We start from the raw sequence: 45,137 nt of genomic DNA on the forward strand, positions 1-45,137 counted from the left end.
CATTGCCAAAGAAGCCCCAGTATCATCCGTAATCTGAGGTACACCTTGACTAGGCGGTATCCGTAAGGTGCCATCTCGTCTGGCTTCGTAGCTAAATAAAGCCAAGTATGTTAAATAGGGACCCGCTTCTCTGGCTTGATCCAAAAGCACCTCACTAACAGAAGTACCCCTTGGTTCTAAGTATGCTAACGTTTCTGCTCTGGTTTTTGGTGGTTGCGGAATATATAATCTCATCCCAACAGCTAATGGTTGGTTCGGATTAATACCATTTACTTGTGCAAGTGTTACATAGTTAATACCCAATCGTTGCCCGATTGACCATAGACTATCTCCTGGCTGTACATAATAAAAACTGCCGACAATTGGAATAACGAGTGCTTGCCCCACGACTAAACGATTTGGCTCTGGAATTTTATTGGCGTCTACAATACTTTGAACTGTAGTCCCATATGCCTCCGCAATACCCCATAAAGACTCGCCAGCCCGTACAACATGTATTTGAATGACTTTGCCTCCTTCTAGCTTGATAAATCATACCTATAAAGTTTATGAAATAAGGAATGAAATGATGTCTTACTAGAAATCTCATAAAAAATCCATTCACTAGAAGCAGTAATGGATTTTTTAATAGCTTTACAGCTTGGGCAAATAATTGTTCAAGTAAGAAAAGCACCTTCGTTTTTTAGTATATATTTCCATACGTATTTATTCCTGAAAAATACTTGCGTAACATCCTCTGTCTTTTCTCTACTATTTGTGTTAGAGCGCAAAATGATACATACCCCAACGAAAACAATCGTACAAACGTTCTATTTTTGAAGTATCCTTTAGCAGAACTTCCCTCTCTTTTTACCTTACAAATCATCCGTAATACACTATTTTTTGTTACACATTTCCCAAAAATATTTATGCAACTAGCTTCGTATGCCTTATTCTTTTCACAGCTACCCCTCTTGTATAATGAAATTATTGTAAGGAGGTGTTAGATTGCGTTTATTTTACCAACAAAAAGTAATCGGTAAGAAATCACGTAAGCTTCAAAAGATTCCATTTTTTATCGAAGAGCCTGTCATAAATTTACAGGATTTACTTATAAAGATTGTCACACAACAGGTACAACAATATAACGAAAAAATGGTAGATACGCCTCTCCATCTATATTTAACCGATCAGCAATTAGATCATGCTGCTCAGTACGGCAAAGTCCATTTTGGAGAGAAAAAAAACGGTTCATTCCAACCAGTAGACCAAGCCGTCTCTACAATGCTCCAAGCTTTTCAAGATGAACTTTTTTTAGTCCTTCATAATGAGGAGACCATAGATTCGCTTAACTCACCACTAGCTGTACAGGAGGACGATGTTTTTACATTTATTAAATTAACAATGCTTGCAGGACGAATTTGGTAAGGAGGAATGTTTCATGACACTTTCACATGAACAAAAAACACATTTTCAAAGTATAGTTGACACAGCACCGTCAACTATACAGCCATTAGCGGCTGCATTACTAAAATATATGGACAATCGGAATTATGATATTGAACAGCTTATTACAGAACAGCACGTTCAATCACTAGAGGAACTATTTAGCGGACCATTATTAGAAGTGCTTACACTTTTTTCTTCACAGGAACGGGCATCCCATATCAAGAAATTAGCTTTACGTTTTGATGCTACGATATTCCAAACTGATAGTTTACGTCGCTCATTTCGGTCAGCCTCGTCCGTACAAGATCATCTTTTTCAATGTCTACAATTAATAGAGGAGATGCTGACATTTGAGGAAATTGGTTTACAAGATTTACTAGCTCACCACAGCCAATATGAGCATGGTACATACCCTAACTATAGCTCCTATGTATTGAAAAACGAAAATGAAAAAGTAATGAGCTTTCATGTATTTGAGCAATTGCTTGCTGAAGAGTTATCCTTAGAAAATCCTATCATTGAAGAAAAGATAGAAAGTATTTTATTTGATGAGCACCGCAGTACCTTTTTCGGTCATCCCCTCATTCGTGGCATTTTTAAATCAAGCAATGGTCGGATGCATGAAGCACTTGGTAAATTATTAGTAGCGGCTGCACGTCAAGAAGGGCTTCGACAAGCAATTGTAGAAAATATTGACCATGGGAATCTAGATGCACAACTAAAAATGATGAAACTTATCCAGGAACATCAACTAACAAGGTTCTCCTCTGTTATTCGAGCGGTCGATACATGGATGGGACTTGGCTATAGTAGCTTTGAAAATCAAAAAATTACGGAAGAAGTTTTGTCTTTAGCCATCCAAGCGATGGAAGATGATCATTTCACCGAACAGCTGCTAAAAAGTGAACGTACCATTGATATTTACGTCGCATTATGGGCGACTTCTACAAAAGACTATACGAAGCTAGAATTGCTATTAGCTGATCTCTTAAAGCGAGACAAGCATATTCAGCTTACAACATTAGCCTTTTTAAAGAATCTATCAAAAATCTCCTTTACAGCGCCTTTTGTGAAGGAATTAATTTTAACAACGAAGGATATCGAGTTATTTGCATTTGCATGGAATAATTTCATTCATGCCAACCACTATATAAATAGTGAATATGCGAGAGATAACGAATGGGAAAAAACACTTCAAGGCTTTATGAAAGAAAATTCACAGCTACAAGGCATAGAATATCCTTTATTTGAACAGCTTGAATGGGCAAAAAATGAAATGACAAAAGACGGATTATCCATTACAGGCAAGCCTTTATCTTTTGTCTTTGTACACTTGTCATTCGAAGACTTAATTTCAACACAAATCATTCTTGCGCATTATCTTCAGGATGAAGAGTTATTCCAACGAATCATCGCACGTTCAGATGCTTATCCACCATCAAGTAGGATTGGTCTATTGAATATTTATTGTCTTGATCCAATCACACAAGGACAGCGTGAATTTCTATTCAATTCTTTACGAGATCGAAGCTCTATCAATCGTTCCCTTGCATTAAAAAAAATACATGCCCTGACACCAACCCAAGAAGAAATAGCAAAAATTGAGGATCTTTTAGCTAATAAATCTGGGGCTCTGCGAAAAGAAGCTATTTCACTCTTGAAAGTACAACCACAAGATCATGTATTGCAAAGCGCTGAACGATTAATAAAAGATAATAAACAGCTAAAGAGGCTTGGCGGTCTTGAATTATTATTAGAGGCCTCTAAGGACTACAATTTAGCTAACGAGCAAATTACGGCATTATGCTCACTATTACCAAAGATAACAAAAAATGAACAAGTATTTTTAGAACAATTAGTAGCAAGGGATGTACCAGAATATAACGAAAGCAATGGCTTTGGCTTGTATACACCACATGCCCCTATTTCATACGATAGCATTACCAATAGCTCCATCAAAATGAACAGTGAAGAACCTTGGCAACAGCTTATACCTTTATATGTACAAACACCTACACCCATTGAAAAATTTTTCCAATATGATTTAGATAAGCTTCTCTTCAAGTTAGAGCAACTTATTCATATTCTTGATGAATATGCTGATTTTGAATATGAAACTTTTCAATGGAATGACACTAAAATGACCACTACTTTAGGACAAAAATACAGTATATTGGCCACTAAAACAGACAGTCAGCGACATGCTAGTTTGGATGTTTATCCTATCCCAGAGGCTATTGTTCAATGGATTCAATCATCATCCTTTAGCAGTGAAGACTTAGCGTATTTTAATTTTTATAGTCATCTATCTGAATACCCTGCTGCGCATGACCTTTCTGAAGCAGCCCATGTTCTTATACAACCATTCTTTCAGTATGAAGAAATAAAAAAATATGTTGCTCAATTTAATTCCTTGAAATATCACTATACACTTCAACAAATTTTTTCTGTTTTGTCACAAGATATCAAAAATATTTCAGGAGAGACAACACTGCATACAGAAGCAGTTTCATTACTAGAAAGACATACACCGGTATTTAATAGCTTCAATCAGGCAGCTGGTATTGTGCTTCAGCTATTACATCAAATCCCTGCTGATCAATGGCTAGTGAATGTAAGAGATAAAGGTTATTACTACTATCAATCTACCTCTACAATTATCGACTTAGATATTATTGAGGCATTTGTCGATCGACTATCGAATTATGCAACTTATGAAGACTATGCTAAAATGCTTGCCATCAATGAAGAGCTAACAAAACGTATGCAAAAAGAAAATTATAGCCCAATTCTATACGATTTATCATTATTCCAATATTTAGATGCCTTTAAAGCTGGTCTATTAAAGCAAGACCATTTATATGAAGCCATTTTTACGAATACTCTTGCCTCAGAAATATTTACTGAACCAAGTAAACTACTAGATCGCTATCAATCGTTTGATGACTTAACGGATTTCCTTGCTATTCGTAATGAAGCTATAGATCGCATCTTAGCTATAGAACTGAAGCGTGGTGATACTCCAACAGCTGTTACCAAGCTGGCTAGTAGCATTTCTTACTTTGAAGGGATTGATTATTTCCTGCAAATTTTACAGGCACTTGATGGTGAAAAGCTTTCGCGAGGCTATATATGGCAGGCTGAAACGAAGAAAGATGTATTCTCCCGCCTTTTAACTAGCTGCTATCCTAAAAAAGAAGAAACGGCACAGCAATTAAAAGAAGCATGGCAAAAAACAGAGATTTCTAAAGAGCGTTTAATTGAAGCTATGATGTATAACCAGCATTGGATTGACCTTGTCAGTGAAGTGATTGACTGGGAAGGACTAAAGGAATCAGCTTGGTATTTTATCGCTCATACTACAGATTCTTTATCAGATTTTGCCAAAGATCAGATAGCTCTCTTCTCCAGCATAACGGCAGAAGATTTTGGTGATGGCGCCTTTGATTTAGCATGGTTCCAAAGTGCTTACCAAACATTGGGTTCGAAGAAATTTAAAGTTGTATATGATGCAGCAAAATATGCTTCTGAAGGAGCCAACCATCGTCGAGCTCAGTTATATGCAGATACAGCCATTGGCAAACTTAGTCCGAAACCATTAATGAAAGAAATTCAAGAAAAGCGCAATAAAGATAAACTACGTGCACTTGGACTTATTCCTTTAAAATCAGCAGATGACAAAGATGCTCTAGATCGTTACCAATTTATTCAACAATTTTTAAAGGAGAGTAAACAATTTGGCGCTCAACGTAGGGCAAGTGAGGCACGAGCAGCTAGTATTGCACTAGAAAATTTAGCCCGTAATGCTGGAGATGGGGAAGCCACTCGCTTCATATGGCGAATGGAATTATCAGCCTTTAACGATATTCAGCATTTATTTAAAGCACAGCCTATCGAACAAATAACAGCGCATTTACAAATCGAAGAAGATGCAACTATTACGATATTTGTTGAAAAAGATGGTAAACGACTAAAAAACATACCTACTGCTTTAAAAAAGCATGCTGACGTTGTCACTCTTCAAGAAGCTCGCAAAGATTTGCAAGAGCAATATAAACGTGCACGTCCAGCACTTGAGCAGGCAATGGCATTAGAAACCATATTTTCAGCGGAAGAGCTAATCAACCTGTTAGCTCACCCAATTCTAGCTCCTCTTTTACAAAAGCTTGTCTTTATTAGCGGCGAGCATGTTGGGATGATAACACCAGAGGGCTTACAAGTACTATCAGGTAACGTTGTGAATTTGGCTCCAACAACAACCTTAATGATTGCTCATCCTTATCATCTTCTTGAAAGTGGTCAATGGAGACAATGGCAAGCCTATATGTTCGAGCACAAAATACAACAGCCATTTAAACAAGTGTTCCGTGAACTATACCTTATAAATGCAGACGAAAAAGGACGAAAACAATCATTGCGTTATGCGGGACATCAAGTCAATCCATCTCAAACAGTAGCCTTGTTAAAAACACGAGGCTGGCAAATTAGTTATGAAACTGGACCTCGTAAGGTGTATTACAAAGAAAATATAGTGGCTTCCTTGTATGCGCAGGCAGACTGGTTTACTCCAGCAGAAATCGAAGCACCTACAATCGAAGGTGTTTATTTCTACAACCGTTTAACAGGAAAAGATATCGTCTTAGATGATATTCCAGCCGCAATCTTCTCCGAGGTTATGCGGGATATGGACCTCGTTGTCAGCGTTGCCCATGTTGGTGGTGTCGACCCTGAGGCCAGTCATTCTACTGTTGACATGCGGAGTATTATCGTTGAAGAATTAGCTAAATTATTAAAACTATCCAACGTAGAAACTAAAAAACAACATGTCCTTATTGAAGGTAAATTAGCAAGCTATTCCTTGCATTTAGGCAGCGGTATCGTTCATCAAGTCGGTGGTTCGATGATACCGATTGTCGCAGTCCCATCTCAGCATCGTGGACGTATATTTTTACCTATGGTGGACGATGATCCACGGACAGCTGAAATTATGGCAAAGCTTTTATTGCTAAGTGAAGATACTAAAATTAAGGACCCAGCCATTTTAGCTCATATTCGAAGTTATGAACAAACGCATTAAGAGATATAAAACAAAAACAGGTGACGAAACATATGTCACCTGTTTTATTGTACGTCTGTTTTTATCATTTCAAATAAAAGGGGTACATTCGTTCCTCGCTGTAATGAATGGCTTCCTTCCATTAAATATGACCAGCTTTTTTTCATTTTTTCCCTATATGGTAATTCAGTATCGACTGGCAAATAAGCCTTTAAATAATCTTCGATTGTACCAGACAAGTTTTCTATAAACTCATCCGCCTTGTGGATTTTCTCTGTTGGGATTTCATTGCGTTCATCCCATAGTACATGTTCTAAGTTTGTAGAGAAATAAAATAATTGATAAGGCACTTTTAAGCGATTAATACTAAAATGGTCATTGGCAATTAAAATTCTGACATTTCTCGCCTTCATTTCATTGCGCTGTTCAATTTGCTCCTTACGCTTATTAGACTTCACTAAAATGGCTTCCTCAGTATAAAACAATTTTTGCTCAATTTTCTCATCGACTTGGACGCATTCTGGTGCAATAAAACAACCATCTGCATCTGTTATATGAACAACAGCAGTTAAATCCTTCGCCAAAAATTTATATTTTTCTAAATAACTCTGGATTACCCGTATAACACTGTTTTTAATATTCGGGATGCGTTTATGGGCATCCCATTTTGTTAATACATCCTCACGCTGGACATCAAATCGTATAGTTGCATTCGCGAAGTAAGCATCCAAGTAATCCTCTAAAATAATTTGCTCCGTCTGCCCCTCAACAATGATTAAAAGTACTTTTTTAGTCATGGTGCACACCTGCCTTACGAAAAGCACGCTTAATTTTAAATGTTTTAGTCTCCTTATAAACCTCTTCATCCTGGCCGCCAAGCTGAATAGCACGCAAGTAGACATCTCTGGCATTATTTACTTCTTTAATGCCCTTTAACTGCATATAACGGTGATTTTCATTCGTTGTCGTAAACCATAAATTTTTAATAGCTAGCACCTCTAACACTCGTAGATTATGGGATGTGAAAAAAAGCTGTCCTTTTCCATCCTCATCTATCACTGTTAACAACTCACCTAGCAAATATTCAAAAACACCTGAATCTAATTCATCAATCACGACACAAGCATTTGGATTGTTATATACGGCAATCAATACACTAAGAACTGAAATAATCTTCAATATCCCTTCAGACTCTGTTCGTAAGGGTAATTCCTGCTCTCCACGCTGCGATAAAAATTCAAAACGGATGCCTTGTCCACCATCATCCATTGTTTGCTTTGTAATGATATTGATTTTAATAGTTAGACCTGGAATAATAGCAGCTAGCACTCGGTTACTCTGTTCAATCACTTCACATAAGGCATAGAATTCATCCTCTGGCAATAATGCAGGACCCTTTAAATCATACGGAATTTGCCCTCTTGTTTTCTCTAAATGAATACTAAATGGCATGATACGTTCTTCAAATAGAGGAGCAATATTTTGATTATTCACTACATGTAAATCTCGATTAAAATCAACGGCCATATTTTGGAGCAGCTGTATTTCTTGCTCGGTAAGCCGTTCCTGTAATAATGGCTTCAAATCTTTATGAAAGAGAAAGGATCGATATTCCTTTCTTGCTAATTGTTGAATAACAAGCAATTGAATACGTGCTTGTTCACTCATATCAGGCAAATGAGAGTTACGAATTTGAATACCATTCTCTGTCATAGCCATTAACACCTTTGAGCGTTTTCCTTTGTCATTTTCTCGGTACGTGAGACGTTCCAGTGTTGTATAGAGCCGATGTTGATCCTCCTGCAGCTCTACATAATAATGGACAAAAAATGTACCAAATTGATTCTCAACTAAAAATTCAAAATCAAGACTGGCTGTATCCTCGCCTGCTAAAATTAGCCGCTTCTCTTGCGAGGGCAGCTTCACTTCAGCAAGCCAACCTGAGATAAGGGTCTTCAATAAACCAAACGCATCAACAATGGTTGTCTTCCCTGAGCCATTTTGTCCGTATAGTCCAACAACATTTGCTTTTAAGAAGGTCTCAAAGTTAACAGCCAGAATAATCTCACCATGTCGTACATTCCGTAAATTTTTTATGTTTATTTTTTTCACTTTAATGATTGCCATCTGCTAAACACCCTTTAGCTCTTTTCCCCTATTATAATGAAAATTGATATATTTTATAACAATATTCCACTTAATTATCAACTAGCCTATAGCCTATGACACTCACAGTAAGTGGGCATATGTTAAAGAAAATGAAGAAAGGTGTGTTTCATTGGTTTATCCTAGATTGGCCCCTGAAGATTTTAACAGTCAATTCCGTCCAGGAATGAAAATATGGGTGACACTTCCTACTGGGACTTATTCAGGTACATTAATTCGAACATTTGGAACAGGAGGAAGAACTGCTGAAATTCAATTAGATAACGGTCAAATAGTGACTGTTGATGTTAGCCAAATAACCGCGGCTGGTACAGGAGCACCTCCTGGTAATTCCTATCCACCACCTTATCCACCACCCTATCCGACACCTTATCCGCCGCAACCGTACCCACCAAGGCCATATCCACCGAGACCTTATCCACCAAGACCTTATCCACCACAGCCTTATCCACCACAACCTTATCCACCACAACCTTATCCACCACAACCACCAAGGCCATATCCGCCATTTCCAGGGGGACAATTCCCAGGCTTCCCACCCCCATTATTGCCAGGACTCCCCAATATAATGCCAGGTATCATCGGTAATCCCAGACAGCCGTAAAAAATAATAGGCTTTCTCTTTATTCATTTACGAATAAAGAGAAAGCCTTTTTTTACATTTTTATATTTTATTCCCGTAACAAAACTACGATAAGCAATAGTATTTTCTAGAAGAAATGACATTCCCTAATAGGCAAAAAGACTTAACGAGAGATTAAAAAATAAGATTTTAGCCAAATTTTAATTAAATTAAATTTGACTCAGTTTTGAGCATACTTGTTTTTTATATTAAATAGCCTCTAAATTTTCGTAAAAATATCGTCTAAGCTGAAAAATACATAGACTAAAACACTAAAAATTCTCATTCATCTACTAAAATCTACACTTCAAATAGTAAGTTTTCTGGGTTGTGAATCATTTTTTTTGGCAGTATAGTAGTTTATTGTTAGGGGATAATTAGATTATTTTTCACTGGTATATATTTATTGAGAATGCATCTAGAATTCTATGAATGACACCACGACATTACATTGAATGAGCTTTTATTTCATCGATTAAATACCCATTTCTCATCCTTAACATGAAATAATCGGTATAATATAATTAGGAGGAAAAGCATGAAAAAACGTAAGAAGCAGCATATGTCTATTAGTAAGAAAATAACTGCTATAATGGTAAGTATTTTATTACTGTTTGGATTAGTTACTTTAGGTCTTTCTTATTATATAGTAAGAAATAGTAATTTAACAGATATGAATCAATCACTTGATGACAAAGGCATGATCTTAGCCAAAACAATTGATGTTAACACATTGAAATCGATATTAGATAATCCTTCAGACAGTAACCCTGATGCCCTTCGACTGACGAAGGAAATGGATGCTATTAATGATTATTCAGATAGCATTACCAATCTCTTTTTAATAACTGTTAATGGGGAAAATATTAATGCACCTGTCCTTTCTTCTAGTATACTTAAACTAGGAGCTGAGTATAATCAGGACATGATTGCTATGGGTTTATCGCCTGATTTCCTAGCGAGAATTAAAGAGGTTTTTGAGACAAAAGAGGCTACAGCTACAGATATCTATAGCGATGAATTTGGTAGCTATAAAACTGGCCTTACACCAATTTTAGATGATGATGGAAATATGCTAGCTGCGTATGCTATTGATTATGACGTGTCGATGGTAACTGGCAAGGCTATGTCAGAGGCACTTTGGACATTGGTAGTAACGGTTATTTTCTTAATTGGTTCATCTATTGCTGTGTATACTCTTTTAAGAAAAAAATTAACACCTATTCAGCAGCTATCCTTACAATCTAAAAAAGTAGCAAATGGTAATTTAGAGCTTGAGCCTTTACCAGTTACTTCAACGGATGAAGTAGGAACGCTTACTCAAAACTTTAATTCGATGATTGAAAACTTAAAAACTGTTATTAAAAGTACAACAAATGTATCAGCACGTGTATCAAACACAGCTAATATTTTGTCTACGAATATGCAGGAAACTTCTGATTCCTACAATACCGTAGCTTCTTCCATGCAAGAAATTGCGAGTTCAGCTGATCTTCAAGTTCAAAGAGCTAAAGAAAGTACAATTACAATAGAAGAAATGAGTATTGGAATTCAACGTATTGCGATGACATCCAATCAGATTTCAGAATCTTCTATTTTAGCATCTGAGGAAGCTGAAAGAGGGAATGATTCAACTAATAAGTCTGTCGCTCAAATGAATGCGATTAGTCAGGCAGTCAATCAATCAGCGGCATCTGTTAAATTGCTGGGCGATCATTCTAATAAAATTGAAGAAATTGTCGGCATTATTACTGGCATTGCCTCTCAAACAAACCTCCTAGCCTTAAATGCAGCCATTGAAGCTGCTCGTGCAGGAGAAGCTGGCAGTGGATTTGCCGTTGTAGCTGATGAAGTGCGTAAGCTAGCTGAACAGTCTGAGGCCTCAGCCCGGGAAATTTCCACGCTTATATCTCATATTCAGCACGATACGAATGAATCTGTTAATATCATGGTTCGGGCGGTAGAGGAAGTTGATCATGGTATTGTCATGATCAACGATTCAGAACAATCATTTAGTCAAATTTTAACATCTATTCATCATGTAACAGGGCAAATACAAGAGCTATCCGCAACTATTGAAGAAATGGCGGCTGGCATGGAACAAGTCACTTCTGCTGTTAAAGATATGGAGGACTTCTCCATCAACTCTAAAGATAGTACAAGAGCAGTAGCTGCAACTTCTGCCTCTCAGCTAAATACAGTACAGCAAGTATCTGAAGAAGCACAAGTACTATCCGAGTTATCTGAAGAATTATTGAATGTTGTCAATACCTTTGTAGTGAAATAAAAAGAGAAAGGGCTGCCCTTATACGGTGTTTTTGGTCCCTTAGCTTCTACAGAATACTTTCTGTCAGAGCTAACGGACTTAAAATTTCCTGCATAAGTGACTGCCCTTTTCTAGAATAGGGGTTGTAATGATTGAATAATAAACGAGAATTTGATTGTCCTACATCACAGTTTAATAAGCATTTTTCTAAACAAGAGAAGCTACTATCCAATCATACACAGCTATTAAATGAAGAGGATACATTAGCTTATCAAACATTAAATCGCACTATGGCTGACTATGATAAAACTATCACAATACCAGAAGTATTTTATCAAGTAGCACAGCAATTTGCAGACCGTATCGCTCTATCCTATGAAGATGGCAAGATGACCTATCGTCAGTTAAATGAACAGTCCAACCAAGTTGCACATATGCTATTAGCCAATGGTCTTCAAAAAGGTGACTATGTGGCAATTATCATGGACCGTAGTAAGGAAACTATTATTAGTTTGTTAGGTGTGCTAAAAGCGGGTGGTGTTTATGTTCCTATCGATCCTAGTTATCCAAAAGAACGTTGCCAGTATTTGTTACATGATACAGGTGCACCATTTATCATTACGAAAAACGAATATAGTGACTTACTGAATGACCTAATACATAATAAGTTCCAATCACACACAGTGCTAACAATCAATCAAATGGAGAGTGGCCTTTCAAAAGAGGATTTGCCATGTAACCTACATCCATCCGATTTAGCCTATATTATTTATACATCTGGTTCTACTGGTAAACCTAAAGGTGTTTTGCTTAAACATACAGCCGTTATTAACCTAATTACAGATAATCAAAGAATTTACCATTCGACTGAAGAAGGTGTATTTTCTCAGTTTATTTCTTACAGTTTTGATCCCTCTGTGACAGAGACTTTTACCGCTTTCTTTTCTGGTGCAAGACTCCATATGCTCACAAGTATTGAGCGTCTTTCAATAGAAGCATTTGCTGATATGATTGCACGAGAGCGAGTAACAACAGCAACTGTACCAAACGCTTTCTTTACACAATTAGCCACACATTTACCTGTAGAGTATCGGGACAAGTTGATGACACTACAATATTTATCCGTCGGCGGCGAAGCTCTATTGCCTGCCATTGTTCAAAAATGGCAAGAAAAGTTCGGATATTCTACAGAAATTATAAATGTTTATGGACCAACTGAATGTACAGTGTTAACTTCCTACTTTAAGATAAAAAGTCAGCTTACAGACATGCAATCTAGTATTCCTATCGGCAAACCGATTGCCAATTATGAGATGTATGTAGTGAATGAGGATGAACAGCTTTGCCCAGTTCATGTAACAGGCGAACTATGTATTGCTGGGGTTGGCTTGGCAGCAGGATATTTACATCAGCCTGAAAAAACAGCCGAGGTCTTTGTCCCGCATCTGTTTAAACCAGATCAAAAAATGTATCGCACAGGTGATTTAGTGCGCCTTTTACCTAATGGTGTCATTGAATTTGTTGGACGGAAGGATTCGCAAATTAAAGTAAGAGGCTTCCGTATTGAGCTTGGAGAAATTGAGACAGTATTAAGCAATTACCCTACCATTCAGGAATCTGTAGTGATAGCTAAGAAAATGTCTGATGGTCAGAACCATTTATTTGCTTATTATACGGTGGCAAGTGGTATTCAGCTAGAGGAACGCAATTTAAGAGACTATTTACACAATCTTTTACCAGATTATATGGTGCCTGAACGATTCATCGAATTACTAGAAATGCCATTATCCCCTACTGGCAAAATTGATCGCACGCAGTTGGCCTCAATGGATACACATTTATCACGGAGTAATTTATACGTTGCCCCTGAAAATGATACGCAGCATTTACTAGCAAATGCATGGGAGTATGTACTTAACGTCAGCCCAATAGGTATTCATGATAACTTCTTTCACATTGGCGGACATTCATTAAAAGTACTTGAAATTCTTGTACAAGTGAAGAAGCATATACCATTCCTAAAGATTCAGGATTTTTTCCAATATCAAACGATTGCTGAATTAGATCAATATATTTGCAACCATCAGCCTGAAGATTTAGACGTGCAAACGCAACCTACTAACCTTGTTTATAAGGATTTAATGGAGCCTGGTCCGCTACCAATCTCACCAATAGTGAAGCCATTACCGATGACTACGGTTTTATTAACAGGTGCGACAGGTTATTTAGGAAGCCACGTGCTATATGAGCTACTAGTCTCAACAAAAGCGCACATCTATTGTCTTATTCGACCAAGTGAAAAGAGCACTTTAGAGGATAAGCTAATGGAAAGTATGCAATTTTACTTTGGACATAACATTGGTAGACATATGCAGAATCGAGTAACTATCATTAAAGGCGATTTAGGAAAGAAAAAACTTCATCTAACTAGTGAAGATGAACAGACACTAATAGATGAAATCGATGCCATCATCCACTGTGGAGCTGATGTACGTCACTTCGGAGCGACTGAGCATTTTAATAATGTCAATGTAAATGGGACACGTTATTTACTTGAATTGGCAGAGCGTAAACCTGGTATTCATTTTCATTATGTATCAACAATCGGTATTCCAGAGGAGCTCGCTGCCATTCAATGGGGGGCAGAAGAGGCTAATGGTGATTTCAACTACGATACGAAGCTTCATAATGTCTATACACAAAGTAAGCTGGAAGCAGAAAATCTCGTAAGAAATGCAGTACATGATATGATTCCTATTTCAATCTATCGAGTAGGTAATTTGAGTTGTCATTCTGAAACAGGAAAATTCCAACGTAATATCGATGATAACGCCTTTTACCGTATGATTAAAGCTATGCTTTATTTAGGTAAAACCCCTTCTGTACAATGGCATGTAGACTTTACACCAATTAATTATGCTAGCCAAGCATTAGTATGTCTAGCTAATCAGCCAGCATCAAATGGTCATGTCTTCCATTTATGTAACCCTGTATCGCTTACTTATTTAGAATTAATCGACATGCTGAAGGAATTTGGCTATGATTTACAAGTTATGTCAAAGCAAGAGTATACAAATTGGCTATTACATGATGATCATTCTATAGAAGTACAGGAATATTTAGCATTAGCTATTGCACAGCTAGAAGGTGATGGAGCTAGTGACTCACCATTTATCTTTAACTGTAAAAAAACGATTGAATTTCTAGCCAATGCAAGAATTGAATGTGCTGCACCAAATACAGCATTTATTCACCAAATGATTGAATACGGGATAGAAACTGGCTACTTTCCTGAGCCTACGCAAGTCAATATACGATGAGCACAAATGATATACAGCTTTTTGCACTACCATTAGGGGAACCGTTAACTTCAGCAGAATGGAATGTATTTCATAATGTACTCCCTTCTCATGTTCAAAGAAATATCCAGCAGTACAAGCAGTGGCAGGACCGTCAAAGAGCCTTGCTAGGTAACACGCTTATTAGGTGGGTGCTCCTCCCATTCATGGATAAGACCACATTCCAAATAACTCAAGACATATATGGTCGTCCAAATGTAGCGAGTCATCAGCACTGGAAAGGCGATTTTAATCTCTCTCACTCTGGTGATTGGATTGTCCTGGCCCTAACAACAAACGGGCGAGTAGGAATTGATGTTGAAGAAATAAAGCCAGTGAATAAAGATATTATGCACTTTGCATTATCTAAACAAGAGTTCCACATGGCTCTTCATCAACCTCTACATGTTTTTTATGAGCTTTGGACTTTAAAGGAGGCTCTTTTTAAAACAGGCTTATTCCCTCACCTATCACCTCACTTGCTTGATACTATCGATATAAAAAAAACAAGAGTGGATCTTTCAACGCAATTACATTATCTCGATCAACGTCATCCTGTAACCATTTGCTGGAACAATGGCTCTACCCATGTAAAAATAACAACATTAAATAAACATCAGCTTCTACAGTAATAAAACAAGGAGGAGAAAACTATCATTTCTCCTCCCTTTTTTATGAATAGAAAAGCTGCCCATTGTGTCTGTTTTATAAACCGTCTGGGCAGCTCCAATATATTATTTAAATAAATCTGGATACATTTCTTTCGCTAAGGCTTCCATACCATCTATTGTATTATAGCCATAACCAAACATATAATTGTAATCCACAATATAAATTTGTTTGTTTTTAATAGCCTTCATGCTTGAAAGCTTAGGGTTAGCATAGATTTCTTCACGAACTTTTGTCAGATCAGACCCATCCCAGTTTGGAAGAATTAACACATCTGGATCTGATGCAATTAATGTTTCTACACTAACATCTCCTGTTTCATCTTTGAAAATATTATCTAACTTCACCATTTTGAATGCGTCGTTAAAAAATGTTTCATCGTGCGCGGGGTATACAAAAAGTTCTTTTGGATCATTTGTATGTAAATAAGCAAATGACTTTTCTTCTTTAATACTTTCTAATTTTGAAGTAATGTCTTGTTGTCGATCTTTTAATTCTTTAATGAAGCTAGTGGCCTTGTCTTGAACATTGAAAATTTCACCGATATTTTCGATATCTTTATAAATAGAATCATATGTACCACCTGTAATGGATGATTCTAATACAAATGTTTTAATGCCCATGTCGTTTAGTGAGTCTACTGTGCCTCCCCCCCATTCAGCATTATCAAATAAGCCACCACGACCAAATACTAAATCTGGATTAGTTCCTAATGTTACCTCTTTCCCTACATATTCATCACTTAATATATTTAACTTTGAATATGCCTCTTCTACAGATTTATCTACAGCACCAAAGTTTGCACCAACACCAACGATTTTATCCCCTAGTCCTAAATGCAATAGTAGTTCCGCTGCTGGGCGTGTATTTGCCATAATTTTTTCAGGTGCTTTATCGAATACTTGATCTTTCTTCTCCCATGTCGAACCACCTTCAGCCTTTGTAAAGTTTTCGATAGTTAATGGATAATGCTCTTTTGTTTGTGCTTCTTCTGAAGTATTTTTGGTAGTATTACCGCAAGCTGTTAACGTTAATACAGCGGCTAAACCAATTCCTAATAATAATTTTTTCTTCATATTGTTGCTCCTCCTATAGTCCATATGCAAAGCCTAATCCATTCGTCACTGGATTAGTAAACGTTTGACACTTGATATGATATAAAGCTTCTATAATCTCGGGTGTTAAAACTTGCTCCGGGGTACCATGCGCATAAATCTCACCATCTTTTACTGCGTAAAGATAATCACAGTAATGTGCAGCCATTTCTAAATCATGCAGTGCTGCTAACACACCAATATTTAAGCTTCTCACACAAGATAGTATTTCAATTTGATAGCGTATATCTAAATGGTTCGTTGGTTCATCTAAAATCATAAATTTAGGTTGCTGGGCGATTGTTCTCGCTAAAATAACCCGTTGTTTTTCCCCACCAGATAATGATAGGAAACTACGACCCTTGTAAGCTTGTAAATTTGTCCGTGTTAAAGCCTCTTCGACAATGTCAAAATCCTTTTGGTTATCGGACTCTAACATTTTCTTATGAGGTGTTCTGCCTAACATCACCATTTGCTGTACCGTTAAATCAAAGTGCATTTCATTGAATTGCCCCACTACACCTAAATGCTGTGAAATCTTTTTTTCTGGGCTTTTCAAAACGTCTAAATCATCTAAAAAGACCATCCCTTTTTGTGGTACTAAGCTTTTATAAATACTTTTCAATAAAGTTGACTTTCCGCATCCATTTGGTCCGATTAAGCCCACAAATTGCTGCTTGTTTACATGAATCGATATGTTTTTTACAATTTCCTTCTTTCCAATCTTTACTTCTATTTCCTTCGCTACTAATTCCATTGTTCTACCCTCCGAAGTTGTAACCTTTTTTTACAATCATATAGATGAATAATGGTGATCCAATGACAGAAGTAATGATGCCAATCGGTAGTTCTACATTCTCGATTAATGTTCGAGATAAAATATCTGCCCATATCATGAAAAGTCCTCCTAAGAGTAACGTTCCTAACATTAATCGTTTATGATCTGCTCCAAAAATCCCTCTCGTAATATGCGGAATAATTAAGCCGACAAAACCAATCATACCTGCATAAGCAACCATCGTTCCTGTTATTAGTGATGTGAGAATCATATACAATTTACGATAAACACTTAAATTGATACCTAATGTAATTGCAGATTCATCTCCAAGTAGCATCGTATTAAGCACACGATGTTGAAAAAGAAATAACGCAGCTCCTAATACAATGACGATTGCTAAAATCGGTGTTTTATCCCAGCTTGCAGAGGCTAAACTTCCCATAGACCAAAAAGTAACAGTTTTTATGCCCTCAGCATTATTGGCAAAAAAGATAATAAGACTTGAAAAGGAGCTACATAATGCACCTATGACAACACCAGATAAAACAAGTTTTACCGATGTTGCTTTACCACCTATACTAGATAAAATAAGCACTGCCATAGAAGTAAGCATAGCTCCAGCAAATGCACCAAAGGCTACACCAAATTGTGCCAGTAATGCACTACTCCCAAAACCAACGAGAATGGCAAAAGTTGCACCTAAGGATGCACCTGAAGAAATGCCAAGTATGTATGGATCAGCAAGAGGGTTTTGTACAACTGCTTGCATCACAGCCCCACATAAAGCAAGTCCAATACCGATGAACAATGCAAAAATAACACGCGGCATTCTGACCTGTAAAATAATATTCAGATAGGATTCACTATCCACACTATCAAGTGTGCCAAACCTCCCATTAGATACAGCATGCAACAAGATATCCATTGATTGCTTGAAGGGTATACTGACCTGCCCAATTGATACAGAAAAAATGGCAGATATTACAATGGAGGCAATTAATAGTAAAACTATGACATAATATATATTGCCCATCCCTATTCTGTTAGCTTCCTGTTTATCCAAAATGTCACCTCTATCTATCAAAATCACTATCGTTGATAACGATTATCATTATCAATTTGTATTGTAAGTGATATCTTATAGAAAAACAACAGGAAAAAATTTTTAATTTGAATTTCGTATCCATAACAAAAAACCAGCTCTCAATTTTATAACTGAGAACTGGTTTCTTTTATAAGTTTATTACTCAAATCGCATTTAGCGTTCGATTACATCATTCCTGGCATGTTTGAATGACTTTCTCGCATCTTTGAAATTCTTTTTTAAGTCTTAATATTAAAAATAACAGCAGCGCGATAGGAACATACATTCCGTACTACTTCGATTTTGTTAGTTTTATCTGTTACTTTTTTGTTAGTTTTAAAAAATAACAAAATGATGCTTATATTATAGAAGAAAGTCATTCACTTTACTGACAACCCCTTCCAATATTGATACAATTTAATAGTGAAAAATATTTACAGAGGAGACTGCTTAGATGAAAAAACCTTTTTATAAAAAATGGTGGTTTATTTTAATTGTTGCACTAATTGTAATTGGTAGTATCGGAAATGCAATTGACGGAGATGATGAAAAGGCTTCAGATAAAGCCGATAAAACTAAACAAGAAGAAGTTACGAAAAAGGAAGTTTCTACCGAACCTGAAAAGGAATCAGAAAAGAAAAATGATGATGTAGTGGTTGATATGAAAGTTGCAAACGATACAACAATTCCTCTAGAAGAACGAATCGTTAAGATAGCTACAGATTTATTTGGTACCACTACTACTGATGGTAGTGATCGTAACATCACTGTTGAAAATATGGGTGATATTTATTATTTAAAGATGATGATTGATGACGCCATAACTAAAAAGAATACTTTAAATTATGCTCAACAAAATACAGTTGAATTACTTAAAGTATTAAAAGACGTTGAAGATATGCGCGACATTAATATCAACTGGCAAGCTAACTTTAAAGATGCTTCTGGCAACAGTAATGTTGGTTCTGCGATGACTGTGTTACTTAAAAAGAGTGACATTGACAAAATTGATTTTGATAAATTCAAAGCATCTAACTTAAAAGAAGTTGCTACAAATTATGGGACTCATAATGATTTTAAATAATATAATTTTTTAAAATTGTATATAATAGAAGAAAATTAAGTCACTCATTATTTTTAAATGAGTGACTTAATTTTAGTTTAGAGAGTATTACCTTTATTAGCATATACATGAACAACCCCATTATCACTAACAAGTATTGATACATTTTCAAGTTCTACTCTCAAAATATGTTCTATTGTATATCTGATTTCCCATTCTTGAATAAAACCATGGCCCTTAGCATTAGAAATACTTGCGTGATTTGAACTACTATTTTTGCTATGTATAATTGCAGTATCTTTATGCTCAAAAATCTTAGTAATAACATCATTAGGTGCATTTGCATTTACAACTTTAAGTACATCAGGTTTTTGTTTTGTAACATCTCGGAATGTTCTAGGTATAAATTTGAATTTTGTAGTCATACATAAACCTCCTAATATTCTGAATTTGAAACGCTTAATATATCTAAGAAATGTACTTTATGAATGTCTCTAAATTTATCTTGGATGTGAATCAACTTAGTGCTTGTATCCAATTTTGTCACCTTTCCCTCTAAAGACCCTGATTTATTGTATACCGCAAACATTCGGTACCTACCATCTTCCATTGCTTCACTTAAACTATATCCAAGTTCCTCAAGTTCGAATTCATCACGTTCCGGATGCTTTGGTGGTTGTTTTGGTTTTTCTGCTACTTTTTTATTTAGATCTTTTTTCTTTGACTTTGCCATATTTATTGCCCTCCTAAAATAAGAACGTTTGTTTGTATATATAATAGAACAAATGTTTGTATTTTACAATGAAATAAATTGTATTTTTAGGAAAATAAATGAATTTAATCGTTGACTTTTGATACTAGTACTAGTATAATTAAAGTATAGAAAGGTGGTGAACAAAGTGGATTATGATAAGGCTCTTGCTTATCTAGTAGGTATCGCAACATTCTTTAATCAACTAACTGGTGGATTGAAAAATATAAGCGATATGAAAAATAAGCAAAAGAAAAAGCGACGCCCTCCCAACAAGAAGAAACGTCGCAAATAATTACACTGAAGGAGGTTAGCCCCTCCTTCACCCTTATCCTATCATATTTTAATAATCATAATCCATTCTAAGCATGAAGAAAATTTTCTTTAATATCATTACTTTGCTTGCGGCTGTTTACATTTTGGTGGTCCTGGTCGATTGGAAGGAACCTAAATTTTTTGATTACTCAATGATTATAATCTATTCATTATGTTTAATTTTAGTCATTGTAAATATCGTTTTATATTTTAAAAAAAGGAAGGGTTAATATGGATAAGAATTCACAGACTGAAGCTAATAAACGCTGGCAGGAGAAGAATAAAGAACGTGCAAAGTACATTAGCGCCCGATCAAGAGCACGTAGCTTTATTAAAAACCATGCTTTAGAAGACGATTTAGATGAGTTTATGGAATTGATTTTAGAACGGAAACAACTATTAAATGAAATGAAAATAGACCAAGATGGCGTTTAGCTATCTTGGTCTTTATAATGCCAACCTTTTATCATAAAGGATTAGATAAGGAAATTTATTACTTGTCACCGTTATTAATTATGTTTTTAGTATCCCATAACTTAAACAGGTAGTTACTTTATCGTAAAAGTCAAAGGGAATACCTAAATATTTAAATATGTTTGTTGCATGAATTGGTTGTTTTTCAATATATCTTTTTAGATCGTAATTTAAATAAACGATGAACTCGTAAAGCCGTTGTGCATCATTTTTATGGAAATTTAACAATGCCAACATAAAAGCTCCGTTGTCGCTTTTACCAACACCACTATTATATTGTTCCTTTGTAATTCCTAATAAGTCAAAGAGCCACTTTCTATAAGGAATTTCTATGTTTGTTTTATAGTTATACATTCTTCCACCGTGAGCAGCTCTATTGCGGAATTTATTGAATAATTCCATGCTTTTAACGAAAAATTCTTTTTCTTCTTCGGTAGGAGTTGTTCCTAACAATATTTTTATAACATTTTCTTTTATATCTGCTGATGACAACTTATATAAAACCAATAATTCACCAAACGTTAATGATTTAACCAATATCCAGGGAGGCACATTTCCATATTTCTTAATATAATACTTTAATGGTTGTTCTTCTGCATCTCGTATTTTTTTATTGATCTTCCACAATAAATTTTCTCGTTCCGATTTCTTGTTATAAGCTTGAATCTTACCTGCTTTGTAATTATCCTTATTTAGATAAACTTCATATTTCTCGCCATATTTTTCCGAAATACAATATGAAAGTGCAGAGTAAAAGTTGCATTCAACTTCTAAAACTGAATTGAAAATAAAGTTACGTATATTTTTATCTAATTTATATAAAATTAACAGATCATTGAATTTTGTGTTTGGTAAAAACTTATCTTCCTCGTCATCATTTGATTTTTCTACTAAAAATATATCTTTATATCCATTAATAACATCGTAATATGTTGTTTTAAGTAATATTCTTTTAGTTTCTTCTAATGATTCTATTATTAATCCTCGATCAATTAACTTTTTTACTTGCATATCGATATCAAGAAATGGTTTTTCTAAAATGGTCATATAGTCACCTCCGATTTACCTATATTTCCATAGTATCCTAAAAGTGAACAGAAAAAAACCTCTTACTATTTAAAGTAAGAAGTTTTCTCTAGCCGATCGTCGGCCTGCATAATGTATTATATGTATAATAGCTCTATACTATGTGGAAGTCAACGATTTGGCGCGAATTAATAAGCTTATTTATGTAAATTGTTTCTTATTTACGAACTTTATTACCTGATATATGAAACAGGTCCACTTTTATAAAGCGAACCTGAATATAGGAATTATGGTAAATTTGCAATGTCGATAAATTTTTTATCGTTGCGAAATAATAATTTTCAGACCTTCAAAATCCCCACTTGTCATAGTACCTGAATCAAATTTATCAAGCCATGATTTATCAATCTTGCCTTTATCTATAGCCTGTTTAATGTAATCACGTACAGCATTTTCAGTTGTTGAGTTGGTAAATCTCATAGTTTCATCATCCTTTTCTGTTTGTTTTAGTTTATCCAAGCCGTTCAAAATGTCTAACTTGAATTGAGCCCCCGAAATTCCCATGCTTTCTAAATATGAATATGGGTCTCTATGTGTTGTGCCTTTTAGATTGTCAGTAATCCATCGATGCGACTTTATGCCGTTGCCTGTCCCATCTAATACAACAGGTATGCAAGCCTCTTTTGCAAGCTCTCTTAAAAGCCAAATGTAAGCAGCATAATCCTTTTTAAATTGCTCTTTGTCATTTGTACGAGCAAGCTCTACTTGTGCGTAACTAAGTGGGTTCCCTTTTGGACCACAACCATACTGCAACTTTCCGACTGGCGCAATTTGAACAATTTTACCGCCACCGCCTACCCAGTGAGACGTAAACGCATTAGCTTTATTTCGGTTCATGTATGCAATTTCGTTTTCTAATGCATTAGGACCGCAATTGTTTGGGTTTCCTGATTCGTGAGCAATCACATACTTAATAGCAGTTAGAGCGTAGTTAGGTAATCCTGTCATTAGTCGTTTTTCGATTGTATAACTCAATTCCTGTCACCCTCTTTAACTGAGTATTGTTTGTATAATTGATTAGCAAATACAGCAGCCCCACTTACTAATACACCTTGGACAATAGCTTGCATATTGAATCCCATAATGCCGATTGTAAAAGTAACCCCTAACACCAATAAAATATACGGAATTAACCAATCTTTCATTTTAGGTGTGCTCTTTAAAATTTGCCCAATAACTAATAAAACAGGCACTACAATAAGCGCCTGTTCGATAATGTAATCATATAAAAATTCCATATTAATATCCCCCTAGTTTGTTTTAATAACGATTGCTAACAACCCTAAAATAACAGCCCCAATAATAGTTGTAGATACCCACCAAACGATTTTATCGATTTTATTTAATCGATGGTGTGCGCTTTTAGTACTCGCTAACGCTTCCTCTGCAATGTCCTTAGCGTTATCTGCTGTTAAACGAATATCTCTAATATCATCAATTTTTGCCTCAATACCCCCAAGACGTTCATAAATATTTCTGACTAATTCTTCGCCCATGCCATCACCAATCCTTTGCCCTATTTAAAATAAAAGCCATGAGAAGCATCGAGATTCAGTACAATGTACTGTTGCCCATTTCGATTGCTCTCATAGCGCTAAAAATTAAAAAAAAATAACGCTAGCTTATGCTGCGTTTACTTGTTTTCGTTATCGTTTATTAAATGCTCGGATTTTTTCTCTTGAAGTGATACATCTATTCCTTCTTTTAAATCAGGTCGTTTAGTAATGCATTCTTTATACGCCAAAGATCCAGAAGTAATACGATATACTAGGAAATCAATGATAACTTGATTCATATTATAGCCCCTCTTTCTCTAAAATAAGTGTCTGTACTATTTCCTCTAGTTGTTTTATTTTGTCTTCTTGAGATATGTTAGGTTTTTTCGAATCTTGCTCAGCTTTGAATGCGTTGTATTCTTCCTCTGTTGATAAAGTGATATCAGGATCCTCTGGAATTGCAAAGTCTGTTGCATTATATATCATGTAACATAATGTGAGATCATCATTATATAATGGGCTACCAGGAACAACTGTTTCAGGAGTGCTGATGTCCAATCCGTGATATATTACCTCGCCATGCACTCCTTTAATGTTTGAGATTTTTAAATATACATACGTTTTTTCTTCTGTCATTGTTATATCTTCCTTCCATAAGTTAATAGACACCCACACACTCTTTGAAGAGTGGAAGATGCGTTTTCCGTGGTATTAAAATAATTCATATCTATACCTTGCGAATCTGGACTAAGGACTGTCAATAGTCCACCTGCACCTCTCCCAGTAACAATCCAAGCAGTGTCTGACATTTGTCTTGTCATACCATATCCATCGATAACTTCCAACCAGCTTAAACCGTCTAACAATACATTTGAACGGTTATATACTCCAGTATATGTGTGTGTTCCAACGTTACCGATTATTAGTCGGTCATAGCTGTTTTTCGGGTTGTATTGTATAGCGGCTTTAGGTTCTCCGAAGTTAGATGTGTATACAATATCCTTCAGAACACCAGTATCCCAGTCAAAAGCCCCTATCATATGGTATTGTCTCATGAATTGCACTTCACCATATCTAGGAATTTCAACATAATAAGCTTCACCAGTATATCCAGCTATTGGCACAGTTTTTATCAAAGCACCAGCGGCATTATATTTATTGACTACATGAGTGGTCCCTGTACTCTTAGCTTCATAATACTCGTTATCATCGATTGTAAAATAACACTGCTGGAAATTTTCCCTCACCTTACCTGCCTTAGTAATATCTTCTGGTTTTACTAGCACTCCATGGGCTTTATCGATACCACCAGCCACTCCATCGATTGTAACGCCTCTTCTTAGATTCTCAGGTTTTAAGTTACTCAAGTCCAGCGTACCAGTCTTCAACCCATCAACTGTGCCAAATATCTTACCCTTTCTCACATCATTAGTTGTTACATCTCCGTATTCACCCCCTTCACCCTGTAAGATAAAAGCCCCTGCACGATAACGAATTGTATATACTCCGTTAGCCTTTGCATTACTAAATGCGGTGCCATTAGCTTTCTTGATTGGGATAGCACCTAATCCGTTTATATTTAATGTCATTGCTGCGGTACTGTTGGAGGTAGCAGGGAATGAAACAGCCAAGCCATTTTTATAGCTTGTAAGACCATCAATGGTTGCCGTTAATGCATTTGCTGTGCCGCCTATGGTTTCTATCCACTTAGTGTGCGATAAATTATCATTTAAATGAGTTCCTACTGTTTGTTCTAAACTTGCTACAGCTTGAGTTAAATCGTCAACATTTCCACCAGCTTGCTGTAATTCCTCAATACATTTATAAGCTCTATTTAATAACCAGTTCATATGTTGTGCTGAAGGTTTCATACCTGGTTGCCAACCACTATCTTTTAAAGACTGTGGAGGTTCAACACCTACTGCATTCCACTCTGGTAATTTCTCTGCCATTATCATCCCTCCTAAATTGGTAATTCGTTATCTTGTCTAGGTGTATAAACAGCCCCTAGATAACCACCAATCGTATCATCGTTTATGTCACCAAATCCTTTTGTATTATCAATAGAGTTAGTAATATCACCAAACTCAAACGTGCCTGTAAGTTCAATGACGCCAACTTTTACACCAGCCGCCACTGTCCGTTGGACAATTCGAACGAAATTCGCAGGGTCTAACCCTGCCTCGTTCAATTTTGTTAGTGGTAACTCTATTACTTTAATAGCCGCTGGTTCTGGTTCTTCTGAATCATTCCACTTCTCTTTAATTTTTATCATTTTAGGGTCAACAGATAACGCGATAGCTAGGACCTGAATTATCATATCAATTGTTCCATCACTTAGATTTCGGGCAATTTTCGACTTTAATAAGATTCGATATACTTCATCATTTGCAACACCGCGAGGCTGATTCACGTTTTGTCCAATTAAATCAAGGCCAACACCTTCGGCATCATCTATGTTCCTCCACTGCCTTATTCGGTCATTTGTTGCTTTGACTTCTTGTGCTTCGGCAGCGAAGATACTCATTAGTTTGGATATATTCGAATGTGGCGTTTTATCAAAGTAATCTGATAAACGTTTGACGATTGATTGAGTACTAAACATTGAGTATCACCTCTATGTCGTTAAAATGCGTTTGAGCCACTTCTTGAAGGGCGATAATTATATTTGAATCATTGTAAATTACTCCATCTTTAGATACTTCTATCATTACATCGTCGATTCCATCAACACTGTATGCTCTGGCTATTAATCGAGATATAACCACATCTTCTCCCATGTTTAAGCCAGCATAAGTATTGTTGTCATAATCAGTACCACCGATATATTTGACAAGGGCAGTTTTTAGTAGCTCAACGCCATTAGATGTAAACGAGGTATTAGTTTTAGCATTTACTTTAATAAATACATTTACTTCGTTGGCTCTTGTGAATCCTATTTGTTGTATCTCACCACTTAGATCAAGCACATCAATAAATGTAGTTCCAAATGGTTGAATGCCCCCTGCCTTTTTTTCATGTATCGCTTTAGCGATTTCTTCATCATCCCCACCTAAAACAAATGCCTGAATGGCCCTAGGAGGCGTACCATATTGATCTACTTCATCTTTAAAATTTTCAATAACCTTTGCTGCTCGAATGCTTGAAATTTTTAATAAATTGGTTCTTATTGCTGCTGTGGTAGCTGAACCGATACCATCCACAGTTATATCAGCTCTTTCGCGAGCTTCGGCATCTGTTTCTTTTTCGCGGCCACCACTAGTTTTTAATGGATTAATTACACTAGTTACATCAGCATCAGGATTCACAATTTCTGTAATCAAATTTGCTCCCACATTACCAATAGCTCCAACATCTAATGCTACGATTTCGGCAGTACCCTTGCCTTCTGAATCAAGAGTTAAATCATAAATTGTTTCAAAGAAAATATCGTTATTTGTAGACACTAAAAAACCACTTTCAATGAAGTGGTTGGGTGTACCTGATATATGGATTTGTCCATAAGCGAAATCTGCGAGATTACGGCTAATGCCTGCATAAGGTAACAACATATCTAACTGAACACCTTCTGCAGTCTTACGATAAGCACTATGATATACATCTTCTGTATCTTGCCATAACAGAGAGAAAAACCATGCCATAATGCGAATGATAATACCCAAAAATGACCGTTCTGTAGTATTAGCATCAGCACCAAATTTCTCTTTAGCCTTTGCTGACATACTATCAACCAGATCGCTGTAAGATTTACGCTTAAAACCGTTTTTATCCAATGCCACCTACAACCACCTCCTCATTAATAATCGTACCGTCTAAAAGAGTTATGGAAAAAACAACTGTCCTAACTCTATTAACATCTTTAATTTCGACACTTTCAATATCTTTAACTCGTTCTTCTTGCGAAAGAACTCGTATAACTTCAGCCCTAGCTTCATCTTGGGTTGACTTCTCCAAAACTCGTTTGAAATCAAGACCCGATTCTTCATTAAGAAACCATTCTTTTAAATTTGTACCTAGTGATATAGCTAGACATTGAGCTACTTCTTTTTCCCCTTCAGCCAATTTAAAATCGCCATTTTCAAAAACCAAATCGCCATCTAATAACGCTAGTGTTTTCACTAAAACACCCCCACTATTACAGCGTCATGGACATCAAACATTCTGGCTGTACCTGGATAAACATTATTGCCTTTCATTGCCTCGTCTATTGCACGTTGACAAAATACAGCCAATACAGTGTCAACCATTGGTTCCAAAACTGGTACGTAATTTTGTACTTCGCTGCCGTTAACACGATATTTTTGAAATAAAACTGGCACGTTCTCAACAGGTGCTAACTTCGCTGGTTCTTCACCTGCTTCTTTGGCCATGAATAACGGTTCTATTTTCGCTAAACGTTTAGTTTCATCATACGCTAACACTTTACAAGGCATAGCTGTGTTTAAATTTACGAATACACCTTGTTGTAAAGCTCGAAAAAATTCAGTGGCATTCGTCATAATATCCCCTCCACTTCTGTATAAAATGAATTACCTTTGCAAATGTGTTTACCCTTTTTGACGCGTACTGTACTTTTTGTAACAATTGATTGTAATTGTATTATTGCTCCTGTATTCATTCTGTGTTGAAGTAGAGATTTGGCTTTGTAGCCTTTCATCACTTTGCCTTTACGCTCATTTTCAAAGTATTCTGGTGACCCAACAAGTCCAGTATCTGGACTGAGGATAAATCGATGGTTATCACCTTCAGTAATTGGTCTGATATAAGTTTGTTGCCTTGATATATAAGCAGAAGCTCCACAGTCATTTGCAATGTCTTGTATCTTTTTAAAGATTTCTCCACTAACAGAAAATCCTTTTTCATATACTTTATTTTTAGGTAATTTTAAAACAGCTACTTTTAAGCCTAATGCTTTTGTTAAATCTCTTATAATTACATCAGCTTTTATTTTCCCTTTATATGAACGTTTGAGAGTCTTTTTACTGTTGAATGGATAAGTATCCAATACCTTAATTACCGTAGCACGGTCAGCTCCTAACGGCGTTGTACTTATACTATTGATACGGCCACTTAGTATTAAACCCTTATCTTCTACATATCCAGCGTTAATCGTTATAACCTCTCCACGTTTTAGTTTGTTCCTTGTTGATTCTGATAAATTATAAATCGTGATCTCGCTGATGTTCGGCTCAAGATCATCATCAAAAGGTACCTCAAACTCAATATCTAAATCGGTATTATTAAACTTTAGATTTCCTGTTACAACTTCAACGTAGCGCTTAAATAACATACTCATTGTCATTCACCAACTTTAAGAATACTGTTTCATTTAGGTTTGCAAAGGATACTCTTGTCTCTTTTCCAGATGTATCTAGAGGGATAATTGTCGGTGCTGGAAAACGGCCATCAAATACCTCACTAAATAAAGGTGTAGCATATACAAGCTTTTCACCATTCACCAATATTTCATCACCCTTTTGTAAATCCAATGTGAAATAATCATGCAGATCGTTATATCTAATCTCAATTAAAAACAATTCAGCGCCCAATTCCATTTCAAAACGATAGGGAATGAGCGCCTTTTCGATTTCTATATATTCAAAGTCTACCATTTATTACACCACCCTTAATTTTGCACCAATAGGGATTTTTTTTGGATCATAACCATTCCATTTCTGAATGTCTTGCCACTTAGTACCGTACTTTTGACCAAGCGAACCATAGGTATCACCTTTTTTTACTACATGATATATAGGTGATTGTTTTTTGTTTGTAGTCTGTTTACGCCCTGCCTCTTTGGAAGGAGCAGTTACAGCTTTTACTTTCGGGTCCACATAAGATGATTGGGCAATGCGAACTTCTGTCAATGTACAGCTAAAATTATAGCCGTTCATCACTTTAGAACTAGCTTTGATAGATAAACCATGCATGAGCATATTTTTGTATATACGGCGTCCTTCGTAAGTAAGTAGTTGACCTTTATACTCAAAGCTCTTTAATTTGTTGACTAACGTTTCAACTCGCTCATTAGTGGGACGTATCAACAGACCAGATAACTTTACAACCACAGGTTTTCTCTCAACATGGTCTGATAAATCGATGCCCTTTTCAACCTTATGAGTTGGAATATCGACATCAAAATCAGCATCTTCGCTAGTTACATGTATTAAATAGCCACTTAATCGCGCTTTACCAACTAATTCTACCGCCAATATTACCCCTCCCTTGATGCAGGCATAACACTTAATAAATCACCAAATAAGTCCTCGAGTGCATCTTTAATGCTGTATGCAGTTTCCTGAGGGCTTTCACTGCCTTGCACGATAATTTGGATAGGTGCAGACACTTTAGAGCTATTAGACGTATTGTTAACCGTCTCTGTTGCTGAATAATCCCTTGCAGGTTCAAACTGAGTTGCCTGGTCTAAATTTATTTCGGGGTCTGTACCATTGCCTTGTAAAATACCTCTATCACGTAATTTATCTGCTTCATCTGCTGGCAAAACAGCTTCGTCCTTGTGTAGTAAAGCTGGCATTTCATCATAAGGCACTCGTCCTAGTCCGATTTCGAACCCTGGTAAGAAACTCGTAACTTTTGAAACTACTCCACTAATCTTTTCACCAACATTGAAGTTTTTGATTGCCTCTCCTACTGAACCAAGTTTCTTTACCACCCATTCTATTGCATCAGCAATTCCATTAAAGGCTTTAGAAATAGCACTGAGAATAGGCTTTAATGTCCCCCATGCATTTTCAATTGAACTAACCGCAAGAGGGAACAAAGGAACAATCACTTCATTTACCAAAAATTTAATAACTGCTGTTATCCCTTCGAATAATGAACCAGCAACTCTTAAAATTGGAGAAATGATATCCATTGCAACACTAATTACTTCCTGCGCAACTGGAAACAGAGGAACAATCACGTTTTCTATTAAGCCAGTTACAATCCCTTTCAATGTCTCGAAAATATTTATGGCACCTTTAACAATCCTACCAATGTACTCCATGGCTGTACCTACGTACTCTTGAGCTTTTGGCATTAAAGGAACTACTACGTTTTCAATAAAATCTGTTATTACTGACTTAGCTAAGTCAAATCCTTCTCTAAAGCTTTGCATATGCCGTTCTATAGCTTCTGCTACATCTGACGGAACACCAAGGTTCTCCCATATATCAGCAACTTCTCCAGTATCATAGAAAACAGACATAATACTGTTATAAACTGCCATAATCACGTCTTTAATCATAAAAATGTTAGTAACATACGCCTCTATCCCATCAGCAACCCAAGCAGGAACTCCGAGTTTTTGCCACAAGTCTGAAACTTCCCCAGTATCGTATACTAAAGACATAATCGTGTTATATACAGTTAAAATTACATCCTTCAAACCTGCCAACTTATCGAAACCAGCCGAAACAAATTCCATAAAGGGTCCTGGGTCTACATTGCTGATAACTTCACTTGCTTTGGTCAATATTGCAACTGCTTGATCGAGTATCGGAGAACCTAGTTTTATCAAGAATCCATCCCAAGCGGACTTTAAATTCCCAAGTTGGTTTTCCCAACTGTCAGATTCCCTCGCTGCCTGCCCTATAGCACCAGAAAGTTTATTTCCATCCTCAACCATGGCAAGCAAGGTTAATTGCTTTTGTGCCTCAGATAACTTAATGAACGACTTTCCATATAACTCAGTAGCTTTGGCATTACGAGTGGTTTCTGTTGCAGAGATACCAAGTGCGGCATCGTTTTCAAAGTTACCTTTCAAGAACGATTGAAGATTCTCAGTAACATCTTCGATAGAACGGTCGTAAAAGGCTGCACTATCTGCTGCTGCTAAAGTGGCTCGCTCAGTTAATTTCAACGCTTCGGATGTATCGACACCTGTAGTTTTCGCAAAGGCTGCCATTTGAATGTAACTGCCTTTCAAACGGTTAGGAAGGATACCTGTTTCTGTAGCAATTTTATCAAGTGCTTTTGTTGCAGCATCTTCCATGCCTGCAAACACTTGTTCAAATTGCGAGGCCATTGCTTTGGCAGTTGCTGCACTTTCTAAAGCACTTACCCCTATTTCAACTATTTTGTCCACTGCTATATAGGCACCAATTGCAGCACCTAAACCAACCACAGCACCTTTTAATTTACCAAAAGCACCTTCTGCTTCATTTGCACTTTTTTCGACATCATTTAAGCTATCTCCATCAATTCTGTTTAACTCACGGTCCACATCATCAATGTGATTTCCTAAATCATCAAAATCATCTACTAAACTGTCTATATCGTCTTCCATGCTATTAAACCCACTGAAATCCATGTGCGTTATGGATGATATAACCTGGTTAATTCTTCTGTCTAAATCAGCTAAAGGGCCATCTTCAATATCCATGATAATTTCAACGAATAGATCACGTATACTCACAATTTAGCCCCCTTTCTGTGCATTTTTTCGCTCCATATATACATCCATTGCGGCGTTAAATTCATGTAGTTCATCTGGCGTCATAGTTTCAGCTCGCTCAAAACTTAAAAAGCGCTCCATAACAGGGCGCCAGAAGAACCAATTCCCTTCAACTTGTTCTTTATAGAATTCATAAGGTTTACACGTCTTGAAAGAGGAACTGCGCCGCCGCCTTCATAACTTCGGACAATCCACCATTTTCCTCGAAGTGGTCCCAACTTACACGACCGCCATCAGAAGTAAAAACAACATGCTCCATGAACTCACTGTAAAGTAGTTCTGATGATGTCCCTGTTTCAGTTTTTGCACGGTCACGCATTCGAAACGATTCACGTAATCCTGGATGTTGAAATACATATTTTTGTCCTTTTTGAGTTGTAAACTCCATTTGTTCACCTTTTTTAGCCATCGCTTTTCGCTCCATTTCTTTTTGTTTTAATTGATTTGTAATATGTCCTTTTTTCATTGCAAATTAAAAGAGTGAGCTCAGGCCCACTCTCCTTTCGTTTTATTTAACTGAGTAGTCAAATACTTTGATTGTGTAAACACGGTTAGCTACAGACTTACCATGTTCAATGTCAGGAACCTTTGTAACCATCGCCTTTGTTCCACCAACAACCTCTTTGATTTCGTTGTTACTGTTCACCCAGATAGGGAACATTGTACGTTCGTTCGCAAGTTTGTTTAATGTTGTAATAGATGGTGATGTTTGATTCAATGTGATTTCAATAGTACCCAATTGATCTCCATTAATTGATACAACTGCATCACCTTGAGCTGAGGAACTTGATTCAAAGTTGTCATTATCCTTTGAACACTTAACCATGGTTCCGTCTCCGTAACCTGTGATAAACATGCCACTCACTGTTGTTGTAACTTTTCGTGCATCATAAGTGCCAATATGTCCAGTCATCTAAGAACCTCCTTATGCAGAAATTTCACCTTTGATTTTCGCTTCATGAATGGCCCCTTCTAGTTCGAAACTAAATGACAAACCATCATATTTTCGAGTTGCACGATCTGACGCTGAAACTTCTGCTCTTTTTTTAGTTTTGATTGTATATAAATATTGATTAGCTTCATCAGTAGCGATAATACCATTCTGACCAGCTACTTCTAACACAGTACGTACAGCGTCTTCTATTTGAGCTATACCAGCGTCAGAATAAGCAATTTTGGAATTTGTTGCAAATAAACGTTGCACCTGCTGTTCAATATTGATTTTCACCCAATCCTTACCGTGCATGACATCGATATATTCACCACTGATTACTTTGCCTTCTGACGTTTGATCAAAGCCAGCCTTAGTGACATAGGCAATGCCTCCGTTTCTGTGAATCTCTTCTAGTTGAACAGGAGTAATATCTTGAGGTGTGGCAAATTTCAACGTTTTAAATTTCCAAGTTACAGAACCGACAGGCTTTGAACCAACTTGTCCTATGAGTGCAGCATGAAGAAACTCAGAAATTTTATTATGTTGAATAACAAATGTACGGTCATACTTACCTACCTTTAATGTTTCTAAATCGGTTACACTATCAACTACATGAGCAGCAATCTTTAATTCCTTTTCCTCAACTACATCGCTAATTTCTTTATAGTCTGTAACTGCTCCTGTATCTAACATCACGAAATACCAATCATTATAAAAATAGTTTTCTAGTACAGATACAGCCGTGACAGGAATCTCTGCGGAAGGGTTATAAGTCGCGACAGCAACTTTGTCTGGTCTACTATCACCCTGATTGAAAATTTGTTTTGCAATTTTATAACCATCCGATTCTTCTCCAATTGCTGTTTTGATATCTTCTAGATCATCAAATTCTTTGTAAGAACTCGCTCCATCTTTTTTTACTAAAATTAACGGTGTACCTAAGCCGGTCAGTGATGACGGCTTACTAATGTCAATCGTAACAGTGACGTCTTGTAATGGCATTAAATCTCCTCCTTCATTTCAACACTTTCAATTACATCGATTTCAAAAGTTTCTCGACCTCTTACTCGTAAACGAACATCAAACCCTACACGACGTTCATAATCGACCGTTAAAAAAACATCACGGTTGTTTGCATTAAGCACTTCAACAACTGTGATGTTAGCGTCTGATAGTTCAATTGTGGCTTTACCTAAAAAATAACCTCTAGCCTTATTTGAGTAATTCTCTGCATCCTCAATTTTCTCAGCATTACATGTGATTGATAAAACAATTTCTATATCTTGTTCAATAGTCATTAGGTTATCATTGACTGATTCAGTTACATTCCCCACACCGATTGCAGGCGAAATACTTTTGATAGAGAAAAAGGGGTATGGAGGTTGTTTCCCCATTCCTTCCGCTTGAATCACTTCGATTTCCGTGTAATTAGAGAGTCCATTTTGTGTAGGTATCCATATATCATCGTATCTATACATTGGTCCCTCCTTCAGCATTTCCTCGATACCTCATGAGATATATGTGGACATCTGTGTAATCCGTCAAATCCTTAAACGACTGAATTGTGTAAGTATCCCCTTTGTACATCACCTTAGTATCTATTTTAATAGGCTCTACTACGTATAATTTCTTTTCTTTTACTGTGTACAAACCACTTTCAATGTACTTTAAATCATCATTATTCAGTGGCAATACAATACCAGTCATCGAAACTTCTTCTGGTTTACCAGGAACCCATTTCCCATTAATGTATTTCCCATCTTGTTCTATTAAAGCAGTGAAAGGAACACTATTTAGGTCAATAACTTCCTTAAAAATCATCAAATCAGGCATTATTTACGCACCACCCTATAAGTAATACGCATACGCAAGCCTCCTGTATCGATTAACGGATTGCTAGAACCCTTTTTAGCAATAGTAGAAGGAGCGTTCGGTGGAGCGTCTAAATCTGTGATTTTCTCTTGAATATCTCCAACCATACGAGCACCTAAACGATTAAAAAGTGTTTGTACATCCATTTGAAGTGCAAGAACATGTTTAAGTTGGCTTTTAAAAAAAATCGCCCATTGTTCATTTTTCTCATCAAACGCAGTTCGTAAAAATGAACGTTCAGGAATAGAAATTGAACCTTTTCCCCGTTGAATGGTTGCCCCAAACTCATGAACACTCGCAACCATAACATATTCATCACTACCGAATATGCCAACTTCTACAGAGTAGTTTTTAAGTTCTTTCAATACGTCTTTTAAACGGCTAATGTTATTCGTATCAGTGATTCTTACATTGATTCTCGCCATCTTACAGCACCACCAAGTTAATTGACTTTTTGGGCTTAAACTGCTCTTCTAACTCATCTAAAATACGTTGGTATTCTTGACCAAATTTCGTTGCTAAAAGCCCAATATTCTTGTTTGGCTCGCTATATTGACGCTCGATAACGTCAACTTTCTCACGAATTACTGTTTGGTCTTTTGTTACACTTAAAACAGCTAAGTGGGCAGCTAAATAACGCGCTAAACGCTCTTGATACAGTTCGGGAAAAGACAAAGAGGACACTTCAAGTGAAGCATCCTCAATATACATTGTTAGTCTTTCATCATCGATTGTAGTAAATTCTTCACTTAACATACGGACACGTTCAATTGAAGTTAATAACATTTGAATCCCTCCTATTTTTGGGGATTTTTTAATTCATCAATACGTTTGTCAATTGCATCAAGCACTGTTTTACGGTCCTCTTCTGCTTTTAATGCTTCTAACATATCAATGTCAAACGCATCTTCAATCATTGCGATGGTCTCCTTTGCTGATGGCCTAGCTTTATCACTGTCATAGGTAAATTCACCTTTGTCATTAAGATGTTTCATCAGTGGATGAGTTAGAAATTGTTCAAACTCTTTTTCATCCACTTTATTTGTACCCGGATTAAGTGTTAATCCATTGGCTGTATATGCGTGATTTCCTTTGTTTTGTACTAACATCAAGTATCCCCCTTAAATTCCATCCGCACGGCAAATAGCCATTGGATAACGAATGATTAAGCCTGTTGTACGCTCTTCGAAAGGTACTTTTGTATTCGGGAATGCGTACTCTTGTGGATGACGTGTAATATCCAATGGAATCCCAAGTTCCACAACATCAGGTGATGAATCAAGGACTACAAAACACTCTGAACCTGCTAACCCTTTCTTAGCAAGATCATTTACTGTTTCAATACGTTTAAACCAGTTTTGAGATTTAATGTACTCCAAAACCGATTGTTGAGTGTATTCATTAAACGTTTTTTCTAACTCCTCATTTGAGTCTGGCGTTAACAACAACGTATCAGCTTCATGTCCATTTAATTTATTTACCATGTTTTTAGCTTTACGAATGTCTGCAACGATTTCTTTACCTGTCTTGTCCTTCCATTTGGTAGAAGTACCTGCCTCATTTTGTGGAGTTGCATATACTTGAATACCCACTGCATCTGTTAATCCTTTAATGCGGTGTGTTTTATCACCAGAAAAAGTGACTTGATTCTCTTTTTCAGCAATCGCCTTGCGTACTGTATCTGCTTTTGTAACATCGATTGGACGCCCTGCCATTTGTGCCTCACGCACTTCCTGTACACCGATATTAAAAGCAGCAGCAATTGAATAAATTTTAACTGTTTCTTCTGTTAAATCAGCATCTACTAAAGGTACATCAGTTGCACCAGGAGCTAGAATTTTAGCAGCCCCTGAACGTGTTAAAACATCATAGCTATATGTTTTTGCCCCTGCCGGAATATCAGTTTTTACATTAAAAATCGAACGTGCCTTTAATTCTGATGCGTGTGGTTCATACACACGCTTATCAATTGCGTTTAAGTCTTGTGGGCGGATTAAAGCATCTCCGCGATATGATTGAATTGTCATGTAAAGTTTCCCCCTTAAGGTAAGTTAATTTCGATTTCGACTAATTGATTTGCAGTAGCATTGGCTTTGAACACAGCTCCATTGATAGCAATATCTCCATCAACAGTGAATTTTTGAGTAACAGGGTCCACTTTAACTGCTTGTCCATTAATTACGTCACCGCCAGCCATAACAAAGATACGTCCACGTTTTACAATCGCTGCTGGTTCGCCTACTGGATAGTTTTGATCGTCTTTCTTTTCTACCCAATCATGGATATTTTGTGCTAATGCGATACCAATTACGGTACCACCTGTAGCAATTGGTTTAATCGCGGTGCCTGTGGCATTAAGTTGTACTGCTGCACCAAAAGGTACTTTTGCTTCTACTGCGTAAGTGTCTGCTGTATAGTCTTGGTAACTTGATAACTGACCGGCTTTCCCTGCTGGCTGCATATAATCAGGATAATTAGTAATAGGCATGTAAATTCCTCCTATGAACGCATGTTCAAGCGTTTATTTTTTAGTTCTTCTAAATCTTTGTTTCCACTAGCATCACCAGTGTAAGCACTATTAGTGCCTGTGCTTGAGAAGCCATTTGATTGTACTTGCTCAACAGTTGCATCAAAAAAGGCGTTGATATAGTCGTCTGACTTACCATCACCTTTAAATTCTGCTTTTGCAGTCGATATAACAGCTTCTTTAATCTCTCGCTCTGATTTACCTGTAAAATCAAACGAGTCACCTAGAATTGGCTGTGACGCACTAATTAAAGCTACTCTTTCTTCTACTTTCTTATCTAACTCATCAGCAGATAGAGATTTTTCTTTTAAAGTAGCAATCTCTTGATCTTTCGTCTGTATTGTTACTTCTAATGCATCAAGACGTCCTTGCAAAGCATCAGCACTATCGCCTTTCACCTTCGCAGTTTCTTCTTTCGCTTTTAATGCATCGATATAAGCTTTTACCGCTGGGTCTACCTCATACTCTGTACCTTCAATTTTAATTTTTGCCATCTTAGTGTTTCCTCCTTCTTTTTCATCAATTTGCCATGCGTCTGAATCAGAACGTATAGCAACTTCAGGCCCTGCACGACCTTTTTCTACGATTGCAATATGATTTATTTCAACATTTCTTTGTACATATTCATACTGATCTCCGTTATATGTTCCACTTTCTGCAACTACATCAGACATAAAGCCAATGGATATCTCACGTTTGCCGTCATAAACCTTTTGAATTAAATCTTTATCAGTAATGGTTAATGATACATACAGCTTTAGATCCTCAACACGAGAATCAGTATGACTCATACCTTTTGAATATTGCTGATGGTTGTCGATTGTGACAGGTTCATTTGGATGTTCATCAGTTACAGGTTTCGAGCGTGCTGAATAGATAGTACGGTCGCTAAAGATTTCGTCAGGTAACTTAGCTTCCATCTGAACCGTGCCATCTTGCCGTTGATATGGAAAAACACCAGGACGAGTAATCGGTACATTGACCGTTAAATACCCTTCTGGTGTTTCCATATAGTCTTTTATATAAGATGTGTCATAACGCTGTAGTTTCAATGTTTCACCCCCTCTCTATAGCAATAAAAAAACATTTTCTTACTACTGTCGATGCAACTTCTCTTGTAGCGCATAACCTTCAAGTTCCCAAAGGCGGCTTTTAATATGCTTCACTGCTAAGTCGTAACCGATTTGTTCTTCATAATTAGCTGGATCAACACAAGCTGATTCGCCCACGATCGTAAAACCATTCGGCAATTTCGCTACAACTATGCATTGTTTTTCGTGCACACGATGAAATACTTCTAAAGATGATTGATTAATAATATTGTCGATTTGTTCTTGAGTTACTGTGTTTTTAGCCGTTTTTAAAACCCCTTTCTAAATTACTTTTTAATTCTTCAACGAAATCAATGGTTGCAACTTTTTTTCCACTTGACGCAACATGAATATGAATGTTATTTTTTGTCTTATTTTCTGTGCGAGTAGATTCCAGTATTTTAATTACATCATCCACTGAACCATCAATTGTTAGGATTTCACTACATTCACCAACGCTTGTTACTACTTGGCAATGTACTTTTTGCAATTCTCGTTCTGTCATATTTACTCCTCCTCCTCATCATCAAAAACAGGTATTGCTACACACCTACAACGATAATCCTCACCAGGTAATACAACACGACCGTTTACAGTCGGTGGATCATCATAAGAAAAAACTTCGTTGGCTAACACCTTATGTGAATCTCTTACTCTCTCATCATGGGACGTAAGCCATTTAAACTTTTCTACACCGATTTGTTGATGTCTTTGGGCAGTCATTTGACCAAGAATGGTGCCTGCTTGATCAACAGCAATAAACTGTGCCTTATTCTTAGAAATTCCGACCTCTTCTTCGAGTTGCTCGCGTATATGTCTTACAGTGCGACCTTGTTTCACGCCATCTCGCACGGCATTCTCAACCCTAGCGAAATAGTCTTCGTGAATAGATTTTATAAAAGCTACATTTTCTGAAATTTTTGTGTGCAGAAAATCTTTTAGCCATGGTTCTGTAGCTACTAGATTAATACCCTTCACCTTCATTTGCTGTTCAAGGTTATGACGGTTGAAAAGATTGATGTTCTTAACAAAAGACGATGCCGCACGTTCACTTTGAGTAGTCGTAAAAATCTTATTCACCTTATCTTTTAAGGAATGAAACATTTTCTTGAGTCCATCTAGTATGCCATCTTCAACGTAATAGGCATCTTGTCTTGTTTCTAGTTGGGGCACAATGTACTTTTCGAAAAGCTTCAATGTTTCTACCTCAAGCCCTGTAATCATCTTTTCTATAGCTCGACTATAACTAACACTTGCAGCATCAGGAAAACGAGTAATTGGTACTTTTTTAGCCATTCGTACCACTCCAACCTTTATATACGTTGTTCGCTAACTGTCTTAGGTCTGCTTCATCTCCACTGAATTTTAGCGTATTCGACAAACCAAACTGACCAAAGCGTGCCTCTCGGATTTCATCAGCCGTTATGATGTTATTAAGTAAGTAAATCTGATCTGTTTCAGCAACTAGCTTACGAATTTCAGCATCAGTTTTTGCATCCACATTCCATAACGGATTGAATTGTATTTCCCATTCCAACGATTCAGGATCAATACGTCCACCAAGCTCTTTTTCAGCCATCAACAACATTCGAATAAGTTTTTCTAAATGTGGTTTCATTTCGTTCTCTTGGTCTGCCACGATACGAGAGTAATAGTTCATCACATCGTATTGAGCTCCAGTAATAGTACCTGATTCTTGACCTTTAATGACCGTTTTAGGCATTCTAGCAGCACCCGATAACAAATCCCAAACAAAATCTAGTAAATCCTTAATGCCCGATACTGATGTGCCTTGTTTCGTTAAGTCCTCATCAGCAGCAATCATAGCTAATGCTTCTGTACGGAACATGAAATCCATAATCATAGATAGTTGTTGCTTATCTTGAGTCGATAAATTATCGATATCTTTTGATTTATACACCTTAAAAGTGAAATCATGAAGGATTTGACCAACTGACCAAACAGACGTATCAAAAACCGTCAGAATGTCGTATAAGGGCTCTAAGAGTGAGCGACCTTGTGCTTCCCCTTCGAATCGCCTTGTCTGGCTATGGAGCAATCTAGAAACGTGTACAGATGATTCTGTTGTTTGTGTTTGCACCCCGTGGCTAGATGCTCGATTAATGCGTAATTGTTCTAATTGGCCGTATTTAATATCAAATACATCTTCGTTTATCAGGAATTCATTTACCTTTAAAGAGCTGAAAGCATGCAAATAATCCACTGAATATAATTTATCCATTTTCAAATCTTCGCTTAATTCGAATTTGGAGGCTTGTGTCACTCCTAAACTAATAAAACCATCTCCACGGAGACGGTCATAAGTGAACATTTCTTTAAATGCTTTCTTAGCTTTTAAGTCAGCAAGCTTACTCATTATGTTACGAGCTAATTGATCATCTTCCATCTTCAAAGTGAACCAATTACGTGTCATATCCTCGGCTGGAATATCGATGATATTTTGTACGATTCGACTATCACCGTATAAGTTTGTGATTTCATCATGAGATAATTTACGGCCAACACCAGCAATCTGTCTTGTCAACTTATCCTTTTGGTTTGCCTTACCATTACCTTGCATGAAGTCCTCTTTGTATTGCTTTGCTTGGTCAATTGTTTTCAACGTTTCACCTACTTTCCTAATAAGTTTTTATAGCGTTCAATTGGATTAGAATTGTTTGTATACAACTGATTTAGCGCTTGTGTTGTCATATCCACTAAATCGTCATGGGCTGCGTTAGGGAAGGGTACAAGTTCTTCAACAAGGTCCTCAACCCAAGGACACATATTTGGATGAGGTAGATATACATTTCCAGCCTCAAACAAAGGAGACACCGCATTTGCACGCGCCTCCTTACCACCGTCAGGATCAACCGGAACAATACCACTAATCTCATCTTTTAACATCTCGATGATAGCTGAGCCGTTGGCTTTATCCTCAATATATTTACTTCGTGCATTGGGCCATTTATCGGACATAGCACGTATGGCTTTCATTGTATCCGCAAAGCCCATTCTCCTATGGTCAATATCGAATAAGAAATACTGCGCTTTTTTACGCCCCCACACACCGCCAGCTACATAGTCACTGGTATCAGTACCTTTAAATGTACAATCCCATGATTGGGCCATCTTATCGAAATGAGTAGGTAAAATAACCACATCATTTGATAAGGTCCACTCTCGATGTTGCTCTTGAGTACGCACATAATAACGAATCCATTCACGTTTAAAGATAGAACCTCCTGCTGGTGAAGGTCTTTGTTGATAAAGAGCGTTCCATGTACGACTACCAACCTCTGCCTTTTTATCAGCCGCCCATTGCTCATTAAACCCTAGCTCTCGACATAGTGGTTCTCCAGGCACACGGCCTAGCAAATCATCTTCATCCTCTGCGATAGCTGGTAAACGTAAACGAATCCATTTTCGAGGGCTTCGCGCTAGTAAACGACCAATTAAATCATCTTCATGCCAACGTGTCATTATGACAATAACTGATGCTCCATCATGCAAACGAGTGGATAGTGTTGCTTCCCATTCATCCCAAATATTATCTCGGATAGTCTGAGAGCTTGCTTCCTTCATATTTTTGATAGGATCATCAATAATCATTAAATCGGCACCTTGACCGGTAATGGAACCGCCAATACCTGTGGCAATCATGCCACCCTGCCTACCTTCAACACCCCAATCTTTTACAGCAGCGTTAGCTTCAGATAATTGAATGCTAAATAGTACGTTAGCGTACTCATTAAATTTATTACGATTTAACCTACCAAACTTTTTAGCCAGCCCATCAGAATAGGCAGCCGCAATAACTCTCTTATCTGGATTTTTCATTAAGTAATAGCTAGGGAATGTTTCTGTAACAGTCATTGACTTCCCATGTCGAGGTGGCATTTCAATTAACATCGATAGTTGTTCGCCGTCTGCAATGCGCTGTAGTACTTCACAAATTAACTCTGTATGCCTGTAGTGCTCGTAATGACCATTATGGACAAACTCTACATAATCACGGTAAAACTGGCGTGAGAGTTCTTTACTTGCTTCATAGGCTAGCGCATCTATTTGCTCATCGCTTATTTCTTGTAGCAAGTTCTCTCAACTCCTCTGTTGTTAATTTACTTAGATCCACCGTACTAGCCGTTGCAATGCCATTACCCTTTGTTTCTGAACGAGTCTTTGCAATATCAGCTTTAACTTTCTCTTCACGCAGTTGTTTCAACTCGTTTTCATTAAGTAAATCCGTATACTTCGCAAGGAACGCAAGTGCTGCCATTTTATCAGCGAGTTTAACCTTGAACATGCCGTCTTTACCCTTGGATAATTCGGTAATGAGTGTCCCGTCAATCTCTTCTGAATGATGCATCGAGAATTTTGTGTACGTGTATGGTACTACTTCTGTTTTCTCAGACTTCTTTGAACCGTCTGGATTATATTCAACTGATGTTTCTGTCGATTCTGACTCAACTTGAGTAAAGTCTATAAAGTCGGTAATGTCAGCAAAAGCAATTGCTTTGTACTTCTGTAGGACATCCGTTTTATCTAAGTCCTCTTGTTCTAAACGTTCACGTTTCATCTCGGCAATCGTGGCTTTTACCTTAACATTCCTTAACAATCTACTACCACTTGCCATAGCTGTCTCATAGTTGCATTTGTAAGCTTTTTTATATGCACTAGTAGCATTCAGTGAACGAACATAATACATACAAAAAAGCCGTTGCTTATCAGTTAGTCCGTCATCACCTTCTAATTCTGAGGTAGTAACTTCTTCTGATTCAACGACTTCTTTTTCTTTGGATGCATCCTCTTTTATGGTTGCAACCTTCTTAGTTTTGGTTGCATCCCTAGTCCATGGATTGCCGTTTTTAGTATCACGGCTCTTTTGGCTCTTAATAGTGCCTAAAGGAACATCATATTTTTCTGCTAGCTTAGCTAAAGTAATCTTTGTAGTTTCCCACTCCTGTTTAATTTCATCCCAATTAGCCATCTCTCATAACCACCACCTCCATTGCCATTTGTTTGCTTTGTGATCACCCCATTATGCTAGTTGCTTTGTAAAATAAAAAAAGTCGTATTAATACGACTTTGCAAAGTTCAAAAATCTCATTGTTAAATTGTCAATTTCTCCTGTAGTTAACGGAGAGTATTCTTTATCTTTTTTCTCATCCTTAATTAACCACTGTTCATCTTTGCGTAATATTGAAAACTCTAGCATTTTAACTGCTTGTGGTGGAATAAAGTATATTCGTACTTCACTCTTATCGCTAGAAAGCTCTAAAAAACATTTCCCTCTTTTATACATCGTTTTATTATTTGATCTAAGAAATAATTGTAGAGGTTCCTCACATATATCCTGTGAAGTGGCCTCGATAATACCTTCAATAAAATTGGATAACTCATAAGCATTCAAGAACTCATTTGATATTTCACATTCTTTTGTCTCTATGAAATTACCTAAATCATCTACGTTTTCCTTACTCAAACTATACCACCTCCTATTGTAACCCAATCATACCCTAGCAGATGAAATATATGTAATAACTTTTTGCTCTCAAAACCACACCAAACTCTGCCCTCTCAACTCGTAGTGTTTTGGCTGTTTGATGCAGTTTTCAAAGCAAAAGAAAAAGCCTTCACCCTAAGATGAAAGCTTAAATATTGTGGTAATCCTAATGTCGAGTGCTCACTTTTGACATCGTGGCAGAGCGTACCACGTTATTTCGTAATTGTGTTTTAGATTTATAGTGCATTTCCGTGCACTTTGAAGCTAAGTAAGTTTGTTTTAGTAAGTTTGACTGAATTCTATGGAAAGTGGACGAAGTTCACATATAAACCACTCCTTCAGTTTTATTAGCCTTTTATATTAATTAGGATACCTAATCTCTTAAAAAATATGGGCCGGCCGTGTATGTCATGCTCCGAACAAGTTTGCTCAGCGCGGGTCGGTCGTCGGTCTGTCTTTCCCTAATATTTAGGATTTTATAAATACCAAGAGAGGAAAACCTTTCCGCCCGTCCTGCCTCCAATTTTACATTATTATTTTTATCTCACCTAATGTGTAACGAATGTAACGTTTGTAACATCTATCACATTTGTAACATGTTCTCAAATTGTGCAGTAAAATCTTTTTTTTAATTCGCAATCTTTAAGATGTGCAGTCTTTTTTCAAAATTGCTTTCGTATAACGATACATCTAATTCACCATATTCTTTCGTATCGAACAAAATGTCATAATGTAATTCTGGGTCACCTGTTTGATAACCCATTGATTCAACAATTCCTTGTGTACCTTTCGTTATTTTAAATGTTTCAGCAATTTCGCCATTTTCATCAAATGTATGCACTTCAAAACACTCTTTTACTTCAACTGATTCTACATTTTCATACTTGTACGCCATATTATTATCCCCTTTCATTATCCAATAGAAGTGTTTATTTATCCAAAACATACTTTGCATTATCCACTTAACCTTAAAGTAATTAGTAAGTTTATAGCAATAGGTAAAACTTTGAAGTTATCTCCATCTTTTCCCCTGCTCCACACCCAACGTGCAGCTTTCACCGCA

Annotated in this window: 50 protein-coding genes and 1 pseudogene (1 of these 51 only partly in view); 9 read left to right on the forward strand and 42 right to left on the reverse strand. The window is 36.8% G+C overall.

What is annotated here, in order from left to right:
* On the reverse strand, positions 1-387 hold the start of the coding sequence (locus tag ACP3VS_RS18035; RefSeq protein WP_426389422.1) for a glycosyl hydrolase family 18 protein. It extends 786 nt beyond the left edge of the window; only the first 387 of its 1,173 coding nucleotides appear in the window; the start codon lies at positions 385-387; its stop codon lies off the left edge, out of view.
* 600 nt (positions 388-987) lie between these two features.
* Between ACP3VS_RS18035 and ACP3VS_RS18040 the strand changes: the two genes are divergently transcribed.
* Positions 988-1,407 (forward strand): hypothetical protein, encoded by a 420-nt coding sequence (locus ACP3VS_RS18040; protein WP_012291950.1) that lies wholly within the window; start codon positions 988-990, stop codon positions 1,405-1,407.
* 13 nt (positions 1,408-1,420) lie between these two features.
* Positions 1,421-6,505: a DUF4132 domain-containing protein gene (locus ACP3VS_RS18045; protein ID WP_426389424.1), complete on the forward strand. Its 5,085-nt coding sequence runs from the start codon at positions 1,421-1,423 to the stop codon at positions 6,503-6,505.
* A 44-nt stretch (positions 6,506-6,549) separates the two neighbouring features.
* On the opposite strand, the gene ACP3VS_RS18050 is transcribed toward ACP3VS_RS18045, so the two are convergent.
* Together ACP3VS_RS18050 and ACP3VS_RS18055 are read right to left on the reverse strand one after the other, a co-directional pair.
* Positions 6,550-7,281: a hypothetical protein gene (locus tag ACP3VS_RS18050; RefSeq protein ID WP_036164141.1), complete on the reverse strand. Its 732-nt coding sequence runs from the start codon at positions 7,279-7,281 to the stop codon at positions 6,550-6,552.
* Positions 7,274-8,611 carry an AAA family ATPase gene (locus ACP3VS_RS18055; protein ID WP_012291947.1) on the reverse strand — a complete coding sequence of 446 codons (1,338 nt, stop codon included), beginning with the start codon at positions 8,609-8,611 and terminating at the stop codon, positions 7,274-7,276. Before ACP3VS_RS18055 ends, ACP3VS_RS18050 begins: the two co-directional genes overlap by 8 nt.
* A gap of 151 nt (positions 8,612-8,762) precedes the next feature.
* On the opposite strand from ACP3VS_RS18055, the gene ACP3VS_RS18060 reads away from it, so the two are divergent.
* The 4 genes from ACP3VS_RS18060 (at position 8,763) to ACP3VS_RS18075 (ending at position 15,508) form a co-directional block, all read left to right on the forward strand.
* A complete protein-coding gene (locus tag ACP3VS_RS18060) occupies positions 8,763-9,254 on the forward strand; it encodes a hypothetical protein (RefSeq protein ID WP_243432630.1) in 492 nt (163 codons plus the stop codon).
* Positions 9,255-9,810: 556 nt separating this feature from the next.
* The gene (locus tag ACP3VS_RS18065) at positions 9,811-11,559 is read left to right on the forward strand and encodes a methyl-accepting chemotaxis protein (RefSeq protein WP_012291945.1); all 1,749 of its coding nucleotides are present in this window, start codon (positions 9,811-9,813) and stop codon (positions 11,557-11,559) included.
* Positions 11,560-11,690: 131 nt separating this feature from the next.
* The gene (locus ACP3VS_RS18070) at positions 11,691-14,858 is read left to right on the forward strand and encodes a non-ribosomal peptide synthetase (protein WP_012291944.1); all 3,168 of its coding nucleotides are present in this window, start codon (positions 11,691-11,693) and stop codon (positions 14,856-14,858) included.
* Positions 14,855-15,508 carry a 4'-phosphopantetheinyl transferase family protein gene (locus ACP3VS_RS18075; protein WP_426389427.1) on the forward strand — a complete coding sequence of 218 codons (654 nt, stop codon included), beginning with the start codon at positions 14,855-14,857 and terminating at the stop codon, positions 15,506-15,508. Before ACP3VS_RS18070 ends, ACP3VS_RS18075 begins: the two co-directional genes overlap by 4 nt.
* A gap of 102 nt (positions 15,509-15,610) precedes the next feature.
* On the opposite strand, the gene ACP3VS_RS18080 is transcribed toward ACP3VS_RS18075, so the two are convergent.
* From ACP3VS_RS18080 to ACP3VS_RS18090, 3 genes are read right to left on the reverse strand one after another with little or no spacing between them, the layout of a single operon-like run.
* Positions 15,611-16,621: an ABC transporter substrate-binding protein gene (locus ACP3VS_RS18080; protein WP_197225042.1), complete on the reverse strand. Its 1,011-nt coding sequence runs from the start codon at positions 16,619-16,621 to the stop codon at positions 15,611-15,613.
* Between the two features lie 13 nt (positions 16,622-16,634).
* The gene (locus ACP3VS_RS18085; RefSeq protein WP_012291941.1) at positions 16,635-17,396 is read right to left on the reverse strand and encodes an ABC transporter ATP-binding protein; all 762 of its coding nucleotides are present in this window, start codon (positions 17,394-17,396) and stop codon (positions 16,635-16,637) included.
* A gap of 4 nt (positions 17,397-17,400) precedes the next feature.
* Positions 17,401-18,480 (reverse strand): FecCD family ABC transporter permease, encoded by a 1,080-nt coding sequence (locus ACP3VS_RS18090; protein WP_426389429.1) that lies wholly within the window; start codon positions 18,478-18,480, stop codon positions 17,401-17,403.
* A 475-nt stretch (positions 18,481-18,955) separates the two neighbouring features.
* Here ACP3VS_RS18090 and ACP3VS_RS18095 point away from each other — a divergent pair, with 475 nt between their 5' ends.
* Positions 18,956-19,585, forward strand: a complete 630-nt coding sequence (locus ACP3VS_RS18095) for a hypothetical protein (protein ID WP_426389431.1) — start codon at positions 18,956-18,958, stop codon at positions 19,583-19,585.
* A gap of 77 nt (positions 19,586-19,662) precedes the next feature.
* Here ACP3VS_RS18095 and ACP3VS_RS18100 read toward each other — a convergent pair whose 3' ends face one another.
* Together ACP3VS_RS18100 and ACP3VS_RS18105 are read right to left on the reverse strand one after the other, a co-directional pair.
* The gene (locus ACP3VS_RS18100; protein ID WP_426389433.1) at positions 19,663-19,989 is read right to left on the reverse strand and encodes a DUF1827 family protein; all 327 of its coding nucleotides are present in this window, start codon (positions 19,987-19,989) and stop codon (positions 19,663-19,665) included.
* An 11-nt stretch (positions 19,990-20,000) separates the two neighbouring features.
* Positions 20,001-20,297, reverse strand: a complete 297-nt coding sequence (locus tag ACP3VS_RS18105) for a YolD-like family protein (protein ID WP_426389434.1) — start codon at positions 20,295-20,297, stop codon at positions 20,001-20,003.
* A 166-nt stretch (positions 20,298-20,463) separates the two neighbouring features.
* Here ACP3VS_RS18105 and ACP3VS_RS18110 point away from each other — a divergent pair, with 166 nt between their 5' ends.
* Positions 20,464-20,610, forward strand: a complete 147-nt coding sequence (locus ACP3VS_RS18110) for a hypothetical protein (protein WP_426389435.1) — start codon at positions 20,464-20,466, stop codon at positions 20,608-20,610.
* A gap of 251 nt (positions 20,611-20,861) precedes the next feature.
* Positions 20,862-21,065 carry a hypothetical protein gene (locus ACP3VS_RS18115; protein ID WP_426389436.1) on the forward strand — a complete coding sequence of 68 codons (204 nt, stop codon included), beginning with the start codon at positions 20,862-20,864 and terminating at the stop codon, positions 21,063-21,065.
* A 78-nt stretch (positions 21,066-21,143) separates the two neighbouring features.
* Here ACP3VS_RS18115 and ACP3VS_RS18120 read toward each other — a convergent pair whose 3' ends face one another.
* From ACP3VS_RS18120 to ACP3VS_RS18285, 34 genes and pseudogenes are all read right to left on the reverse strand, one after another.
* Positions 21,144-22,151: an Abi family protein gene (locus ACP3VS_RS18120; RefSeq protein WP_426389438.1), complete on the reverse strand. Its 1,008-nt coding sequence runs from the start codon at positions 22,149-22,151 to the stop codon at positions 21,144-21,146.
* A gap of 297 nt (positions 22,152-22,448) precedes the next feature.
* A complete protein-coding gene (locus ACP3VS_RS18125; protein ID WP_426389440.1) occupies positions 22,449-23,165 on the reverse strand; it encodes a peptidoglycan recognition protein family protein in 717 nt (238 codons plus the stop codon).
* On the reverse strand, positions 23,162-23,428 hold the full coding sequence (locus tag ACP3VS_RS18130; protein ID WP_197148459.1) for a phage holin family protein: 267 nt from the start codon (positions 23,426-23,428) through the stop codon (positions 23,162-23,164). Before ACP3VS_RS18130 ends, ACP3VS_RS18125 begins: the two co-directional genes overlap by 4 nt.
* A 12-nt stretch (positions 23,429-23,440) precedes the next feature.
* Entirely contained in the window at positions 23,441-23,686 is a 246-nt protein-coding gene (locus ACP3VS_RS18135) for a hemolysin XhlA family protein (protein ID WP_426389442.1), read from the reverse strand.
* 137 nt (positions 23,687-23,823) lie between these two features.
* The gene (locus tag ACP3VS_RS18140; protein ID WP_426389043.1) at positions 23,824-23,985 is read right to left on the reverse strand and encodes a hypothetical protein; all 162 of its coding nucleotides are present in this window, start codon (positions 23,983-23,985) and stop codon (positions 23,824-23,826) included.
* Position 23,986: 1 nt separating this feature from the next.
* Positions 23,987-24,322 (reverse strand): hypothetical protein, encoded by a 336-nt coding sequence (locus ACP3VS_RS18145; protein ID WP_426389444.1) that lies wholly within the window; start codon positions 24,320-24,322, stop codon positions 23,987-23,989.
* Between the two features lie 2 nt (positions 24,323-24,324).
* Positions 24,325-25,638 carry a hypothetical protein gene (locus tag ACP3VS_RS18150; protein ID WP_426389446.1) on the reverse strand — a complete coding sequence of 438 codons (1,314 nt, stop codon included), beginning with the start codon at positions 25,636-25,638 and terminating at the stop codon, positions 24,325-24,327.
* Positions 25,639-25,649: 11 nt separating this feature from the next.
* Complete coding sequence (locus ACP3VS_RS18155; RefSeq protein WP_426389448.1) at positions 25,650-26,291, reverse strand: hypothetical protein; 642 nt, start codon at positions 26,289-26,291, stop codon at positions 25,650-25,652.
* A complete protein-coding gene (locus ACP3VS_RS18160; RefSeq protein WP_426389450.1) occupies positions 26,284-27,465 on the reverse strand; it encodes a baseplate J/gp47 family protein in 1,182 nt (393 codons plus the stop codon). The genes ACP3VS_RS18155 and ACP3VS_RS18160 overlap by 8 nt, the downstream gene beginning before the upstream one ends.
* Positions 27,452-27,805, reverse strand: a complete 354-nt coding sequence (locus tag ACP3VS_RS18165; RefSeq protein WP_426389451.1) for a DUF2634 domain-containing protein — start codon at positions 27,803-27,805, stop codon at positions 27,452-27,454. The genes ACP3VS_RS18160 and ACP3VS_RS18165 overlap by 14 nt, the downstream gene beginning before the upstream one ends.
* Positions 27,805-28,185, reverse strand: coding sequence for a Gp138 family membrane-puncturing spike protein (locus ACP3VS_RS18170; protein WP_426389453.1), 381 nt, complete (start codon positions 28,183-28,185; stop codon positions 27,805-27,807). Before ACP3VS_RS18170 ends, ACP3VS_RS18165 begins: the two co-directional genes overlap by 1 nt.
* A complete protein-coding gene (locus ACP3VS_RS18175) occupies positions 28,182-28,982 on the reverse strand; it encodes a phage protein (RefSeq protein ID WP_426389455.1) in 801 nt (266 codons plus the stop codon). Before ACP3VS_RS18175 ends, ACP3VS_RS18170 begins: the two co-directional genes overlap by 4 nt.
* Positions 28,966-29,298 (reverse strand): phage baseplate plug family protein, encoded by a 333-nt coding sequence (locus tag ACP3VS_RS18180; RefSeq protein ID WP_426389457.1) that lies wholly within the window; start codon positions 29,296-29,298, stop codon positions 28,966-28,968. The genes ACP3VS_RS18175 and ACP3VS_RS18180 overlap by 17 nt, the downstream gene beginning before the upstream one ends.
* A gap of 3 nt (positions 29,299-29,301) precedes the next feature.
* On the reverse strand, positions 29,302-29,898 hold the full coding sequence (locus tag ACP3VS_RS18185) for a LysM peptidoglycan-binding domain-containing protein (RefSeq protein ID WP_426389459.1): 597 nt from the start codon (positions 29,896-29,898) through the stop codon (positions 29,302-29,304).
* 2 nt (positions 29,899-29,900) lie between these two features.
* Complete coding sequence (locus ACP3VS_RS18190) at positions 29,901-32,105, reverse strand: phage tail protein (RefSeq protein ID WP_426389461.1); 2,205 nt, start codon at positions 32,103-32,105, stop codon at positions 29,901-29,903.
* 178 nt (positions 32,106-32,283) lie between these two features.
* Positions 32,284-32,553: a hypothetical protein gene (locus ACP3VS_RS18195; protein ID WP_271909988.1), complete on the reverse strand. Its 270-nt coding sequence runs from the start codon at positions 32,551-32,553 to the stop codon at positions 32,284-32,286.
* A 99-nt stretch (positions 32,554-32,652) separates the two neighbouring features.
* The gene (locus tag ACP3VS_RS18200) at positions 32,653-33,057 is read right to left on the reverse strand and encodes a phage structural protein (protein ID WP_197148478.1); all 405 of its coding nucleotides are present in this window, start codon (positions 33,055-33,057) and stop codon (positions 32,653-32,655) included.
* A 12-nt stretch (positions 33,058-33,069) separates the two neighbouring features.
* The gene (locus ACP3VS_RS18205) at positions 33,070-34,080 is read right to left on the reverse strand and encodes a DUF3383 family protein (protein ID WP_426389464.1); all 1,011 of its coding nucleotides are present in this window, start codon (positions 34,078-34,080) and stop codon (positions 33,070-33,072) included.
* On the reverse strand, positions 34,080-34,556 hold the full coding sequence (locus ACP3VS_RS18210; protein ID WP_197148481.1) for a phage neck terminator protein: 477 nt from the start codon (positions 34,554-34,556) through the stop codon (positions 34,080-34,082). The genes ACP3VS_RS18205 and ACP3VS_RS18210 overlap by 1 nt, the downstream gene beginning before the upstream one ends.
* On the reverse strand, positions 34,549-34,911 hold the full coding sequence (locus ACP3VS_RS18215; protein WP_171364950.1) for a hypothetical protein: 363 nt from the start codon (positions 34,909-34,911) through the stop codon (positions 34,549-34,551). Before ACP3VS_RS18215 ends, ACP3VS_RS18210 begins: the two co-directional genes overlap by 8 nt.
* Positions 34,911-35,375 carry a hypothetical protein gene (locus tag ACP3VS_RS18220; RefSeq protein ID WP_426389467.1) on the reverse strand — a complete coding sequence of 155 codons (465 nt, stop codon included), beginning with the start codon at positions 35,373-35,375 and terminating at the stop codon, positions 34,911-34,913. The genes ACP3VS_RS18215 and ACP3VS_RS18220 overlap by 1 nt, the downstream gene beginning before the upstream one ends.
* A gap of 1 nt (position 35,376) precedes the next feature.
* Entirely contained in the window at positions 35,377-35,736 is a 360-nt protein-coding gene (locus tag ACP3VS_RS18225) for a DUF4054 domain-containing protein (protein ID WP_426389469.1), read from the reverse strand.
* An 11-nt stretch (positions 35,737-35,747) separates the two neighbouring features.
* Complete coding sequence (locus ACP3VS_RS18230; RefSeq protein WP_426389471.1) at positions 35,748-36,059, reverse strand: hypothetical protein; 312 nt, start codon at positions 36,057-36,059, stop codon at positions 35,748-35,750.
* A gap of 12 nt (positions 36,060-36,071) precedes the next feature.
* On the reverse strand, positions 36,072-36,977 hold the full coding sequence (locus ACP3VS_RS18235) for a DUF2184 domain-containing protein (protein ID WP_426389472.1): 906 nt from the start codon (positions 36,975-36,977) through the stop codon (positions 36,072-36,074).
* 14 nt (positions 36,978-36,991) lie between these two features.
* A complete protein-coding gene (locus ACP3VS_RS18240) occupies positions 36,992-37,438 on the reverse strand; it encodes a structural cement protein Gp24 (protein ID WP_197148485.1) in 447 nt (148 codons plus the stop codon).
* An 11-nt stretch (positions 37,439-37,449) separates the two neighbouring features.
* The gene (locus ACP3VS_RS18245; protein WP_426389474.1) at positions 37,450-38,529 is read right to left on the reverse strand and encodes a DUF2213 domain-containing protein; all 1,080 of its coding nucleotides are present in this window, start codon (positions 38,527-38,529) and stop codon (positions 37,450-37,452) included.
* Positions 38,530-38,571: 42 nt separating this feature from the next.
* Positions 38,572-38,808 (reverse strand): annotated as a pseudogene (locus ACP3VS_RS18250) (Gp49 family protein); the annotation flags it as partial.
* 19 nt (positions 38,809-38,827) lie between these two features.
* Positions 38,828-39,073, reverse strand: coding sequence for a hypothetical protein (locus ACP3VS_RS18255; protein WP_426389476.1), 246 nt, complete (start codon positions 39,071-39,073; stop codon positions 38,828-38,830).
* Between the two features lie 2 nt (positions 39,074-39,075).
* Positions 39,076-39,864 carry a minor capsid protein gene (locus tag ACP3VS_RS18260; RefSeq protein ID WP_426389478.1) on the reverse strand — a complete coding sequence of 263 codons (789 nt, stop codon included), beginning with the start codon at positions 39,862-39,864 and terminating at the stop codon, positions 39,076-39,078.
* Positions 39,857-41,191, reverse strand: a complete 1,335-nt coding sequence (locus ACP3VS_RS18265) for an anti-CBASS protein Acb1 family protein (RefSeq protein WP_426389480.1) — start codon at positions 41,189-41,191, stop codon at positions 39,857-39,859. Before ACP3VS_RS18265 ends, ACP3VS_RS18260 begins: the two co-directional genes overlap by 8 nt.
* Before the next feature lie 8 nt (positions 41,192-41,199).
* On the reverse strand, positions 41,200-42,663 hold the full coding sequence (gene terL, locus ACP3VS_RS18270) for a phage terminase large subunit (protein ID WP_426389482.1): 1,464 nt from the start codon (positions 42,661-42,663) through the stop codon (positions 41,200-41,202).
* On the reverse strand, positions 42,641-43,558 hold the full coding sequence (locus tag ACP3VS_RS18275; RefSeq protein WP_426389484.1) for a terminase small subunit: 918 nt from the start codon (positions 43,556-43,558) through the stop codon (positions 42,641-42,643). The genes terL and ACP3VS_RS18275 overlap by 23 nt, the downstream gene beginning before the upstream one ends.
* Before the next feature lie 87 nt (positions 43,559-43,645).
* Positions 43,646-44,053: a hypothetical protein gene (locus ACP3VS_RS18280; protein ID WP_426389486.1), complete on the reverse strand. Its 408-nt coding sequence runs from the start codon at positions 44,051-44,053 to the stop codon at positions 43,646-43,648.
* Positions 44,054-44,702: 649 nt separating this feature from the next.
* Positions 44,703-44,969 (reverse strand): hypothetical protein, encoded by a 267-nt coding sequence (locus ACP3VS_RS18285; RefSeq protein ID WP_426389488.1) that lies wholly within the window; start codon positions 44,967-44,969, stop codon positions 44,703-44,705.
* Between the last annotated feature and the right edge of the window lie 168 nt (positions 44,970-45,137).

The sequence above is a fragment of the Lysinibacillus sp. VIII_CA genome, assembly GCF_049943995.1.
In the GTDB taxonomy this organism is placed as follows: Bacteria; Bacillota; Bacilli; order Bacillales_A; family Planococcaceae; genus Lysinibacillus; species Lysinibacillus pinottii.

Coding starts and splice junctions, on each gene's coding strand:
- ACP3VS_RS18045 (WP_426389424.1), top strand. CDS start 1,421: ATGACACTTTCACATGAACAAAAAACACATTTTCAAAGTATAGTTGAC.
- ACP3VS_RS18050 (WP_036164141.1), bottom strand. CDS start 7,281: ATGACTAAAAAAGTACTTTTAATCATTGTTGAGGGGCAGACGGAGCAA.
- ACP3VS_RS18055 (WP_012291947.1), bottom strand. CDS start 8,611: ATGGCAATCATTAAAGTGAAAAAAATAAACATAAAAAATTTACGGAAT.
- ACP3VS_RS18065 (WP_012291945.1), top strand. CDS start 9,811: ATGAAAAAACGTAAGAAGCAGCATATGTCTATTAGTAAGAAAATAACT.
- ACP3VS_RS18075 (WP_426389427.1), top strand. CDS start 14,855: ATGAGCACAAATGATATACAGCTTTTTGCACTACCATTAGGGGAACCG.
- ACP3VS_RS18080 (WP_197225042.1), bottom strand. CDS start 16,621: ATGAAGAAAAAATTATTATTAGGAATTGGTTTAGCCGCTGTATTAACG.
- ACP3VS_RS18085 (WP_012291941.1), bottom strand. CDS start 17,396: ATGGAATTAGTAGCGAAGGAAATAGAAGTAAAGATTGGAAAGAAGGAA.
- ACP3VS_RS18095 (WP_426389431.1), top strand. CDS start 18,956: ATGAAAAAACCTTTTTATAAAAAATGGTGGTTTATTTTAATTGTTGCA.
- ACP3VS_RS18100 (WP_426389433.1), bottom strand. CDS start 19,989: ATGACTACAAAATTCAAATTTATACCTAGAACATTCCGAGATGTTACA.
- ACP3VS_RS18105 (WP_426389434.1), bottom strand. CDS start 20,297: ATGGCAAAGTCAAAGAAAAAAGATCTAAATAAAAAAGTAGCAGAAAAA.
- ACP3VS_RS18115 (WP_426389436.1), top strand. CDS start 20,862: ATGGATAAGAATTCACAGACTGAAGCTAATAAACGCTGGCAGGAGAAG.
- ACP3VS_RS18120 (WP_426389438.1), bottom strand. CDS start 22,151: ATGACCATTTTAGAAAAACCATTTCTTGATATCGATATGCAAGTAAAA.
- ACP3VS_RS18130 (WP_197148459.1), bottom strand. CDS start 23,428: ATGGAATTTTTATATGATTACATTATCGAACAGGCGCTTATTGTAGTG.
- ACP3VS_RS18135 (WP_426389442.1), bottom strand. CDS start 23,686: ATGGGCGAAGAATTAGTCAGAAATATTTATGAACGTCTTGGGGGTATT.
- ACP3VS_RS18140 (WP_426389043.1), bottom strand. CDS start 23,985: ATGAATCAAGTTATCATTGATTTCCTAGTATATCGTATTACTTCTGGA.
- ACP3VS_RS18145 (WP_426389444.1), bottom strand. CDS start 24,322: ATGACAGAAGAAAAAACGTATGTATATTTAAAAATCTCAAACATTAAA.
- ACP3VS_RS18150 (WP_426389446.1), bottom strand. CDS start 25,638: ATGGCAGAGAAATTACCAGAGTGGAATGCAGTAGGTGTTGAACCTCCA.
- ACP3VS_RS18155 (WP_426389448.1), bottom strand. CDS start 26,291: ATGTTTAGTACTCAATCAATCGTCAAACGTTTATCAGATTACTTTGAT.
- ACP3VS_RS18170 (WP_426389453.1), bottom strand. CDS start 28,185: ATGACGAATGCCACTGAATTTTTTCGAGCTTTACAACAAGGTGTATTC.
- ACP3VS_RS18175 (WP_426389455.1), bottom strand. CDS start 28,982: ATGAGTATGTTATTTAAGCGCTACGTTGAAGTTGTAACAGGAAATCTA.
- ACP3VS_RS18180 (WP_426389457.1), bottom strand. CDS start 29,298: ATGGTAGACTTTGAATATATAGAAATCGAAAAGGCGCTCATTCCCTAT.
- ACP3VS_RS18195 (WP_271909988.1), bottom strand. CDS start 32,553: ATGGCTAAAAAAGGTGAACAAATGGAGTTTACAACTCAAAAAGGACAA.
- ACP3VS_RS18200 (WP_197148478.1), bottom strand. CDS start 33,057: ATGACTGGACATATTGGCACTTATGATGCACGAAAAGTTACAACAACA.
- ACP3VS_RS18205 (WP_426389464.1), bottom strand. CDS start 34,080: ATGCCATTACAAGACGTCACTGTTACGATTGACATTAGTAAGCCGTCA.
- ACP3VS_RS18210 (WP_197148481.1), bottom strand. CDS start 34,556: ATGTATAGATACGATGATATATGGATACCTACACAAAATGGACTCTCT.
- ACP3VS_RS18215 (WP_171364950.1), bottom strand. CDS start 34,911: ATGCCTGATTTGATGATTTTTAAGGAAGTTATTGACCTAAATAGTGTT.
- ACP3VS_RS18220 (WP_426389467.1), bottom strand. CDS start 35,375: ATGGCGAGAATCAATGTAAGAATCACTGATACGAATAACATTAGCCGT.
- ACP3VS_RS18225 (WP_426389469.1), bottom strand. CDS start 35,736: ATGTTATTAACTTCAATTGAACGTGTCCGTATGTTAAGTGAAGAATTT.
- ACP3VS_RS18230 (WP_426389471.1), bottom strand. CDS start 36,059: ATGTTAGTACAAAACAAAGGAAATCACGCATATACAGCCAATGGATTA.
- ACP3VS_RS18235 (WP_426389472.1), bottom strand. CDS start 36,977: ATGACAATTCAATCATATCGCGGAGATGCTTTAATCCGCCCACAAGAC.
- ACP3VS_RS18240 (WP_197148485.1), bottom strand. CDS start 37,438: ATGCCTATTACTAATTATCCTGATTATATGCAGCCAGCAGGGAAAGCC.
- ACP3VS_RS18255 (WP_426389476.1), bottom strand. CDS start 39,073: ATGACAGAACGAGAATTGCAAAAAGTACATTGCCAAGTAGTAACAAGC.
- ACP3VS_RS18260 (WP_426389478.1), bottom strand. CDS start 39,864: ATGGCTAAAAAAGTACCAATTACTCGTTTTCCTGATGCTGCAAGTGTT.
- ACP3VS_RS18275 (WP_426389484.1), bottom strand. CDS start 43,558: ATGGCTAATTGGGATGAAATTAAACAGGAGTGGGAAACTACAAAGATT.
- ACP3VS_RS18285 (WP_426389488.1), bottom strand. CDS start 44,969: ATGGCGTACAAGTATGAAAATGTAGAATCAGTTGAAGTAAAAGAGTGT.